Raw genomic sequence first — 57,671 nt, 5'->3', positions numbered from 1 at the left:
TACCAGAGCTCCGTTTCTGAAAACCCCACAGGTAAACCTTACATTATCGGAAGTACCGGGTGCAGGTGCTTTTATTTCAACTCCTGTCTGAAACTGATAAGTAAGCCTGTTTTTTCCGTTTTTGATAGTAAAATTAGTCTCAAGATTGGTGATTTTCACCCATTTCCCTTTCGAAACATCAGAGACAAGATCTCCGACACTATTTTTGTAAACAATACTGTTTCCGGTAGTATCGGGAAGATTGATGATCCCGGTCTGATCCGAAGATAAGTATGAATTGATTAATTTGTACTGCCCCTCTTCTATAAAAGAAAGATTCAAAGATTTCCAGACAGGTGGCAGTCCCTCTCCCTGAGAAATCAAAACCTGACCGTTCAATCCGGCGTCACCAACCTGCGTTGAAGTTCCCCCTACTCTAAGTTCTTTTCTTAGGGTAGTTTTACCATTCACATCGAGACTAGACTTTGGTTTGGGAGTCCCGATTCCCACCTGTGCGTGAATTTGGAAAGATAATAATCCAATTACGCAACAATATATAGTTTTTTTCATAATGAGGACTGCAAAGGTACAAATTGAAGTCCTAAAAATTCCAGTTATACCCCCATAAAGCCATAGAAATAAACACATTACAGCATAGAATTAATCACACATAAAAGTAGAATTATTTCTACATAACTCTAATTTTTCTACCAGAAAAAAATAATGTACCACTCCAATCCCTTGCTGTATCAGGGATTACAGATTATTTTTTATCAATAAAAAGTGATTTTAACACCATGAAAAGGGCATTAATTCTCCTCAGAATGAATATTTCAGAATAAAAACCTGATAATAATCATAAAAAAACATATAAAAACTTAAGTTCTTATATGTTTATAAAAATTTTATGGGAAATTTTACGATATATGAAAAGTACCGCTTAATTATGCTCTATGATAGCCTTCAGAAGCATATTGACCTCATCTACATTTTTCACTTTCTCTTTTCTCATCATAAGCTGATTAGCTTCCTTCCCTGCCTTTTCTTTCAGCTGTGCTTCAGCAGGATTTTGGGTCAGATAATTAATGATATGTCTGAATCTGTCTGTCTGATAAAACTTATCCTGGGGATTACCTGGAAAATATCCTAAAAACACTCCGTTTTTCATAACAATTTTCTCAAAACCGATCTCTGCTGCAAGCCATTTTAAAGAAACACTTTTCAATAGGTTAACAGCTTCTTTAGGCAGCGCACCAAAACGATCGATCAATTCAAGCTCAAACTGATGAAGCTCAGGTTCATTATTAATCTCAGCGATTTTCTGATACAGCAATAATCTTTCTTCCGTATTATAGATATAAGAATCCGGCAGCAGCAATTCTAAATCAGTATCAATATTCACATCCTTTACTGACTTGAAAAGCTTCTGTCTGTCTTCTTCGTTGTCAAATAAATTTTCAAAATCTGCATCATCTTTCAATTCTTCGAGGGCCTCCTGCATCAATTTCTGATAAGTTTCGAATCCCATCTCATTAATAAATCCGCTCTGTTCACCACCCAGCAAATCTCCGGCTCCCCGGATCTCAAGATCTTTCATTGCAATCTGGAAACCGCTTCCAAGATCAGAAAACTGCTCAATGGCCTCCAAACGTTTTCTGGCATCTGAAGTTATCATATCATAAGGCGGCGTGATCAGGTAGCAGAAAGCTTTTCTATTGCTTCGCCCTACTCTTCCTCTCATCTGGTGAAGATCCGCCATTCCAAATTTCTGTGCATCATTAATGAAAATTGTATTGGCATTAGGAACATCCACTCCACTTTCTACAATGGTGGTAGAAACCAATACATCATACTTCCCTTCCATAAAGTCCAGCACATTCTTTTCCAGCTGCTTTCCTTCCATCTGCCCATGTCCGGTAATCACTCTTGCATCCGGAACAAGCCTCTGGATAAGCCCGGCAATATCTTTAAGGTTTTCAATTCTATTATTAATAAAATAGACCTGCCCGTCTCTCTGAAGCTCATAAGAAACCGCATCACGCAGAATTTCTTCATTGAATCCTACCATTTGTGTATCTACAGGCTGTCTGTTTGGCGGCGGCGTTTTAATGACTGATAGATCTCTTGCAGCCATTAAAGAAAACTGCAGGGTTCTTGGAATTGGAGTAGCCGTTAAAGTAAGGGTATCAACATTGTTTTTCAATGTCTTCAGTTTGTCTTTCACTGAAACCCCGAATTTATGCTCTTCATCAATAATTAACAATCCAAGATCTTTAAACTTTACAGAATTGCTTGCCAACTGATGGGTACCGATGATAATATCCACTTTCCCTTCCTTCAGATCACCCAGTGTTTCCGATTTTTGTTTTGCTGTTCTAAACCGGTTGACATAGGAAACATTCACCGGGAAATCTTTCAGTCTTTCTTTGAAACTTCTGTAATGCTGAAATGCCAAAATAGTTGTTGGCACCAAAACAGCAACCTGCTTACCATCTGTTGCCGCCTTAAATGCAGCACGAATTGCAACTTCTGTTTTACCAAATCCTACATCTCCACACACCAGACGATCCATCACTGTATCTGCCTCCATGTCTTTTTTCACATCCAGAGTAGCTTTTTCCTGATCCGGAGTGTCTTCATAAATAAAACTTGCTTCCAGCTCATTCTGCAGATAAGAATCCGGTGTAAAAGCAAAACCTCTTGCCGTTTTTCTCTGTGCATATAGTTTAATAAGATCAAAAGCAATCTGCTTTACCTTTGCTTTGGTTTTCTGTTTTAAAGATTTCCAGGCAGGAGAACCGAGCTTGCTAAGAACAATCTCTCTTCCCTCCGGTCCGTTATATTTTGAAATTTTATGAAGCGAATGAATACTTACATATAATAAATCTCCGTTTTTATAAGTCAGTTTAAAACATTCCTGAATTTTACCGTCATTATTTACCTTTACCAATCCCATAAATTTTCCTATTCCGTGGTCAATATGGGCGATATAGTCTCCGATTTTCAAAGACATAAGATCTTTCAGAGTAAGCTGTTCAGATTTGGCAAATGTATTTTTCGCCTTATATCTTTGATAACGGTCAAAAATCTGGTGGTCTGTATAGACCATTAACTTATGAGTATGGTCTACAAACCCTTCATGAAGCTCAGATTTAAAGCTTTTAAAAGGAAGTTCATGTTCCAGCTCTTCAAAAATAGATTCCAGTCTTTCTTTCTGTTTTTCCGTAGAAAAAGAGATCCAGGTATCAAATCCGTCTGCCTGCTTTTCTTCAATGTCTTCAATCAGCAGTTCAAAGTTTTTATGGAAAGACGGCTGTGGCAGCTGTTCCATTTTAATTTCGGCAAGATCCTTCAAGCCTTCAATCATCTCACTTCCAAAATCAACTGTTTTAAATTTTTTAAAATCAAACAGAAATTCCTGATCGGAAATAAAAAGCTCCTGAGGAGTTCTATGGGCAATATTTTTATTTAAAGTATCATATTTTTCCAGCGATTTCTCGTAGAATGTTTTAATTTTCAGCATTCCTACCTTTCCATTTCTTGAAACCACATAGCTTTCCGGAGGTAATAACTGAAGCAATGAAACCCTGCTTCCGGTTACTGAGAAATTCATATTGGAGACCAACTGAAATTCTTTTACCTTCTCTACAGAAAGCTGCGTCTCTATGTCAAAAGTTTTAATACTTTCCACTTCATTGCCGAAGAAAGTAATCCGGTACGGTTTTTCATAAGAGTAAGAAAAGACGTCTACAATCCCTCCTCTTACTGAGAATTCCCCAGGTTCTGAAACAAAATCAGCCTGCTGAAAATGATAATGAGTAAGTAATTCATCCACAAAATCAAAATCCAGCTGATCGCCTACTTTTATATGATGTGAAATGGCTTTAAAATCTTCTTTCTTCAGAACTTTTTCTGACAAAGCCCCTGCATAAGCTACAATCACTTTTGGGGACCGCCCGGAATTAATCTTATTCAAGACTTCTGTTCTTAATACCAGATTGGCATTCTGTGTCTTTTCAACCTGATAGGGCTCCATATGGGTGGCGGGGAAATACAGCACCTTTTCTTTTCCCAAGAGATCTTCCATTTCTGTATTGGCATATAAAGCATCTTCCTTATCATCTATGAGATAAAGAATATTTTTCTTCTGAACTAAAAATAGTTCGGACACAAAAACGGACACCGAAGATCCGGCGCTTCCCTTTACAGCAATATGCTGACTATTTTCTAACTGAGTGAAAATTTCTTTTCCAAACTCCTTTTGCATCAGATCTGGAAGAAACTTTTCTTTGATGGATTTTAACTGCATAAATAGTAATGGTATAAACGACAAAAGCGATTTCGGGAGTTTTCCGAAACCGTTTACACCCTGCAAAGGTACGGATATTTTTTTCTCTGGATAAAAATGCAGAGAGTTTTAGATTTAAAATGAATCAGTTATGACTATAAATCTTAATTTTTTACAATTTTTTACAATTACCTGTTAAAAAAATCAATGATAACTCTCACGGCATAGTGTTTGGGATTTCAAGCATACCAAAAACATTTAAGAATAGTATTATGAAAAAAGCAATTAAAATTTCAGGAGTTTTGATGCTGTTGATGGTAACAGTATCATTTTTTTTATCGTGCAGCAGAGATGACGATCCTACCAACAATGATTTCTTTGCAGGCACCTATAAAGGAAATATTTCTTATAACGACAGTGGATCTACCAACATCAGCACTGATAACGGGAGTGTATTTGTAACCAAAATAGCCAGCGGTACCAAGTATAATTTTGCCTTTTCAAATGGAATACCGGATCTCAACGGGGTCCAGTTCGAGCAAAAAGGAGATCATACCCTTGTGATGATTGGATCTACAGGAACTTCTTATATCAGGATCGATAATAATGTATTAAAAATCTTATTTATAAAAGACGGTAAAACGTGGACTGCCAACTGTACCCGTTAAACATTTTCATTCATATCTCAAAAGCCTGTTTTCATCATATGAAGCAGGCTTTTTTACTAGTACCCAGGTTCTTTAATTTTTTTTTAAGCAGTAATAAACTTTCGTTAAGTTTAAAAACGTATTATTTTTAGCCCACTTTTTGCATATCTTTATTCAACAAAAACAAACAATATAATCCCTATGAAAAAATTATTATCTGCAATGTCATTAGTCTTAGGATTAGGACTTGCAACTGCTCAGCAGACTGCTCCCGCTACCACAGCTCACCAAACTGTAAAAACAGCTAAAGCTACAAAACCTGCGGAAGTAAAAGCTGCAAAACCTATGGTCACTAAAACGGCTAAACCAGCAGAAGTAAAACCCGCTCAGCCGGCTATGAAAATGAAAAAAGACGGCACTCCGGATAAAAGATATAAAAACAGTCAGCATTTGAAAAAAGACGGCACTCCGGACAAAAGATACAAAGAGAACAAGTAAGCATAACATTAACATATAGTTGTTATTTTCATAATCAAATTTCGATAAGCCGATGGAATCCGTTTCATCGGTTTTTTTTATGTGAAGCTTGATAAAAATGGCTCCAGATTCTTTACTTATTTATAAATTTGGACCATGTTAAACTTCTTCAAGAAAAATGCAGCGCTTATCTGGGCAAAAAAACATGTTCAAAAAGCGGAGGAATTCAAAAAAAGTTCGGAGAAAAATCAGGAGGATTTATTACTAACTCTTGTCAATACTGCTCAAAAAACACTTTTTGGACGGGAACACGACTTTGAAAACATCCATTCTGTAAAGGAATTTCAGGATAGAGTCCCTGTGGCAGATTATGAAGACCTTAAACCTTATATTGAAAGAATAAAAAAAGGACAGGCCAATATTCTATGGACTGATACTCCTGAATATTTTGCAAAAACTTCAGGAACGACTTCAGGCTCTAAATACATTCCTATTTCTAAAGAGGGAATGCCTTTTCAAATTGCCGGTGCCCAAAGTGCCCTGTTTCATTATATCAACAAGAAAAACAATGCTGATTTTGTCAACGGAAAAATGATTTTCCTACAGGGAAGCCCAACACTGGAGGAAATTTTCGGAATTAAAACGGGAAGATTATCCGGCATTGTAGCGCATCATATTCCCAATTATCTTCAAAAAAACCGTCTGCCCAGCTGGGAAACCAATATTATGGAAGACTGGGAGGCCAAAGTAGACAAAATCATTGAAGAAACAGAGCATGAGAATATGACGCTGATCTCAGGAATCCCACCTTGGCTTATCATGTATTTTGAGAAGCTAACGGAAAAACATGGAAAAAAGATCACAGAGTTATTTCCACATCTTCAGCTTCTTGTCACCGGAGGGGTCAACTATGAGCCTTATCGGGACAAAATGGAAGACCTTTTGGGAGGCAAAGTAGATATTATACAGACTTTTCCTGCTTCTGAGGGCTTTTTTGCATTCCAGGATGATTATACCAAGGAAGGGCTTTTACTGTTAACAAACCATGGAATTTTCTATGAATTTATTCCGTTGGAAGAGTATTGTAAACCCAATGCGAGGAGATTAACTTTAAAAGAGATTGAACTTAATAAAGATTATGCTCTTATTCTTACTACCAATTCAGGATTATGGGCATATTCCATAGGGGACGTTGTACGTTTCATCAACAAAAATCCATATAAGGTTTTAGTGAGTGGAAGAACTAAACATTTCACTTCGGCATTTGGGGAACATGTGATTGCTTTTGAAGTGGAAGAAGCTATGAAAGCAACTTTAGAAAAATATCCTGCCCAGATTACAGAGTTTCATCTTGCTCCGCAGGTAAATCCTGAGGAAGGACTTCCCTACCACGAATGGCTGATTGAATTTGAAAAGGAACCTGAAAATTTAGAATTATTCAGAAGAGAACTGGATGAGCAGCTGAGGGCCAGAAATACCTATTATAATGATCTGATTTCCGGGAACATTTTACAAAAACTTCACGTTACAAAGCTGAAAAAAAATGCTTTCCATGAGTATGCGAAATCTCAGGGGAAATTAGGCGGTCAAAATAAGACCCCCAGATTAGCCAATGACAGAAATATTGCTAATCTCTTAGAAATTTACAAACTTTAAACATATTTTTTCAATTCCAAAAACGTATATTCGAAAAAAATTATAAATTTGAAAAACTAAAAGAAAATAATGAAAGCATCTGTACTGTTGAAATCGTCTTTATTAACATCTTTATTTGTCATTACATCTTGTGCTACTACAAAATACAGCGATGATGTTTCAAAAAATAACTATTCTAATCTGGAAGCCGGAAAAATTTATAAAGTAACGATGAGAGACGGCTCTCCGAAACAGAAAATACTGTTCAGAAACATCGTTGGGGATAATCTCGTAGGTACAGCAGGTAAAAAAGACAGCACAGAAGTGGTGATTCCTAAATCCAATGTAGCCGCTGTAAAGGACAGAAGAAAAGCAAGAATTGCGGCAGGCGCTACCATTATTGGAGCAGCAGGTGTAGCAGCATTGGTAATCAGCTCTTCAAGAGCAGACTAAAATAGATTTTATCTTTCAGGATATATTTAATATATCTTTTAAAAATCAACATATGAATAGCCTTAAATAAATTTTTAGGGCTATTTTTGTTCATGATTTCCTTTACCCCGTTACAAACATTACAAAATGTTGAGTTTAGAAATCTTCTTACCGGGAGATTTTTTATAGTTTTAGCTTTCAGAATGCTGGCCACTTTATTAGGATGGTGGGTATACCAACTAACAAAAGATCCTTTTTCCATTGGTCTTATCGGTCTTTCGGAAGTAATCCCCGCCGTAAGCTGTGCTTTGTATGCCGGACATGTAATTGACATGAATGAAAAAAAGAGACTGCTCCTTATTTGTAATTACACTTATATTTTCCTGATCGGCCTTTTACTGATCCCAGCCTTTCTAAATGTAGAAATGCATTTTACAGGACACCAGATAACTTATTTTATTTATGGGGTGATATTTTTCACAGGAATTGCAAGGGCATTCATTGGTCCAATTGTACCTTCCATGATTCCCAAAATTGTAAAGAAAGAAAATCTGCCTAATGCTGTAACTCTTAATCAGGCTACTTTCCTGATCTCTTCTGTTTGCGGACATGCCATAGGCGGTCTTCTTATCGGGTTTTTCAGTGTAAAATGGACCCTTGTTGTCATTTTATCTTTAATATTTGTAGCTTCCCTGTTTTTCTGGCAGTTGAACAAACAACATTCTGAATATAAGAAGGATACTGTAAATGTTGTAGAAAGTATGCGTGAAGGAATTTCTTACATTTTTAAAACAAAAGAAATTTTAGGAGCGCTATGTCTTGATATGTTTGCGGTACTTTTTGGAGGTGCCGTAGCGATGATCCCGGTATTTGCAACGGACATTCTAAATTCTGGAGCTGAAGGTTTTGGTTTACTTAACGCCGCTTCGGACATAGGTTCTATGTGTATTATTACCATATTGTCTATCTTCCCACTGAGAAAAAATCAGGGTAAAATTCTTCTTGTGGTTGTAACAGGATTTGGACTCTGTATTATCGGATTCGGCTTATCCAAATTGTATTGGCTGTCCTTTATGTTCCTTGTGATGAGCGGAATGCTGGATGGAATTTCTGTTGTAATCAGAGGTACAATTGTACAGTTAAAAACTCCTGACCATATAAGAGGCCGTGTACTGAGTGTGAATTCAATTTTCATTATGTCCAGCAATGAAATGGGGCAGTTTGAAAGTGGAGTTATGGCTAAAGCCTTAGGAGTTGTGCGCTCTGTGATATTCGGAGGATGCATGACTGTACTGGTGGCATTAGCTGTGGGAAGCACCAACCCAAAATTAAGAAAAATGCAATATTAACAAACTCTGTATCAGCACACTGAAAACAGAACACTGATTTAAAGTCAATTCAAAATACGTAAAATCAGGATAGAAATATTTTCTATCCTGATTTTGCTTTTACAGCTATTTATCAGAAATTATTCATCGTTTTTTATCTGAAATACCCATATGAAACATTAATTTCTTTACGATCTTGATATAATTACAGTTAAAGTAAAAAACAATAATACACACTAATACCGTATTTTCTTTAAATATATCTCACAATCTTTAAATTAACATTAATAATTTTTTATATTTGCTTTATAAATTATCCCTTATGAATAAACTTTTATTAATTTTGGGCTTTTTCATGATAAGCTGTTGGGCAAAGGCTCAAGCTTTTACTGACAAAGCTTTAGCACAGGCTGTTTCACAGCTCAACACCTCCAAAACAGCAAACGACTACGACGGCCTTTTCAATAAATTTTCTGGGGCAAAAACTTCTGAAAAATGGACAGCGAATTACTATGCCGCTGTTAGTTTATACCTTAAAAATGAGTTACAGCTTAAAAATTCAAGCGGACAAAACCTGGTTGAAAATAATGCTATGGCCATAAAAATAGCAACGGGAATATGGACATCACAAAGAGACAACGCTGAAATCAACACTTTAATAGGGTTGCTTTATTTCCAGAAGATACAGCTAAATGATACTTCTAACCTTCAACAGGACATGAATGCCCTATCGCAAAGCATTGAAAAAGCTGAAGCTAGCTCTCCAAGCAATCCCAGATTAGCTATTCTAAAAGCAAAAATGAAAGAAAAATCTGGAGATAAAGCAAACGCTGATCTTTTATTTCAAAAAGCTTCAGACGAGCTGAATAACCAAAACTCTTCGGGAAGCACCTCCCCGGCATGGGGTAAGCAATTACTGCCATCCACTAAATAATCTGAAGATTTTTAAAATTTAAATCAAAATGAAAAAATATATACTCGTTTTTCTATTTTTCATAGCACAAATGGCTTTTGCACAACAAGACTGTGCCACAGCCATTCCAATATGCAGTGATGCAGCTATTTCTCTTACGCCTAACGGCTGGGGAGATGTCAAAGAAGGCCAGGTGGGCTGTTTAGCGCCAAATGGAGAGAGTAATTCTATATGGCTTACGTTTAGTATAGAAACTGCAGGAACTTTAACATTTGTAGTTACCCCTACAGGCCCTACTGCTGTAGGAATTGATTATGATTTTGCCTTATATGGACCCAATCATAATTGCGCAAATTTAGCCGCCACTCCATTAAGATGTTCTTATGCAGGTGTGAATTCAACAATTGTAAACCCTACGGGTCTTAATATGACCGCGACCATTACAAGTCAAGGGTCTGTGGGCGACGGTTTTGTAAAATATATTGATGTACTTCCAGGACAGGTATATCATTTACTTTTAAATAACTATTCTACTCAAATTGCCCCATTCACCCTAACCTTTGGAGGAACAGCAAAATTACTTACTCCTTTTGATAATAATTCAACTCATACTTACCAACCCAATCCTTTTGTACAACCAGGACCTACCCTGAATGGAGAAATCCCGGTTTGCGGAAAAATTGTAAATTATGATTTCTCTACTTTTTCGGCTCAAATCCTGAATGCTAATCCTAACTTCGTAGTAAAATATTACGCATCTCCAACTGATGCTATTGACGATGTTAACCCCATCACTGCACCTACGAATATTAATGTAGCAACTACTTATACTTATGCAATCAGCTATGTTGACCCGAGCAGCCCTACCAGCTTCCTGAATCAATGTAGAGAATATGGACAGATCAAATTCTTAGATAAATCATTCACCCTGACTCCGGCTACACTTACTTCATGCAGTAACAACAATTCCGGAACTGGATTATACGATTTGTCAACAGCCACTGTAGGAGCACTTCCCAATCATATATTACAGTATTATCCTTCTATGTATGATCTTACCCATGGAACGAACGAGATTACCAATCCTTATATGTACGTTTCTGCGGAAGGTTCAGCCTTTGTAAAAGCTACCAACGAGTTTGGATGTACTGCCACTGCAGAAATCACTCTTAAATTCTATCCGCTGGTTACTGCAGCTGATGCTGCTATAAGATCATGTTTTATAGAATCAAACCCTTCTACCGCTTTATTTAATCTTGGAAATGCGGCCGTTACAAGTCCAACAGCTACAACTACAAAGAGGTATTTCCCATCACTAACTGATGCTATAGATGCTACGAACGAAATTTTAAATTTCAATGCTTATATTGCTCCTACCGGGTTTGTGTATGTAAGGGTATCTGACAGCCGTGGATGTTATACCGTAGCAAAAATCAGCCTAACGGTAATTGCTCCTGTAACATCAAGTGTACTGAAAGATAAAATTATCTGTGTAGAAGACACTACTACTTTAGATGCAGGACCCGGCTTCAAAAGCTATGAATGGAGCACCGGAGCAACTACACAATCCATTACTAATGTAGGAGTAGGAACATATTGGGTAAAACTGAAAACAGGAGACTGCGTTGCCACTCAGGCAGTAACTATATATCCTTCTGAGCAGCCGGTTGTAAATGGAATTGACGTTTCTAATACGACACTTACCGTAAACGTAATAGGAGGAACACCAGATTACCAGTATTCTATGGATAATATAATATGGCAAAACTCAAACACATTTACTAATATTGCAAGAGGGACTTATACAGTCTATGTAAAAGATGCTTATGACTGCGACCCGATTGAAGTTACAGTGGTAGTTCCTAATTTGGTAAACCTTATCACTCCAAACGGAGATGGTGTAAATGATGTTGTAGATTATTCTGCATTAGCCGGCAAACAAAACCTTGTATTGAGTATTTTTGACCGATATGGAACAAAAATTCACCAGGGTGACAAAACCAATGGCTATAAATGGGACGGAACCATTGCCGGCAAGAAAATACCTACTGGCACTTACTGGTACTCTGTATCATGGAATGAAAACAATAAAAAGAACACTCCGTTCAAATTTTCAGGATGGATTGTTGTAAAAAACAGAGAGTAATTCATCTCTACAAAAGCCGCTCTGGCGGCTTTTGTAGATTAATAATAATGATAAAAATTTATTTTCCCTCAAAATTTGTTTCACAAAAATCGTTTAACCAATGAAAAAAATACTACTTCTTTTTATTTTATTGATAACACAGGCGGTCTACTCACAATCAGACTGTATTTCAGCAATTCCTATCTGTGGTAACTCTGATATTTCTTACACTCCTTCAGGAGTTGGGGATATCGTAGAAATCCTAAAACAAAACGGCGGATGTCTTAACAGTAATGAAAGATATTCCGTTTGGTACACATTTACTGTATCAACACCAGGAACGCTTGCATTTAAAATCAAACCTAATAATCAGGGTGATGATTATGATTTTGCAGTCTATGGACCGACAACAAACGGATGCGCTTCTTTACAGAATGCCGACCATGTATTTATTCAGCCTATAAGATGTAACTACAGTGGTACTCCCGGAGACACAGGGCTGGACCTGACTATGCCTCCTCCGGCAGTATTTCCTGTTAACCCTCCTGGTAATACATCTGACATGAACGTCGGAGGTACAAAGTGGAGTCCATATATGAATGTTTTAGCTGGCCAAACCTATTATCTGATCATCGATAATTTCAGTAAATCTACCAATGGATTTTCTATGGAATGGTCTGGTACCGCAAGTTTAAGTTCTGCATTTAACAATCCAGTGCTTGCTCCTAATCCATTTATCCCGCCAGGAATTCCATCAACTGATACAACTGAGCCTAGTAAAGTTATGGTCTGTAACCTACCTACTCAATTTGACTTCTCTACCCTTAGCGCAGCAATTGTGAACGGAAACAGTGCTGACTTTAAAGTAACTTACCACAAAAAAGTGAACGATGCTCTGACAGGAGAAAATGCTTTAACAGTAGAATTGGTAGATGGAGTTACAATCTACTACTACAGAGTCGTATACAGAGACCCTACCAATCCGAACAACCCAATCAACGGATGTTTTATAACGGGTAAATTTAAATTTGTGAATGCTGCTATTACAGCGAACTCCGCTACTTTATATTCATGTAACAATAACGGAGCAGGTACCGCGAAATATGATCTTACAAGCGCAAATGTATTTGGCGGCACAGGAGCTGTTATCAAGTACTATCCTACGTTGGCAGACATGAATGCAGGGACTAATGAGATTACGAACCCTGCCAACTATGTCTCACCGGAAACCACCGTATATGTAAAAGTGCTTTCCTCTTTCGGATGTATTGCAACTGCAACTATCCGACTGGCATTCTATCCGACAGTTGTGATAAAAGATGCATTGCTTGAAAACTGTTACATCGACAATGATGTTACTCATTCAACATTTGATCTTTCTAAAGCAGCAATCGGATTACCTGTTCCATTGCCAACAGGTACCATTGTAAAATATTACAAATCGGTAGCAGATGCCCTGGCACAGACCAATCCGATTTCAAACCCGTTAAACTACCTTTCAGAAACAATTACAGTATACGTAAGAGTAGATAATGACAAGCAATGTTATGCTATTTCTAAGATCGTACTGAAAGTATTGCCTCCTGTACAATCTGCTGTTCTAAAAGACAAAACAATTTGTCCTGAAGGTAAAACTACATTAGACGCAGGACCTGGATTTGACAGCTACGAATGGAGTACCGGAGCAACTACTCAGTCTATCAATAATGTTAGCGTAGGAGTTTACTGGGTAAAACTTCAGACCGGAAAATGCTTCACTCTTCAGGAAGTACGTGTACATCCTACTCTTCAGCCTGTTGTTTCAGGTATAGAAATTACCAATAACAAGATTTCTGTTACGGTTACAGGCGGAGTTCCTCCATACCAATATTCCATTGACGGTATCAACTGGCAGGATTCCAACGCATTCACAGGACTTCCGAGAGGAGAGAATACCGTTTATGTAAAAGATAAATATAACTGTACTCCGGTTCAGGTAACCGTTACCGTTCCGAACCTTGTCAATGCTATTACTCCGAACGGAGATAATGTAAATGATTATATTGACTACTCTGCATTAGCTTATAAGAAAAATCTGGTCTTCATTGTATATGACAGATATGGAAATAAACTTCATGAAGCTAAAAAAATGCAAAACTTCACATGGGACGGAACAGCGTTCGGCAAGAAAATTCCAACAGGAACTTACTGGTACACGATTTCGTGGAATGAAGACAATAAAAACAATACCGAAACAAAATACTCAGGATGGGTATTGGTAAAAAATAAAAACTAAGTTTTCACTTACTATTTAACAAAATCACCTCAGACCGGGGTGATTTTTTTATCAACATAGGCAATGTCCTGTTTACAGTATTTTCAGAAAGACTGCTAATAATTTGTTGAATACTATTTTTTTATTATTTTTTAAATAAGCTATCTTTGCACCATGGCGCAGAAAGAAACATTATCATCCCTTACACACGGAAACTTTGCAAAAGAATTGTCTATTGCGGATGGAAAAATGCCTCCCAATGCAGTAGATTTTGAAAGACTTGTTATCGGAACTTTTTTGATAGACAAAAAAGGTCTTGACCATTCCATAGATCTGCTTACTCCAGAAGTATTTTATGATCCCAGACATCAGGTTATTTTTTCTACCATTTTAAAGCTTTACGAAGGCAACCATCCGGTAGACTTAATGACTATCATTCAGGAACTGAAAAAAGAAGATAAGCTGAACCAGGCGGGTGGAGACCATTATATCATCGACCTGACTATGGGTGTAAGTTCTTCTGCCCATATTGAATACCATGTACGTGTTATTCTGGAAAAATATATCTTAAGAAGCCTTATCAACGTTTCTGCTAACGTAATTGATTCTTCCTATAAAGAATCCACGGATGTTTTTGAACTGCTGGACAAAGCAGAACAATCATTCTTTGAGATTACCAATGGAACTATTAAGAAAGGATTCGACACTGCCAATTCATTGGTAAAGCAGGCTATTGACACCATCAAGGCTTTAAAAGACAAAGAAGGTATTTCCGGAGTTCCTTCAGGATTCAGAGATATTGATAAAGAAACTGGTGGCTGGCAGAATTCTGACCTTATTATTATCGCAGCCCGTCCCGCAATGGGTAAAACGGCATTTCTGCTTTCCATGGCAAGAAATATTGCTGTAGAACATAAAATCCCAATGGCATTATTCTCTCTGGAGATGGCTTCTGTACAGCTTATCACCAGGATGATCGCCTCGGAGACAAAAATTTCATCTGAAAAATTAAGAAAAGGAACTTTGGATGATGAAGAATGGCAAAGACTTTTCTCCAATGTGTCAGAATTGGAAAATGCTCCTTTGTACATTGACGAGACTCCCTCTCTTTCTATATTTGATTTCCGTGCAAAATGCCGAAGACTTGTAATGCAGCACGGAGTAAGACTTATCATGGTTGACTACCTTCAGCTGATGACAGCAGGTAGCAGCGGAAAAGGAGTTGGAAACCGTGAACAGGAGATCTCCATGATTTCACGTTCATTAAAAGCTATTGCAAAAGAACTTAACGTTCCGGTAATTGCTCTTTCCCAGCTTTCGAGAAGTGTGGAAACCCGTCCTGGAAAAAGACCTCAGCTGTCAGATCTAAGGGAATCCGGAGCGATTGAGCAGGACGCGGATATTGTATCTTTCATTTTCAGACCTGAGTATTATAAAATAACTGTTTGGGATAACGATGAGGAAGGACAGGAAACTTCTACAGAAAATCAGGCAGAATTGATTATCGCCAAGCACAGGAATGGTGCAACTGCAGATGTGAGATTATCTTTCTTAAAGCATTTTGCAAAATTTGGAGATATCGAAGCTGCTTTTGACAGCACTGCAGGAGGAGGATATCCATCTAACTTCGGACAGCCAAGCGGTTTTGATAAGATCAAGACCACCATCCAACCAGGTGCGGCATTTGACTTACCAGACAGCTCAAAGCTTTCCGGCTCATCAATGAATGACTTTGATGACGATGATGATTTTCCATTCTAAACCATAAGATTTAGACTTAGGCTACAATTAATTTTTACAAAACAGATTTGAGAATCGAAATTTATACTGACGGGGCTTGCAGCGGAAATCCAGGAAAAGGCGGATACGGAATTCTTATGCGTGTACCTGAGAAAAACTATCAGAAAACATTTTCAAAAGGTTTCAGAAAAACCACCAATAACAGAATGGAGCTTCTGGCTGTCATCACAGCACTGGAAAAGCTGAAGTCAGTAGAAAATGACATTCATGTGTATACCGACAGCAAGTACGTATCAGATGCCATCAACCAGAACTGGATTGCAGGATGGATCAAAAGAGGCTGGAAAAATGTAAAAAATCCTGACCTCTGGAAAAAATTCATAGAACTTTACAATAAACATACCCCTAAAATGCATTGGGTAAAAGGACATGCCGGGCATTTCGAAAATGAGCTTTGCGACAAACTAGCTGTTGCCGCCGCCAGCTCTTCCGATCTGGAAATTGATACTTATTTTGAGGGACTGGACAACAATAGTCTTTTTTAATTAATTTAAATAAACACAGGATTTCAAACATAAGATTCATTATTCTGCTACAGGAGGCGATTTTTATTAAATAATAATTAATTTTTTTAACAAAATTAACATTAAATACATATTTTTTGATTGGGATTTAATATCTTTACTTATAAATCTAAGTCCCAGTTAAATGAATAAAAAATTACTGTTTTATTTTTCCGTTCTTTTTTTGTGTATAACAGGAAAGTCCTTTGCCCAGACTTATCAACTTGCCGGAAACCCGGTAAACACCACCGGATGGACAATGGTTTCCCCCACACAGGTAAATACAGATTTCATCCAGCTTACGCCAGATACTAATAATCAATCTGGATCTATCAGACTGAATGACCCCATTAATTTAAAATATTGTGACAAGTGGAGAGTGGAATTCGACTTCAGAATGGACTCTAACCAAACTTCTAATGGGGACGGAATTGCATTCTGGTATCTGGCCAATCCACCGGTTGCCAGTGTACTAGGTTCCGGCCTTGGCGTTTCCCAAAATGCAGTTGGCTTTATTGTCGGATTCGACACTTACAACAACACCACTACCGCCACAATGAGTAAAGTACATGTGGCTTATGGACAGGTTCAGAATACAACAGACACCAACAATGTCGAGTTTTTTAATGTTCCGGGAAGCTCCTTTCATTCACCAGACCTGAATACAACACAGCCTTTTCAGGGAACGACCTTTAAACACGTTGAAGTAACCGCTCAGGTAGATCCTGCGGCACCTACGAACTGGATTGTCAAAATAACAATTGATGGCAATGTGATCTGCAATCTGTCTTTTGCTCCTTCGGGTACAGCTGCAGCAATGACAGTGGGTTATTTTGGTTTTTCAGCTTCTACAGGAGGAGCAAGATCAAGACATTCCATTAAAAATGTAAAAATATATACCGATAAGGTTCCTATTTTACAGAATTCTGCCACTCAATCTTTCTGTCCGAACCCTACCACTGGTTTTGGAAGCGTAAACCTGACCACTTTCAACTCACAGTTTGTCAGCAATACCTCAAATTACACCTTCACCTACTATCCGCTGGGAAGCTCTACACCTATCGCTAACCCTACCAATTATCAGTTCAATGCCAATACAACTGTGACAGTGGTCATCAAAGATAATGCAGGAATATTGTGTGATAATCCGGACGCCAAAATCCTATTAGTTCTTGCCCCTTTCAAGGCAGAGGACAAAACCATTACAGAGTGTAATAATAATAAAATAGGGACAGCAACATTCAACTTGAATTCTGCCAATGTAACAAATGTTCCGGGTGTTATTAAAAAGTATTACAAAACACTTACCGACCTGAACGCAGACACCAATGAAATTCTGAATCCTACCAGTTATTTCTCCGCTCCGGGGACTGTTTATGTAAAAGTAACTACTCCACAGGGATGTACAGGCACAGCGAAAATCACACTGGCTTTCTATACAGACACCTCAGTGAAAGAAGCAACTCTAAGATCATGTTTTATTGAAAACAATATTACGAGCGCTGTTTTTAATTTAACAACTGCTGATGTCACAACGTTAACAACAGGAGTAAGTAAAAAATATTACACAAGTATTAACAATGCTTTAGACGGAACTAATGAGATCATGAATCCACTTCAATATCTGTCTACAAGTACAGCCGTATATGCAAAAGTGACAGATGCTAACGGATGCTTTGCCATTGCCAAAATCAACCTTTTGGTTCTTCCTCCTGTTAAATCATCAATACTGAAAGACAAAATCATTTGTATCGGTGAGAAAACAGATCTGGATGCAGGTTCAGGTTTCGATGGATATGAATGGAGCACCGGAGCCACAACTTCGTCTATTAAAGATGTAGGGGTAGGTTCTTATTGGGTAAAGCTTAAAACAGGCAACTGTATTACGACCCAGATTGTCAATGTAAAAGCATCTCCCAATCCTGTTATTTCAAGTATTAATATTGATAATAATATGATTACGGTAAATGTGTCGGGAGGAACCCCTCCATACCAGTATTCTATAAACGGATTCAGCTGGCAGACCTCTAATATCTTCACAGGACTGGCGAGAGGTGAAGTAAAGGTCTATGTAAAAGATTTCTACAATTGCACTCCTGTTGAAGTCCAGATTACAGTACCTAATCTCATCAATGCCATTACTCCCAACGGCGACAATGTAAATGACGTTATTGACTATTCTGCTTTAGCTTATAAGAAAAATCTGTTATTCACTGTGTATGACAGATATGGAAACAAACTATATGAAGCAGGTAAGATGAGAAATTTCACGTGGGACGGGACCGCTTCCGGTAAAAAAGTTCTTACAGGAACTTACTGGTATACCATTTCATGGAATGAAGACAACAAAAACAATACTGAAACTAAATATTCAGGCTGGGTACTTGTCAAGAACAGAGATTAACCTTTTAAGATCAGAACTACCTTTTTCATAGGGTGGTTTTGATTTTTTTATGAGTCTGTTTCTAATCCAAATCAACCACACTATTTAACCATAAAAAAGGATTAACAGTCCTCAATTTCAATATTTTAAAATTCAGAATTTATTTAATATTATAACTAACAATATCACAACCAACCACTATGAAAAAAGATATACTCATTTTATTGCTGTCTGTCTTACTTTGTTTGCCAGGCAGATTTTTTTCACAAACCTACCAGCTTGCCGGAAATCCGGTAAATACAACAGGCTGGGATCTTGTTTCTGATGCTGTAGTAAGCGCAGACTTTATCCGGCTTACAACCGACCAGACCAGTAAATACGGAGCCATAAAATTATCCACCCCCATCACTCTAAGCTATTGTGACAAATGGAAAGTGGAGTTCGACTTTAGAATTGACGGGAATGGAACCACTCAATTTGGAAGAGGAGATGGTTTCACATTCTGGTATCTTGCGAACCCACCTACAGGATTTGTATCAGGAGGAGGACTAGGGATCCCTGCTAACGCTTCAGGACTAATGGTAGGCTTTGATATTTTCAACAATACTACTGAAGCCCAAATGAGTAAAGTACATATTTTGTATGGAACCAATAATACAGCCGGTAATAATATTGAATTCAACAACACGGCCGGAAGTACTTTCCATTCGCCTGATCTAAACCCCACACAACCTTTCGTAGGAGATGCTTACAGGCATGTTGAAGTAAATGGAGAGACAGACCTTACCAATCCTATAAACTGGATTATCAAAGTAAAGATAGACGGTGTGCTTATCGTTGATCAGTCTTTTGCTCCTTCCGGAGGTGCTGCAGGGATGTCACAGGGATACTTTGGTTTCTCTGCTGCCACAGGAGGTGCCAGTGCAAGACATTCTATTAAGAACGCAAAGGTATATGTAGATAAAGTTCCCATTTTGAGTAATACTTTAACACCGTTTGTATGTACCAATCCTTCCACCGGAAATGGTGTAGTAGATCTTACCTCATTCAATGCTCAGTTTGTAAACAATCCCGGGAATTATCTTTTCACCTACTATATATTGGGGAGTTCTACCCCTATTGCCAACCCTTCAAGTTTTCAATATTCAGGAAACACAACTATTAAAGTTGTTATCAAAGATCCTACTTCAACACTCTGTGACAATGGTGACGGAGTTATCCAGCTTAATCCCACTCCGTTTGCAGCAACGGACGCTACTCTTATTGGATGTAATAATAACAATGCGGGGACTGCGACGTTTGACCTCACCACAGCAGCAGTAACAACGCTCACAGGTACTACTAAAGAATTCTATCCTTCTTTATATGATATGAATAATGGTACCAATCAGATTATGAATCCTGCCGCATATCAGTCGCCTGCAGCTACTATATATGTAAGAGTAACCACAGCACAAGGATGTGTAAGCACCGCCAAAATCACTTTAAATATATATCCTGTTGTCACCGTTAACGATGCCGAAATAAGATCGTGCTTTATTCAAACCAACCCTTCTACAGCATCCTTTAATCTTACAGGAGCTATAGTTTCCCAGGGTGGAGCATCCAAAAAATATTACCCATCACTAGCTGATGCCATCAATGAAACCAATGAAATCACAACTCCTACAGCCTATATTGCACCTAATGGAGTAGCTTATATAAAGGTATTCAACACAAACAACTGTTACTCAATCGCCAAAGTTACATTAACTGTACTTCCTCCAGTATTCTCTACGGTCTTAAAAGACAAGACGATCTGCATGGAAAGCAAAACAACTTTAGATGCCGGAGCCGGTTTCAAAAGTTATGAATGGAGTACCGGAGCTACTACGCAGACCATAACAAATGTGGGAGTAGGTACTTATTGGGTAAAACTAAAAACAGGAGATTGTACAGCAATCCAGACCGTAACAGTATATGCCGCTGAAAATCCGGTGGTCACTAGTATTGATATCTCAGGAAACAAAGTTACTGTATACGTAAACGGAGGAACTCCTTCTTATCAATATTCAATGGATAATATTATCTGGCAGGATTCCAATATATTCACAAATGTGGCCAGAGGAGAAGCTAAAGTATTTGTGAAAGACAATTATAACTGTACGCCTATTGAAATCAACATCACCGTTCCTAATCTGGTTAATGTAATTACACCTAATGATGATGGAATTAATGATTTTGTTGACTATTCTGCCCTTGCAGGTAAGCAAAATCTGGAAATAGGAATTTTCGACAGGTATGGTTATAAAATTTTCCAGGCTGATAAAACCAATGGATACAAATGGGCAGGCACTACCAATGGAAGCAAAAAAGTTCCTACCGGAAATTACTGGTACTCTGTTTCATGGAAAGAAAATAACAGAACCAACACTCCAATAAATTTTTCTGGTTGGATTGTTGTAAAAAACAGAGATTAAATACACTTTTCACCTATATAAAAAAATCACTCCGCCAGCCGGGGTGATTTTTTATTTACAGGAAGGAGATATTTCATTTTAAAGCCTCTTTATTCATATTCAATTCTTAAATTTGTGCTATGAATTATTTGGAAGCTTTAAGCAGAAGATATTCTGTAAAGAAATTTAATAATCAAATTATTCCTCAGGAAACGCTGCATAATATTCTTGAGTCAGGAAAACTGTCTGCCAGCTCCCTGGGACTTCAGCCCTATAAAATTATTGTTGTTGAAAGTGAGGAAATGAAACAGAAGTTGATTCCCTCTTTTTACAATCCCTCTCAGATATCCACCTGTTCTCATCTGGTTGTCATTATTTCAAAGAAAAACATTGAAGAACATTATATCCGGGGTTATTTTAATCATATTTCCGAAGTAAGAGAAACCCCTCTTGAGAAACTTGATCCTTTCAGAAATAGTATCAATCAGCATATTAATCAAAAAACACAGGACGAAATTTTCAACTGGGCAGAAAAACAATCTTATATAGTATTGGCCAATCTGATGTATGCCGCTGCTATTGAAAATATAGACTCGTGCCCCATGGAAGGCTTCCGACAGGACCTTATAGAAGAGATTCTCAATATAAATCCCGAAACAGAAAAGGTAACCGTTACCCTCGCTTTAGGCTACCGTTCTGATGAAGATCCTTTCCAGCACATGAAAAAAGTAAGAAAACCAAACGAAAAATTGTTTAAATTTATTTAATCTTTTAAACGATTGTACCTAAAGCAAGCATATGATAAAAGCGGATGTATTAGTAATTGGTTCCGGCATTTCCGGACTTTCCTATGCCATTAAAGTATCTGAACAGCTCCCTGATGCCAAAATCATCATCGTAACAAAATCTGACGAGGATGAAAGTAACACTAAATATGCCCAAGGCGGCCTTGCTGTAGTCACAGACTTCCAAAAAGACAACTTCGAAAAACATATTAACGATACCATGCGTGCCGGTGATGGCGAAAATAAACGCGATGTAGTGGAAATGGTAGTCAAAGAAGCTCCGGCAAGATTTAATGAAATTGTAGAATGGGGCGCTCAATTCGATATGAAAAACGGGAAGTTTGCTTTGGGAAGAGAAGGAGGCCATACCGAAAACAGAATCGTCCATCATAAAGACATTACAGGATTTGAAATCGAAAGAGCTTTACTGGAAACAGCCAATAACAGCCCAAACATTGAAATCCTCGACCATCATTATGTGATTGATATTATTACACAGCACCACGTTCCCGGAAAAGAACTCAATGAAGGCGACATTCACTGCTATGGTGCTTATATTCTGGATGAAAAATCCAAAACAATAAAAAAAATAACATCCAAAATTACCCTGGCAGCCACAGGAGGTGCCGGACATGTTTATAAAAATACCACCAACCCTACGATTGCTACAGGAGACGGAATTGCTTTTGTAGCCCGTGCAAAAGGAAAGGTTTCCAATATGCAGTATTATCAGTTCCACCCAACAGCTTTGTATAGCAAAATGGATGGAATGTTATTTTTAATTTCAGAAGCCGTACGTGGAGACGGAGCAAAATTAAGAACCAAAAGAGGCGAAAAATTCATGCACAAATATGATGAACGGGAAGAGCTTGCCTCAAGAGATATCGTTGCAAGAGCTATCGACGCCGAAATGAAAATTACCGGAGACGAATTTGTAGGTTTAGATTGTAAGGAAATGAATCATGAAAAATTCTTAGAACACTTCCCGAATATTTACAAGAAGTGCAAAGACGAAGGAATTGATCCATTCACTCAATTAATACCCGTTGTACCTGCCTGTCATTATTTAATGGGAGGAATTGAAGTAGACAGAGACGGACAGTCTTCCATTAATAATCTTTTTGCTGTAGGAGAATGCACCAATTCCGGATTACACGGAGCAAACAGACTCGCTTCAAACTCCCTGCTTGAAGGGCTTGTTTTCGGCCATAATGCAGCTATGAAAGCTGTAGAGCTTCTAAAAGAAAACAATTTCAACTTTGACGATCTGAAAGCAGTTCCGGAATGGAATGAAGAAGGAATGAAAATCATGGATGAAATGGTGATCGTAAGCTATCTTAGAAAACAGCTTCAGGAAATGATGAGCGACCTTGTAGGTATTGTAAGAAGTAATAAACGTCTGAACATGGCATTGCAAAAACATCAGGAGATTGCAGCAGCTGTAGACGAAATTTACCACTACTCTATTCTCTCACCACAATTGTCAGAACTAAGAAACCTTACCACCGTTGCTTATCTTATCATTAGTCAGTCCATGGAAATGACAGAGAACAAGGGAGCATTTTATAATAAAGACTTGGTTTAAATTTTATTAAACAAATGAAAACCCTGAATTTAAATATTCTTACAACAGTAAATATTTTATTCTATTCAAGAATGATACTTTCATTGATTTGCGGTTTTGTATTATTAAGTTTTTGGGTGAAAGATGGAAAAATTGATGGTTTTTCAAATATAGTCATCTTTGCAGGAATAATGATTTTAGGATTTCTTTTCGGTTTATATGGAATAACATTATTAAAAAAGATTATTGTCCCAAAATCCAGATATCCTTTAGTTTTAAATATTTTATGCAATATGAAGGGCTTAGGAAAGCCTGACTATTATGGAAGTTTAAAATTCGATTTAAATAATATAATTAAAGATAATAAGCTGCGTTTAACTCTGTATTACGTCAATAATCCTCAATATCCGATTTTAACATTCAATAGAGAAAAAATCATTTACTACACTCAAGAATATAATTGGGATAATTTTAAATGGAGCTATAAAGTGATACCACAAGGAAGAAACGAAAAACAAGTATTAGAGTTTCAAGGCATTAATCAAAACAACATAAAAATAAAAGACAATATAGATTTTGAAAAAATAGATGCAAAAGAAAATGAAGTCATTTTGCTTTTCATCATTCATGACTTATTGTTTGGAAAAAGATCTTCGTTTTATTACTAAAAGCAAAAAACAATGAAAAGACCTAGCTACGTAACAGATAAAGCATTAAAGACATTTATAAAAAACGCCCTTGAAGAAGACATTCAGGATGGCGACCACTCTACCTTATCTACCATTCCGCAGGATCTTGTACAAAGTGCTAAACTTTTGGTAAAGCAGCACTGTATTCTTGCCGGAGTAGAACTCGCTGAAATAATTTTTAAAACTTTTGACAAAAACTTAAATGTAGAAGTTTTTCTTAAAGATGGAGATACTGCAAAGGTTGGAGATATAGCCATGATTGTAACCGGAAGTGCAAGATCGATACTTTCCACAGAGAGACTTGTCCTTAACTGTATGCAGAGAATGAGCGGTATTGCAACGCTTACTCACGAATGGGATTCAAGACTGGTAGGTACAAAGACTAAACTATTAGACACAAGAAAGACAACTCCTAACTTCAGAATATGTGAAAAGTGGGCTGTTGCTATAGGCGGTGGAACCAATCACAGATATGGCCTTTATGATATGATCATGCTGAAAGACAATCATATTGATTACAACGGAAGCATCACCAATGCCGTAGCAATGGCGAAGGACTACGTTAAAAAGAATAAGAAAAAACTGAAAATAGAGGTTGAAACAAGAAACCTTCAAGAAGTTCAGGAAGCTATTGATGCAAAAGTGGACAGAATCATGCTTGATAATATGGATGTAGAAACAATGATGCAAGCTGTAAAAATGATCAATGGTTCATGCGAATCTGAAGCTTCAGGTGGTATTACCCGAGATATGCTGAAAGAAATTGCGTCAACTGGTGTCACCTATATCTCTGTGGGAGCCCTTACACACTCTGCTGAGAATATTGATTTGAGTCTCAAAGCAGTGAAATAGCTTTGTATTTTTAACAAAAACACCTACACTTTCTTAAATATTCATCAACATGACTTTTTTCATGTAAAAAATCAATTTTTATTCATGTTGCTGATAATCAATCATTTAATATTATTAAGATTGATTAAAAATTAACATTGAGTTAATAATAGTTAAATTTTATTTTGCGAATTTTGCAGAAAATTAAATCTAATTATTACTAACGATTATGAAATTAATCAACAAATCGATTCTTACTGCGATAATTACATTATCAACAGCTAGTGTCTATTACGCTCAACAAGTTCAGGATACAGTTACTAAATCCAAAGACATTGATGAAGTGATCCTAAGAGGTGTTACAGATATCGCTAAAGATAGAAAGACACCTGTTGCAGTATCCAACATTAAAGCTGCACAAATTGTGGAAAGACTGGGTAACCAGGAACTTCCAGAGCTTTTGAATACTACACCATCCGTTTTTGCTACTAAAGCTGGAGGTGGATTTGGTGACTCCGGAATAGTAATTCGTGGATTTGAATCAAGAAACATTGCCGTAATGGTAAACGGTATGCCGGTAAATGATATGGAAACCGGTACTGTGTATACTTCTAACTGGACAGGTTTATCTGATGTAACCAGTGCAATTCAGGTACAAAGAGGACTTGGTTCTTCCAAACTGGCTATTGCTTCAGTAGGAGGTACTATTAACTACATTACACGTTCAGCTGATATGAAGCAGGGAGGTGTTATCCGTTTAGGGGTAGGTAACAATGATTATTTAAAAACATCTTTCGCTTACAATACTGGTAAATCACAAGATGGATGGTCTTCATCATTCTTAATGAGCAGACAGGCAGGGTCTACCTATGCTGAAAACACTCAATATGAATCTTATGCTTATTTCTTTGCTTTAGGTTTCCAACCTAACAAAAAGCATAATTTACAATTTATGATGACGTCTGCTCCACAATGGCACGACCAAAGATATACTTCTAACTCATTAGGCGATTATTTCAAATACAATCCAAAGCAGGATGGTACTCCATTCAGAGAATATAATTCTGACTTTGGTTACTATACAGATGCTAATGGCAGAAAAGTAGCGGTATCAAACAAAGCTAATTACTACGCTAAGCCGGTAATTATGTTAAACTGGGACTGGACAATCAGTGACAAGTCAACTTTAAGTACCGTTGCGTATATGTCTAACGGCCGTGGTGGTGGTCTTTCAGATGTAGGAAAAGTAGGTAATAAATTTGCCAGCGGATATATAGATACAACTCCTGGTACAGGAGGTCATATCAATTATGATCAGATTTTTGCAGCCAATGGAGCGGTAGATGTAAATGCACCTACAGCAGCAACAGGAGGTACTCTAATCAGAAGATCAAGCGTAAATGCTCACAACTGGTATGGGATCTTAATGAACTTCCAACATAAAATCAATGACAACTGGAACTTCTCAGTAGGTACAGATGACAGATATTATTACGGATATCACTATATGGTTGCCAGCGATTTATATGGAGCTAAAGGATATAAAGATGCTTCGAATAAAAACCTGACAGCACCAAATATTATCAGCAACACTTACGACTATAAAAAATTAACGTGGAATCCTTTCGGAGGATCACAGCCACCAATGTCTGACAGACTTTCTTTCAGCAATGATGGTGAAGTACTTTGGTATAGCGGATTTGGACAGGTTGAATATTCTACAGAAAAATTAACAGTATATGCGCAGGGATCGGTTTCTAACCAAGGATTCCAAAGAATTGATAACTTTATAGTAGACGGTTCTACTGCAGCTAACGGCCAAATTAATAATACCAAAACAGGATTTAAAAATATATTTGGTTACAATGTTAAGGGAGGTGCTAACTACAACATCAACGAGCACCACAATGTATTCGCTAACTTAGGATACTATAGCAAGCAGCCATTCATGAACTCTGTTTACCCAAGCAACCAACAGTTCCTAAACCCTAGTTTAACTAATGAGAAAATTTCTTCTTTTGAAGTTGGATATGGTTTCAGATCTGCTAAGTTTAACGCTTCAGTAAACCTTTACAGAACTGAATGGAAAGACAGATGGTTAAGAAAATCAATGAACTTTGATATGGGATCTGTAGGTATTCTACCAGGTTATGCAGAAATCAGTGGTATTACTGAAGTTCACCAAGGGTTTGAATTTGAAGGAAACTATAAGCCATTTAAGTTCTTAGAGTTCAACGGTATGTTCTCTTTAGGAGATTACCATTATGTAGGAAATGCAACAGGAGCAACTTTTGATAACAATAACAATCCTATTGCTGTTCCTGGAACTGATAAAAACTCAACTACTCTTTATCTTGATGGTATTAAAGTAGGTGGAACTAACTTCAACAGTATTCCACAGATGACTTCTGCATTAGGATTTACAGCAATCCCGGTACAGGATTTAAGAATCTACGGAACATGGAGACACGTTGGTAAGGTTTATGGAAGTATGGATGCAGGAACATTTACTAAACCTGGAGGAGAAATCTTAAAATTAAAAGACTTCGATCTTTTTGATATTGGTATCTCTTACAAAGTTCGTTTGAAAGATCCTAAGCAGTATTTCACGATCGGAGGTAACGTTTATAACTTATTTGATTTAAATTACATCTCTGATGCAGGAGGAAATTATATCAAACCGACTGATGCTCCTACAAATCTACAGGATGGAAAACCAAATACTCAAAAACTAACTTACGAACAACTAGGTTATATGTATAAAGGCGTTGCTTACGGAAACAAAGTGTTCTTCGGAGCTCCAAGAACTTGGGCAGCAACATTATCATTCAACTTCTAATATTATCATAACATTAGATTTTATAAATATCAATCCCGGCTTTGAGCCGGGATTTTTGTTATCTTTGTGTACAAAAAATAGAAAGTATGGATTTTTACAACATTTTGCTTAATGCCCACAAAGGATTCGGGTATCTTGAGCTTCTTTTAGTTGCATTATTTATCATTGCACTTTTAGCAACCATGTTTGGTTTCAGTGGAAAAGTGAACAAATTCCTGAAGAAGACGACTCTCTTCACGATGATCTTCTTCCACGTTCAGTTTTTAATAGGAATCATTATGCTGATCACCACTTTTAGCAGAGGCTTGAATATGGGAGAAGTCATGAAAAATGCGGCTTTGAGATTCCAATATGTTGAGCATCCATTTTCTATGCTTATTGCAGCAGTATTGATGACCATCGTCAACAAAAAAGTGAAGTCTAATGATACGATCTCTCTGGGAGTTACAATTATGGGACTGATCGCAGTAGGTTTATTTGCATTCGCATTCCCCTGGACAAGAGTCTTCGGGGCTTAAAATAGATAAAGAAATTATATGCATTATAATTTATAAATAGTTTAATCTTAAAATTTTTATTAAATCAATGAAAGTAGCTGTAGTAGGTTCAACAGGAATGGTTGGACAAGTTATGCTGAAAGTTTTGGAGGAGAGAAACTTCCCTGTAACAGAATTAATACCGGTAGCATCCGAAAGATCTGTAGGCAAGAAGGTGAAGTATAAACAGAAGGAATTTACGATTGTAAGCATGAAGGACGCTATAGCTGCCAAACCGGATATTGCAATCTTCTCTGCAGGCGGATCTACTTCTCTTGAATTTGCACCATTGTTTGCAGAAGTGGGAACAACAGTAATTGATAATTCTTCTGCATGGAGAATGGATCCCGACAAGAAATTGGTAGTTCCTGAAATCAATGCTGATGTTTTGACTAAAGAAGATAAAATCATCGCAAATCCGAACTGTTCTACCATTCAGTTGGTAATGGTTTTAGGGCCTTTGAACAAAAAATATGATTTAAAAAGAGTTGTAGTTTCTACCTACCAGTCTGTAACAGGAACAGGTAAAGCCGCTGTGGACCAGTTAAATGGTGAAATTGAAAATTCGGTGAACAAAGAGAGCCAAATCAGCGGAGATGATTCTATTGCAAAAGTATATCCTTACCAGATCTTTAAAAATGCATTACCACACTGTGATGTATTCGCAGAAGATGATTATACTAAAGAAGAAATCAAGCTGATGAAAGAGCCTAAGAAGATTTTGGGTGATGATACCTTTAATCTGACTGCAACTGCAGTAAGAGTGCCGGTTCAGGGGGGACATTCTGAAAGTGTAAATATCGAATTCGAAAATGAATTTGAACTTGATGAAGTAAGAAAAATTTTATCCGAAACGCCTGGTATCATCGTAATGGATGATGTAAAGAACAACCACTACCCTATGCCTTTATATTCGGAAGGAAAAGATGAAGTGTTCGTAGGAAGAATAAGACGGGATCTGTCACAGCCAAAAACGCTCAACCTTTGGATCGTAGCAGACAATCTGAGGAAAGGAGCAGCAACAAACGCTGTACAAATCGCAGAATATCTTGTAGCTAACAACTTAGTATAAACTAACAAAATAAAAAAGAGTCTCAAAATTGAGATTCTTTTTTTTATCAAACTCATTATGAACAGCCAGAAAAATACCCACCAAGATAAAATAGGATTTCAGAAGCTTATTGCCATATTCGGAATCATCCTTTTCATCGGAAAGATTATTGCCTGGAAGCTTACCAACTCAGACGCTGTATTCTCCGATGCAATGGAAAGCATCGTGAATGTCATCAGTGCCTTCATGGGACTTTACTCTCTTCATCTTGCCGCCAAGCCTAAAGATGACGATCACCCATATGGCCATGGAAAAGTAGAATTTGTCACCTCCGGCATAGAAGGAGCCCTGATTGCTATTGCGGGTATTATGATCATCTATGAAGGTATTCACAGTCTTATTGTAGGAAAGACCCTTAGCAAAATTGATCTTGGAATTTGGATTATTGCAGCAACAGCAGTTATTAATTATCTGCTGGGATATATTTCTATTAAAAAAGGAGAAAAGGAAAACTCATTGGTGCTTATTTCCTCCGGAAAACATCTTCAGTCAGACACAGTCACAACACTTGGTGTTGTAGGTAGTTTAGTCATTGTATACTTTACAAAGATCTACTGGCTGGATTCAGTGGTTGCATTATTTTTTGGACTTTATATCATCTTTGTAGGGTATAAAATCGTTCGTAAATCATTAAGCGGTATTATGGATGAGCAGGATCCCGAAATATTAAACCAAGTAATCAGAATCCTTGAAGAAAATAGAAAAGCAGAGTGGATAGATGTACACAATATGAAAATCCAACAGTTTGGTTCTTCCCTTCATATTGATGCCCATATTACACTTCCATGGTACTATGATCTTCGTGATGCTCATGGAGAAATGGAAAAAGTAATCCTACTTCTTGCCAAGAATATAAAACGGACCATTGAGTTTAATTTTCATATGGATGACTGTAAACCTATATCATGCTCTGTCTGCCAGATTGAAAAATGCCCTGTCCGGGAAAAAGATTTCATTAAACGTGTAGAATGGACTCCTGAAAATGTAACCAGTGTAGATAAACATACTGCAGAATAACTATAATGGCAGTAAATGGATAAAGGAGATTGAAAATAGTCACTCAATAAGATTATATCTTTTCTGAGGGGCCTTTGCTAATCATCTTCTTCCGATAATAAAACATTGGAATAATCAGTAAGAGGATCAAAGGCTGAATCACAAATCTTCTCATATAAAAAGAAAAAAGATATCCTACTTCAAATTTATCATAAACACAATACAGATAGATCGGCAGCGCAATTATAAAAACAATTGCTATCATAATGGCTCCCTGAATTGTCCAATCCTTACTTTTAAATAAGCCATAAATAATCAGGCAGGAGAAAAACAGATTCAAAAAGAATCTAAACAAATGCCCGCCAATTAGCTTCCCCCATTCAAACGGAGGAAATACTATATTTTGATTAGCTTCGTGAAAGTAATTAAGAAAAGGGTCGTAAAATAGGGTATTCTCCAGAATTCTGACCCCAACAAGCCCACAAATTCCGACGATCACCAGAAGCCAACTAAGAGTTTTCATGTTTTAAAGCAAAGAATTTAATCCACAACAGCCAAAGCAGTACAACACTTCCATAGATGATCGCGGGAAAAACAAAATCGTGGAACATTTTCCCATATTCTTTATGGTCTGACATGACAATATTCAATCCCATAATCCTTAGAATGTTCATTATATACAGTAAAATTAATCCTGCTCCTGCAAAAACAAATGTCTTGGCACCTTTATAGAAAGCACAAACAAAAGATACAAATAAAATCATTACAGAAACAGCGTTGCATCCTTCCACCATTCTCGTTACATATTGGGATTTTACATAAAACCAAACCTGTCCATTCTTAGCATCGTCATAAAGCTCTGTCGGATAGCCTATTGTATTTTGAAGTGCAGTTACCTGACTGGCTATCATCCGTGAAAAAGAATCCAGGCCGAAATCTTTCTCATTATTCAGATAAAACTGATACGCAAAAAGCAGCACCAGATAAATGATAATGAAACGAAGTAGAATACCTAAAACAGGTTTAAAATCCTTAAACATATTACAAAGATAAAAATTAGAGTGAAACAAATCTGATTTTGAGACAAGAATGCTTGCTATTAAATCTAAAAACAGGGAAATAATATAGAAGACAAATGCATTTATCTTTTGTTTTCTGTAAAAAACATTCAGTATATCTATTCAGATAATTATAAATGAAGTGATATTTCTAACTCCCGTTAAATTAGTATATTTGTTTTCATATTATGACTTCTGAAAATGCAAAACGATTTTTTGAAAACCAATTGGGTAAAAAATCGACCGAATTCATCACATTAGCTCAAAGCGGCTCTGCGAGGGTCAACTTTATGGCCTCAGCTGATACTGAAAAATACATCATCACCTACAACGAAAATATTCCGGAAAATGAAAGTTTTTTATATTATTCGGAAGTATTCTCTGAAGTGAATCTTAATACTCCAAAAATTCTTGCCGTTTCGGATGACCGAAAAATGTATATACAGGAGTTTCTGGGAGCACAGACACTTTCGGAGGTGATCACCAAAGAAGGCCTCTCTCCTTCTGTTAAATATTTGGTCCAGCAAACATTAGAAAAGCTTTTTCAACTACAGATACATACACAAGGGAAAATAGATTATTCAAGGACATTTGAATATGAAAGTTATGACGAGCTTCCGGTAATTCATGACCTTTACTATTTTAAAAACTTTGTGGCAGACGTTCTGGAACTGGAATACAATAAATCTACTCTTCTGAAGGAATTCAAAAAAATTGCTGTACACATTGAAAATCTTGAACCTAAAGGAATTATGATCCGTGACTTTCAGGCAAGAAATATTATGATAAATGAAGAAAATAAAGTTTCATTTATTGATTATCAGTCTGCGATGTATGGGCCTTTGTTATATGATGTGATTTCCTTTTTATTTCAGGCGAAGGCTAATTTTCCTGAAGATTTCAAAAATAAAATGCTTGAATTTTATATCACCCAGTTCGAAAGTACTGAAATGAGAGTTCAGCTAAAAAACTGCATCAAACCTATTCAGATGATGAGATTCTTACAGGTCCTGGGAGCTTATGGATTCAGAGGTTTGATCCAGAGAAAGCAGCATTTCATCGCAAGTTTAGAAAAAGGAATCCAGAATATTACACAGTTTGCTCTTTCCTGGGAAGAAATGAAAAATTATCCGGAACTGAATAAAGTAATTCAACAGCTGGCCGCTGAGAAAACAAAACAGAAAATTGAAAGAATAATAAAAATTTAAACCTTCAGATCTGTTCAGACCCAAACAATCACTTCAATATAATTAAACAGGCCTAAAAAGGTTCAACAAAAAATAAAAGATAAAATGCTGCACATAGACATACACAGTTTTTCATACAAGAAAGGAGGAATTCCTAAAGATCATTCAGGAAATGGCGGAGGTTTCGCTTTTGACTGCAGAGGAATTTTAAATCCCGGAAGAATTGAAGAATATAAAAAACAAACCGGAAATGATATTGGCGTTCAGGAATATCTTGAAACTAAAACAGAAATGCCTCAGTTTTTAGAACTGGTAAAATCTCTTATCTCGATTAATATTAATGATTATTTAGAGAGAGGATTTGAACATCTTCAGATTAATTTCGGATGTACAGGAGGCCAGCACAGGTCGGTATATTCTGCAATAAAAATTGCTGAGTTTATCAAAGAAAAGTATCCTGAAGGAACACAGGTAAGCCTTCACCACGACGAACAACCACAATTAAACACGGCTAATAATTAATAAATCAGTACTTTATTTACTGATCATTTATCAAATTGCCCATTACACACTACTTATTAGTCAACCAATTATGAAGGCTCTTATTTTCGCAGCAGGAAAAGGCACCCGCCTTAAACCATTTACAGACCACCATCCAAAAGCACTGGCAAAAGTAAATGAAATTCCACTTTTGGAAAGAAATATCAATTATCTGAAAAGCTTCGGAATAACAGATTTTGTTATCAATATTCATCATTTTGGAAGTCAAATAGTTGATTTTCTAAATAAAAATGATAATTTCGGTTGTAAGATAGAAATCTCCGATGAATCTAACGAACTCCTTGAAACCGGAGGAGGCTTGATTTTTGCAAGAAAGTATCTTGATCACGGAGAAGATTTTATAATTATGAATGCTGATATTTTAACAGACCTAAATATCAATGCATTGGTAGAATATCATAAAAAGATAAAAGATTTTGCTACTTTAGCAGTTTCAGATAGGGAAAGTTCTAGAAAACTCCTTTTCAATGATGATTCTGTTTTAAGGGGATGGCTGAATGTACAGACGGGTGAACAGCGTCTTGCTGAATTCAACAAGGGATTTAAAGCATTGGCATTCAGTGGAGTTCATTGCATCAACCCTATTATCTTTGAAAAAATAAAAAGAACAGGCAAATTTTCTATTATGGAAGAATATCTGGATCTGATGCAGACCGAGCATATACACGGTTTTAAACATGACAGTATTCTCATAGATGTCGGAAGGCCGGCATCCATAATAGAAGCAGAGAAACATTTTAAATAAATTTTGCAATGGAAATTGATGGGACCAGGGATGAAAGTTTAGTAAATCCGGAATTTGATATAAACGAAACAAAACTGCTTAACAGTTTCAGACAGAAGACCTGGGACGAAACGATTACCAAAGACAGCTGGATGGTCTTTAAGATCATGGCCGAATTTGTAGACGGCTACGAAAAACTGGCTAAGATCGGGCCTTGTGTTTCTATATTTGGTTCAGCACGTCTGCAGCCGGAGAATAAGTACTACAAAATGGCAGTAGAAATTGCCGAAAAAATAACAAAATTAGGCTTCGGAATTATTACCGGAGGTGGACCTGGTATTATGGAAGCCGGAAACAAAGGTGCTTTTAATGCAGAAGGGAAATCCATTGGTCTTAATATTGACCTCCCTTTTGAGCAGCACTTTAATCCTTATATCAATAAGTCCTACTCTATGAATTTTGATTACTTCTTCGTAAGAAAAGTAATGTTTGTAAAATATTCTCAGGGTTTTGTAGTAATGCCGGGAGGTTTCGGGACTTTGGATGAGCTGACAGAAGCAATGACCCTGATTCAGACCAACAAAATTGGCAAGTTTCCTATTGTATTGGTAGGAAGTGAATTTTGGGGTGGATTACTGGATTGGTTTAAAGCCACTCTGCTAAAAGAAGGAATGATTGCTGAAGATGATTTGGATCTTTATCGCGTGGTAGACACTGCTGATGAGGCAGTAGCGCATATTAAAGCTTTTTATGATAAGTATTCTGTGAATGTAAATTTCTAATTGGCATATTATTTGTGACTTATAACTAGCAAGTATGATTGTAAATCTATTAATTAAGATGAAAAAACTTTTATATATATCAGGAATTTTAACATTTTTTGTGTTAATGAGTTTTATGTATGCAGACTTTTTCTCTTCAATGACCAAAGTGGACTATATTGATGGAAGCAAGACGTTGAAGTTTACCACAAAAATGAATACAAGCCATATCTCTGATGCTATCAAAATCAATCCTAACACGGCAGGCTTTGAAGCAGAAGTTAAAAAATATGTGAACAATAATTTTGATGTATTTGTCAATGGTGCTCCCAAAACAATTACCTTCACAGGAAGCCAGGTCAGCGGAGAAACTGTATGGGTGTATTTTGAAACCGGTGGTGTTTCAGATATCAGCACCTTAAAAATTAAAAATACGATCCTTTTAAGTGCTTTTCCCAAGCAAATCAATCTGGTCAGCATTGGCTATAAAGGCAGCCAGAAAATGATGAACTTCCAAAGAGGAAAAGAAGTGAATGAGGTTTCTTTTTAAAAGAAAATTAGATTTAACCATTATAAATGGGTACCCTGAGAGCTTAGCTTTTAGGGTATTTTTTTTTGCATAAAAGCCAACACTGGCTTAATAGACCAGTTTAAAAGGACCACCGTTTTATTTAAGTAAACAAAAAACGACTTACTCTACTTATAGTATACACTCAGAAAAATTTATTCTTATCGTGAAAATGAAAGGTCTTCTTTCATTATAGAATTTACCTCTCAGCTTTTCCATTTGGTTTTAAATTAATTAGGTAAAAACCCGTAATGATACTTTTCAGCATTTACACTCTAATAATTTCATTTTCAGCAATGTACATTTGTATAGTAATTACAACCACAACCGTGAAGCTGAAATCACTACAATCACAGGGCGGAATCTGAAAAGCCAAATGAGTAAGAATATACCAAACTAAAAAACTAAATATCATGGACAACTCATAAAGCATCCAGTCAGGAAATAGATATCCTGATCGTAATTGACACAGATTATATAAGATCACATTATACTTCTCCAAGTACAGATCCCAATAATCCAACAGGAATTGATCACAATAGCCAGCATATGATTGCTTCAAATGCCAACGCTCTTTCCGGGCAGGGTTCTGCCGACCTCGACTTCAGTGCAAGAGCAGGAGATGTAGTTTCTTTCAGAGGAACTTCAATTTATCAGAATTCTGATGATGCTGTCATTATTTACAATATTAAATATTGGTCCGGAGAACAGGTTTTTAATAATTTTGTATATAATTCTGTGGAAAGAAAGGAGGCTGTTGTACCAGATGTGAAATCTCTAAACGGACTTCCTGCCACTAAAGCTGATATTACTTTCGCCAGTATTGATTCCAAAGTGAGAACTACAGGAAAAGAGAACTTCTATGTACAGTTTGCACTTTATATTTTAGATCCAAAAGATAGTAATAAGCAGATTTTATACGGCTACTTTTACTGGGATCCAACAATTACAGTTAATTAAAAGACGTAAATAATTAAACCACTGCATCAACAGTGGTTTTTTATTTTATTAATTTATTTTGAGCCTGACACAGATCTCTGAGCCTCATATTCAGAATGATATATAAAAATAAGCCGGCTTTATAGAGCCGGCTTATTTTTTTAAATTATCAGAGGTGAAATCCTGTATTACTCAATTTTGATATTATCAATCTGAATATCATAGTTTCCATTTGATCCTGTTTTTAAAGCAAACATAGTTTTTCCAGCGGTTACGTTGAGATCGGCAAGACCTGTAAGCGTAAGTTCTACTAATCTCCACTGTCCGTTTGTATTGATGGATCCAGTATATGAGTTAGCACTTTCTGAAATTAGTGTAGCACCTGTAGCAAATGTTCCTAAGTTGAATGAATAGAAAGTACCATTCGTTTTATATACGTTGAAAGAAAGTGATTTTCCTGTCGCTGTACCTTTAATGTACATTGTAATTCTCTTTGGAACAGCAGGTATTCCGGTAGCAGCAACTGATGTAAATACATAGTCATTATTGGCAGGTGTACCTTTAATCTGAAGGGAGTTTGTACCGTTGTACCCCAGATTAATACCTTGAGATGCATAAGGCATAAGCCCAAAGCTATTTAAAGTAGATAGGAAAGATGGCCAGTTTTCAAAATCAGATCCTGCAAAAAGGTTAACGGCAGTAGCTGACGGAGCTTCTGGCTCTCCCGGGTTAAATCTTGCATTAGGGAAGTTCATATCACTAAGATTTCTGATATAAGCCTGCTCTGTAAACGTTGGAGTTGTTGGGTTACTTGGACTCGTATAACGGCTTAAAAGAAGAACGATATCACCACTTTTTGCATACGTAGGAGAAATCGGAGACTTCGCAAATGTTGCATAGTTACTGAAACGAAGATCTAGTCTACCCGCTTTTTTATCCGTAATATAACGGTCTCCTGTAGCACTTTCGTCACCAAAAGTTTTTCCAAGTTCTGCATCTTCGTACTGAACGTTTTTGATTTTTACAAGCTGGTTGATGTGTGCACCATTTTTAAGAGCATCTGCAATACTGTTAAACTCTAACGGCTTCATTACTGCTACTACAGGCTTCTGTCCATCACAAACTCTTGCCATGTAATTTGACACTTTGTTTGGATTGATTCTTCCTACAGAGTAACTAGGGTCATAAGAACCTACTTTGATATTTCCATTAGAAGCCTGAACGATAAGTCCTTTAAGGTTAATTCTAACCAGAGCTCCCGTTGGGAAGTCAAGATACTGGTTTCCACCGTCAATATCAATTTCAATACCTTGGGTAGGATTTTCAGGCTTATCCTGAAGGAACATCATTTTGTAAATGTTTCCTGATTCATCACTTGAAGAAACATAAGCTTCAACGATGAAATCATCTTTAATGATATCAGCTTCAGCTGGTTTTGGCTTAGCAATAGTTGCAAGTTCTGATAACTGGTGATTAGCTGCTGCAAACTTGTTTGTACATTGGATTGCCGGCACTTCATAATCATCGGATTTTACACAAGACGATAATGTCAGCATGGAAATGGCACTAAAAAAGGCCGCTTTAAAATATATATTTTTCATTGTTTTCAATTTTTAAATTTATTTTTTTAGAATCTGAACTGAAGGTTAACAAAATAAGATCTACCCTGATTATACCAATATTTAGGAGCGAATACCATGTTTCCGCTGTCGTAGTCATTAGCATAGTCTTTATAGTTAACGTTTCTTGTCTGCTCGAATCCTCCTGTAATGTAATTTCTATTGTTAAGAATGTTGTTTACAGAAGCAGACACCAATACGTAATACTTACCGATCATCCAGGATTTCCCTGCATTCACATTGAAGAAAAATGCTGAAGGCAGCTTAGTAGGAGTCAGCACTCTTGCTAATTCTTCCTCAGTTACATTATCATAAGGAACTCCAGGGGTGTTAGGATTCGTATAGAATCTTGCTGTTCTGGTTACCGGAGACGGATCTAAGAAAGAGTGCCCGAAGTAGTTCCAGGTTGCACCCACCCACCAGTATTTAGGGCTGCTATATCTAAGACCTAAAGTATACGCCTCCTGAGGAGTTCCTCCTTGTCTGTAATTTTTAAGAGTAGCCTCACCCATGTTGGTGTAAGATCTTGATACAATATTCCCGTTTCCATCCAGTTCTCTGAACGTTCCAACAGCGTCAGAAGCGAAATAAACCGTAGGATTATTAGTATAAGTATACTGTCCTACGCTTAACAATCCACTAGCCGTTAAAGTAGGGGTAACTTTCACCTGAGCTCCAAGTTCAATCCCCATATTTCTTTTGTTTGCTCCTGCAAGTACCTGCGTGATGAAAGCACCATCCTGAATAGGAGTCTGATCTCCGCTTTCAGTGAGTGTCGTCAACTTAACGCCTTGTGCAAAATATCTCTGTACACTTGTTTCATTCTGAGTATTAACAAGGTAACCTGTTAATCTAACTTTAAGAATCGGAGTAGAAATTACATAACTCAGATCATTAGCATCGATCACAACGTTTTTGATACCCGGAGTAGTAACACCACTTACTCTTGTATTGAAATAAATATCATTTAAGAACGGAGACTGTGAAAAGTATGCTCCATTATAAACCAAGAAGTTCCTACCATTGATTTTATAAGTAACCTGCCCTTTGATACCTGCATTCCAGAAGTTTTTGTCTTCTCCTTTTCCATAAGATGAAGGATATAGGTAATGTTGGAACTGCCCTTCTCTGCTGTTATTGGTATATCCGAATAATCCGGAAACAAAGACATCAAATTTCCCTGTTGCAAATTTAAATGCCGGGTTTATTTTAACTTCCTGTCTTCTGAAAATATAGCTATATCCAATTCTGTCACCTTCTCTCTTTGCAACAGAACCAACGTCTTCTTTCGTATTGTACTGCCCCCAAACATTTCCGGCAGTTGTGTTGGATGCAAACGGGTCCATATTCAGAGCAAAATCGGCCCCTAATAAATCGTTTACCTCTCTGTACTGCTCAGATCTGTAATTCTGATAAGATACGTTTAAAATAAAACGTGAAGTATCACTGAAGTTATAAGTATAGTGAGTAGATGCATTCCATACTTTATCATCTTTTACATCATCCACAAGATAGTAGGCAGCTCTTCTTCCGCCAAACACAGAACTGTATTCCACATTTCTGTTGGCATTATAAAGATTATCCCAGTTGATCTGTGTATATTTTTCGTCATTATTAGTCCATTTGTCTCTCCAGAAGCCGATATTTTCTGCCTGTGATGGAGCCGGATTATTATAATTCAACCAATAACTTGGCAAATTACGGTAATAGGTAGGTGATGGGTTATTGGCTCTGTACCAATCTAATCTTGAACTATATTCTTTTCCAAACTGGTAAGAAACTGAAGTCCATAACTGGGAATTTTTATTGATTTTCCAGAAATCCTGCAGCTGAAGCATGGGCTGGAAACCTCTTCTTACCCTTTCATTTCTTTTCTCTCCATCTTGCCATCCCCAGTAGGAGTTGTAATGAACTCCTCTGAAATCATATACTTCCTGAGTATTTGGACTGGAAGAACTTCTCGCATATTTAGAACCAATAGCATTAAACGTCATGGTATGGCTGTCGCTGAATTTTTTCTCAACACCGATATAGCCACTGTATGCATCATAAGAAGTTCCATCCTGAATACCTTCCTGGGCCCATCTTCTTGCAATCATCCCAGTAAATGCCCATCCGTTTTTGTTCATCCCGGAAGAGAATCTGTAAGACAATCTGTTATTATAATTTCTGTTTGTCAGAGAGTAAGTCAGCTGACTTCCTTTTCTGTACTCACTTGCTTTAGTATTTTTATAAAACACACCTGTAGTTCCCCCGAAAGCATATTCAGAGGGAGCATGATTAGCAGAAATTTCCGGATAACGGGTAATTTCATTTAATCCACCCCATGTGCTGAAATCAACGTCTCCGTTGTCTGCAGCGGCCATAGAGACTCCATTAATCATATTTTCTCCGGTTCTGCTGTCAATTCCTCTTGGACGGAACCAGTACTGTCCAAGGTCAAAGCTTGCAATTCTGTTGAATACATCCTGAGAAGATTGAAGCAGCCCTACTGTTGCAGTTTGCTGTCCTCCATTATCACTCTCACCAGAGTCTTCTACAATAGCTAAGCCCTGATCTGCATTAGTTAATGCCGAATAAAGAGTAATTACTCCAAGATCTTTCTTTTTCTCATTAGTAATTACATCAAATTCTAAAATTTTAGTTTCAAAATTTGATTTTGTAACCATAATCTGATAATGTCCGGGCATCAAATCAGCAAATTGGAAGTATCCGATTTTGTCCGCCTTTACATCATTTCCTGCTCCTTTTAAATCCACGCTTGCCTGTTCAACAGGTTTCCCATCCGCATCCTTAAGATACGCAAACACTGTCGTCTGCGCAAAATAATAGGACGCAGGCAGCAAAGTGAATAAAGAGATTAATGATAGTTTTTTAATCATGAGTATATTTATTTTTAAATACTTTTCTTGTTAATTGTCAACAGTTTAAAAGTTGGGGGCACAAATTTAGTCAAAATTTACAATTCACAACTTTTTTAACATTATTTTTTCTTAACATTGCAAAATTTTAAGAATCATTATATAAAAAATGTTCAGATTATTGCAGATAAATTTACAAATATTTAAAATGCAGTGAATTAAAAAAAAGTAAATTTGCAAATTAAATAATATTAATAATAACTCTAAGAGATGAAGAGATTTTCGAGTCTGTTTGCCATCGTTTTTTCGATCATGGCATTCTCACAACAACAAGGAAAACTGAGAAAAGTAGCTACAGTTGGTTTTTTAAATGTAGAAAACCTGTGGGATACTATTCGTTCAGCAGATTATATTGACGGAACTAAAGATATCAAAAATCCAGCTTTCCACAGAAGTATTCCATTTGATTCTATCAAATTTCTGGATGCTGAAAAATACGACGGACCATGGAGCGATGGTGCTTTAATAGGGAAAAAAGTAGTTAGAGAACAAGGTGGTTCTGAAGAGTTTACTCCTAAAAGCCCAAAAAACTACGGATCAAAAATTTACAAAGCAAAATTGGCTAACGAAGCTAAAGTGATTTCTGAGATGGGAGCACAATATACCAAAACTGCTCCTGCAATTGTAGGTTTGATAGAGGTGGAAAACAGACAGGTTATTCAGGACCTGATCAACGAACCTGCTCTAAAGAAATATGATTACGGAATCATTCATTACAACTCTTATGACTACAGAGGAATTGATGTTGCCCTGATCTACCAGAAAAGAAGATTCACCCCTACCAATTCATTAAAGAAAGAACTAAAAATCTTTGGTGACAACGGAAGAAGAGAATATACAAGAGATATCCTTGTTGTAACAGGTTTTTTAGATAATGAGAAAGTTGCTTTTTTCATGAATCACTGGCCTTCAAGAAGAGGTGGTGAAGCAATCTCTTTACCAAAAAGAAATGCTGCGGCACTTTTACTTAAACAGCAGATGGACAGCGTAAGAGCAGCCGATCCAACTACAAAATTATTTGCTATGGGTGACTTCAATGATGATCCTATAAGCCCAAGTTTAAAAAATCATCTGAAAGCTCAGGCAAATCCTAAAGATTTAAGTGAAGAAACTCCTTATCTTAACTTAATGCATCCTTTATACAAAAAAGGAGTAGCTTCTTTAGCATACCAGGATGCTCCTAACTTGTTTGACCAGATCATTGTTTCTAAAAACTTAATGTCTGATCAGGTAACAAAAGAGTATTCAGTTTATAAGGCAGAAATTTTTGCTCCTGCTTATTTAGTCAATAAAGAAGGAAATTACAAAGGATACCCTTTCAGATCCTGGAACGGAGATCAGTTTACAGGCGGATACAGTGACCACTTCCCGGCATTTGTAGTTCTGCAGAAAGAACCATAAAAATTTAGGCACTCTTATTGGAGTGCTTTTTTTATGTAAATACATTGATCATGAAAAATATTTTTTTAATCGTATTGTTTGCACTGATCCCCTTAAGTTGTTTTTCTCAGGATACTTCCCAGAAAAAAGATCAGGAACAGAACGAAATGAAACCTTCTAAAAACGAAGACGGGGAATGGGATCTTACAGTAATAGATACTCAGTTTGATTATTTCCTGAGCGCAGTTGCAAAACCCATCAGTCAATATTCTGAGTCTTATCTGAAGACAAAAAATGCATTTCTGGTGAACGAATGGAACAGCTATTACCATTCAGGAAGATATAGAAATATTATAGAATCAGGAATTGATTATGACCCCAAGGAGAATTATGGGATCAAATTTGAGTACAAACTTTATCAGGTCTTCGCTTATGTAAACTGGAAATATGGTTTGAAAATGACCGGACTTTCAGGAAGTGACAGCGTAAGATAGCCAATAACATTAATCAATAAAAAAAGGTTCAGAATAAATCTGAACCTTTTCATTTTATAATAGCTGAAAATTATTTGTTGAATAATTCCTCTACTTTATCCCAGTTTACTACATCGAAGAATGCAGAAACATAGTCAGGTCTTCTGTTTTGGTAATTTAAATAGTAAGCGTGCTCCCAAACGTCTAATCCTAAAACCGGAGTACCTTTAACGTCTGCAACAGGCATTAATGGGTTATCCTGGTTTGGAGTAGAAGAAACAGATACAGAACCGTCCGCATTTTTTACCAACCAAGCCCATCCTGAACCGAATCTTGTTTTAGCAGCCTCAGAAAAATCAGTTTTGAATTTTTCTAGACCACCATAATTTTCGATAGCAGCTTTTACATTTCCTACAGGCTCTTTACTACCTCCCGGAGTTAAAATAACCCAGAATAAAGAGTGATTGAAGTGGCCTCCCCCATTGTTTCTTACTGCTGGCTTATCTGTTCCTGTCTGGCAGATTTCTTCGATTGTTTTTCCTGCAAGCTCAGTTCCTTCAATTGCTTTATTTAAATTGTCAATATACGCCTGGTGATGCTTTGTATAATGGATTTCCATAGTTTTAGCATCGATAGTAGGCTCCAATGCATCATATGCATATCCTAGTTTTGGTAATTCAAATGACATAATATTTATTTTTAATGTTATACTTCAAAATTAGCCAATATTTAAGGGATTATCAAAGATTGTGGATTACTTTAATAAATCTTTAACATTGATATATTGATTTAGAATGAATTATTTTTTTTAAAATATTCGTATTTAATCTTCATTTAATCTCTGAAAAACTAAAAAGCACGGATCATACTGTATGATCCGTGCTTTTTAGTTGATAATAATTAAATTTATTTATTCATAGACATCAGGAATTCTTCATTATTAAGAGTTCCTTTGATATTCTTATTTACAAATTCCATAGCTTCAACAGGATTCATTTCAGAAAGGTATTTTCTAAAAATCCACATTCTCTGAGAAGTAACTTCATCCAGAAGGAGATCATCTCTACGTGTGCTGGAAGAAATCAGGTCAATAGCAGGATAAATTCTTCTGTTAGCAATTTTTCTGTCTAGCTGAAGTTCCATGTTACCTGTACCTTTGAATTCTTCAAAGATTACTTCATCCATTTTAGATCCGGTATCAATCAATGCAGTTGCAATGATCGTTAAAGATCCTCCACCTTCGATCTTTCTTGCTGCCCCGAAGAATCTTTTCGGCTTGTGAAGTGCATTGGCATCTACTCCACCGGAAAGAACTTTACCTGATGCAGGAGTCACTGTATTGTACGCTCTTGCCAATCTCGTAATAGAGTCTAATAAAATAACGACATCATGACCACATTCTACCATTCTCTGTGCTTTTGCAAGAACAAGGTTGGCAACTTTAACGTGTTTTTCTGCTGCTTCATCAAATGTAGAGGCAATAACCTCTGCATTCACACTTCTTTCCATATCAGTAACCTCTTCCGGACGTTCATCAATCAAAAGAACCATCATATATACTTCCGGGTGGTTGGCCGCAATAGAATTAGCGATGTCTTTAAGCAACATTGTTTTACCTGTTTTAGGCTGGGCAACAATCATTGCTCTTTGTCCTTTACCAATAGGTGCAAATAAATCCACAATTCTTGTAGAGATCGTAGATCCGTTTCCTGTCAAATTAAATTTTTCTTCAGGAAAAAGGGGGGTAAGATACTCAAAAGCAACACGGTCCTTGATGAATGCAAGGTCACGTCCGTTCACTTCTGTAGGTTTTAATAATGAAAAATATTTCTCACCTTCTTTTGGAAGTCTCACAATTCCTTTAACTGTATCTCCGGTTTTCAGACCATAATTTCTGATCTGCGCTGTAGACACATACACGTCATCAGGAGAAGAAATATAGCTAAAATCTGAAGAACGTAAAAATCCGTAGTTGTCCGGTAAGATTTCCAAAACACCTTCAATGCTAACCATTCCGTCGAAATTGAATTCTCTTTTATGGTCCTGGTGCTCCTCTACCTTTTCAGAATGCCTGTTTTGATTCTGGTTCTGATTTTGGTTTTGGTGCTGGTTTTGATGCGGATGTTGATTTTTATGTTGGTTTCCACTGTTCTGTGGATGGTTGTTCCCTTTTTGAGGTCTGTTAGCCTGTTGTTGCGCTTGTGGTTGCTGAGGGGGATTATTAGGCTTTTCTTCGGTCTGAGCAGACTCTTGGGGTTCTGTGTTTTTTGGAGCTTCTGTTCTTTCCTGGGCTACTTCTGTATTAGCTGTGTTGGTAGGAACTCTTTTTCTTTTCTTTTTTGCCTGAGCTGCAGCTGATGTTTCTTCTGCCACTACCACTGCTTCGGCTTTTTGCTCCTCGGGTTTAATTTCTTCAGAAACCGGTATCTTCTCTTCTGCTTTTTCCTCTTCTATAGGTTCTTCTGGAGCTTTTGTATTTGGTTTTGGCTTGGCTGCTGTTTTCTTGGGGGCAGCTTTTCTTGCCGGGGCTTTAGCAGGTTTTTCTGCTGGGGCCTCTTCAGTGGTTATACTGGTGGTTTCTGTGGCGTTGAAATAATCTTTTGCAACTTTAGGGTTAGAAGCCTGAAAGTCAAGAATAGCAAAGATTTTGTCATTTTCATTGCTGGTTCTTGCAACTTTAACGCCCAAATCTTTTAAGATTTTAGTCAGTTCCGTTACGGATTTTGACCTTAACGTTTCTATGTTAAACATATTTATGTAAAAATGTAATTAATTGTGAGTAAGAAAAGTAAGTCCGGTGACTTTGGTTTTCAAGTACATTGTATAATGCAAATCTACACTTATTTTTGAATTGTGCAAAATTTATGTTATTTTTGCCAGGAATTTAATATTCGATGCTACAGAGAATACAAAGTATATGGACCTTATTAGCAGTTTTAGCTGCTGTTTTCCTTTTTATAACGGGACAGGATGTTGTCATTTCCGACAGTATTCCTCTCCTTAATATTGCTTGCATAGTGCTTGTTATCACTGGCGCATTAAGTATTTTTAGTTTTAAAAACAGAAAAAGACAAATTTTGCTGAATACCATCAGCATCATTATAAACGCTTTGTTGATTGGTGTATTGGCGTACTGGTTACTAAACTTATCCGGAGGAATTCAATTTCCTGAGAAGGGTATTGAGCCGATTTTCCCATTGATCGCGATAATATGTCTGCTTATTGCAAACATATACATCCGTAAAGATGAGAGGCTCGTAAAATCTGTAGACAGACTTCGATAACCTTACAACGATTTTTTGAGTAAGAACAGCTTCTTTTTAGGAGCTGTTTTTTATTTTTATATGATCTCTGATTATCCATTTTTGCCGGCATAATCTCCACAGGTTAATTAATTTATGTAATTTCATGCAACTTTTAAACAAAAAGTACGACAGATCGTTCAACTCTTAATTAAAGACAATGAAAAAGCTCACTTACCTTACTTTATCTCTCTTCTCTATAGTATCCTCTGCACAGGAGGTTTCACAGGAAAGGGTAAAAACCATTCTTTCAACTCTGGCATCAGACGAAATGAAAGGCCGTGAAATAGGAACTCAGGAAAATGAAAACGCAGCTAACTATATTGCCAAGCTTTTTAAAGAAAACAAACTGGAATACTGTACGGGAAATTCTTACCTGATTCCCTTTGACTATAATGGAAAAACAGTTTACAATGTCTGTGGCGTAAAAAAAGGAAAAACGGACAAATATCTTGGCTTTTCCGGGCATTTTGATCATATCGGAACCAGCAATAAAACGGGTGATAATATTTATAACGGAGCAGATGACGATGCCAGCGGAATTACAACTTTAGTAGGAATTGCTGATTATTTTAAGAATAAAAAACCTGAATTCTCAATGGTTTTCATGGCATTCAATGGAGAAGAAAAAGGAATGCTGGGATCAAAAGCGATTTCAACAGATACCAATCTGGATCCTATCTATAACAAAATGACTGCTCTTTTCAATTTTGAAATGGTAGCTACAGAATCTCAATGGGGAAAAAACGCTTTGTATATGACAGGAGACGGATTTTCAGATTTGGATGAACTCTTTAACACGTATGCTGTAAACGGATTAAAAATAAACGCTGATCCCTATGCAAAGCAGCAGCTATTTTACCGTTCAGACAATGTAAGTTTTGTAAAAAAGAAAATTATTGCTCATTCATTTTCAACAGTTGACATGACAAAGGCTACTCATTATCACCATGAAAATGATGACATCAACATTGTGGACTTCAATAATATGACTCAGATCATCAATAATTTCGGGCAAACTTTGGATAAACTGAATCCCAAAAATTTCACTCCTAAATATAATGATCAGGTAAAATTTTAATTCATGATTATAGTAGTAAAACCGTCTCAATGGCGGTTTTTCATGCATTTATTATCGCTTAATGAGCCATCCCTTCAGTTATTGATAACAGGCTTATAGATTCCTTTCTGTTTTTATGATCAAAAAAGAATATAGAATTAAAAGAGAGGCATTTGTAACAAAAAAATATGTTTTGAAACATATCAATTAAAGTAAAACAGGATTAAGAACGTCTTATCTTTTAATTTTACGTAATTTTGCTATCCAATTTTTTCATTGAATGAACGAATATAAAAAAATCTTAAAGTTCGCGAGACCGCATCAAAAATACATCTACGGAAGTTTATTTTTCAATATCCTATATTCTGTATTTCAAATTGCCTCCTTAGGAACTATTTTACCCGTATTAGGGATGCTTTTTGGGACCATCAAACCTGAAAAATACGAGACTGCCCCTGTTTATTCAGGAGAGTTTCTTGATTTTTTCAGCTATATAAAAGATTATTTAAATTATTCTATTCAGAATTTAGTAGCTGAATATGGTACCCTGAAGGTTCTTGCATGGCTTTGTATCATAACGGCATTTATGTTTCTTTTAAGAAATATTTTCAGATATCTTGGTGCTTTCCTATTAATCAACTATCGTGTAGGCGTTACAAAGGATCTTCGTGGAGCAATGTATAGAAAAGTACTTTCTTTACCTGTTTCATTTTTTACTGACAGCAGAAAAGGAGATCTGATGTCCCGTATGTCGAATGATGTGGGAGAAGTTGAAGGCAATATTTTAGGAAGTTTAGTGGAGCTTATTAACGCTCCTTTCATGTTGATCAGTACCTTGGTCAGCTTATTCATCCTAAGTCCTGAGATGACCCTTTTCTCTCTATTGGTACTTCCTGTGATGGGAACAATGATTGCCTTAGTGGGGAAAAGTCTTAAAAAAGATTCTCATGAAGCACAAAATGAAATGGGAACCATCTTTTCTATAGTAGATGAAACACTGAAATCTTCGAAAGTCATTAAAATTTTCAATGCTGAAAAGATAATGGACAATCGTTTTATGCAGTCTATGAATAAGTGGATTTCAAGTTCAATCAGCTTAGGAAGAAAGAAGGAATTAGCGTCTCCGATGAGCGAATTTTTAGGTTCTATTACCTTTTTGATTATCGCATGGTATGGAGGAAAACAAATTATTGTTGAACAAAGTATCTCTCCAGCGGATTTCTTAGTGTTCTTAGGATTATTTTTCCAGATCCTGCCTCCGGCAAAAAGCTTATCCACTTCTATTTCCAACGTACAAAAAGGGGAAGCTTCTCTGAAAAGAGTACTGGAAATTCTGGATGCAGATGTAAAAATCGAAGAAATTGCAGAGCCTGTTTCTATTACGACCCTTAAAGATCATATTGAATTTAAAAATATCGGATTCTACTATGACAAATCCAATCTGATTCTTAAAAACTTTAATCTAACGATTCCTAAAGGAAAAACCGTTGCATTAGTTGGACAGAGTGGAAGTGGAAAAACAACTATAGCTAACCTTTTAGCAAGATTCTATGATGTTCCGGAAGGAGAAATTCTGATTGACGGAACAGATATCAAACATTTAAAATTAAAAGAATACCGACAGCTTCTCGGAATGGTGACGCAGGAGTCTGTTTTATTCAATGATTCTGTTTACAATAATATCCTGATGGGTAAACCGGATGCAACCAGGGAGGAAGTTATCACAGCGGCTAAAATTGCCAATGCAGATTCCTTTATTACCGGACTTTCTGAAGGGTATGACACCAATATTGGAGATGATGGAAATAAACTTTCCGGAGGACAAAAACAAAGGGTTTCTATTGCACGGGCAGTATTGAAAAATCCTCCAATCATGATTCTTGATGAAGCTACATCAGCCCTTGATACAGAATCTGAAAGATTTGTACAGGACGCTTTAGAAAAAATGATGGAAAACAGAACTTCTTTAGTAATTGCCCACCGACTTTCAACTATTCAAAAAGCAGACTGGATTGTCGTGATGGAAAAAGGAGATATCGTAGAGCAGGGAACCCATTATGACCTTATTGCTAAAAAAGGAATGTATAACAAGCTTGTTGAGCTTCAAAACTTTGACTAATTTTTTAATTTAATTAAAAATGAATCCTATACAAGAGTACTTCTACAGAATTAAAGAACCTGAAAGAAGTACTCTTTTATTTTTGCGCAAAAAGATCCTGGCATCCGATACTGAAAACATTACAGAAACCTTTAGCTTCGGGCTTCCTTTTTTCAAGTATAAAAAGAAAATGCTGTGCTATTTCTATTACAGCAAAAAATACCAAAAGCATTACCTAAGTTTTTATCACGGTGACAAACTCGATTATCCTGAGCTGATCCAGGATGGCAGAAAGAAGTTTAAGATTCTTCTCATTGATATGGAAGAAGATCTTCCAGTAGAATTTATATTAAGCCTTACAGAAGAGATTAAAAGATATATAAAATAAAAACTCCGGCACGAATAATCGTACCGGAGCCTTCTTTAAAAACCTTTTATCATTGTGTGTTTATTCCGTTGAATTCTGCCTTTTTAATTGCCCAGGCAAGAGCATTTGCGTAGAATATTGAGTTGTATACATTCATTTTATAAGCAGTAGCACCGTTTCCATAATTAGGTTTAGCAATTGGCTTATAGTTCGTATCTGCATAGAAAGGGCAAATCGTATCTGAGGTATTTGGAGAAGCAACTGTTCCACACTGAGAGTTGAATCCGCCATCTCCTGCCCAGATGAAGTTTAGCGTGTTATGCTTAAATGCAGTTACACGGCCTACCGTTCCTGATGGTGAAGCAGTAGAGATATTGGTATCTCCTGAATATACCGTAATTTCGCTTGAAGGCAGGCCAGTTGCATACGTTGTAGAAGAAGCATCTTCTCCCCATTGCAATCCTCTTATATCTCCAAAAGGACCATTCAGGATTTCATCATTTGTCAGCGGTAGTTTATAGACAGCTCCCGCACTGTTTACACTTCCGGTGTTTACAGATCCGTCAAAAACATTTCTGAAAAGATTCTGCATTCCGCTGTTACTTTCAGAATAAGCAATGATGACACCCCCTTTTATCAGATAATTTTTTAGCACCTGTGCTTCCGCAGCATTCATTCCCCACGCATATCCTATTACAATAATATCTACAGGATTGGCTCCCGTTGTCCAACTTGTCAGCTGTGTAGCATTCGGGCTGTCTGTACCGTCTATAATCTGATCCCATCCTTCATATTTTACGATGCTGTTTGCCAATGTTCCAAAATTAGCGGCGGCTTTAGTCAGCATACCTGATGGAGAAGTCCCCGATACATTATATCCACATCCGTTTGGTGCTGTTCCAATGGCTAAAAGCTTTTTCTTTGGAACAACTACAATCACATTTACCGTACATGTGGTGGAAACTCCTCCCTTACTGTCCGAAGTAATGGTCATTGTTTTTAAAGTGGTTGAAGTAGGTGTACCCATCCCCTGCAAAGTGATATTCTGATTTCCCGTAGCAGTAAATGTACCTGAAGCATTAAAGGAAATTCCGTCAACCGTGTTGGTTGTAATGGTATAGCTACCCAATGCTGAAACATTTACAGGTAACGTAATGGTATTAGAAACTGCAAGAGTAGTTCCCACCTTATACACACCATTTACTGTTGCACTTCCGCAGCTCATTGTGTAAGTTGCTGCCGGGCTCAGCACAGAAATAGAAATTGCAGGACTACAGGTAACCACTGTTCCATTAGCTTCAAGTGCAATATTATCTGTCTGAATATTCAGAGGAATCCCCTGTCCTGGTATTTGTATGGTTTGTACTCCTGTATTGAGAAATACTCCTGTTCCGTAAAAGTTATATCCGTTTGTAGTCGTTCCGGAAATAGTATAATTACCAACTTTTGTTATATTGACAGCAATACTAAGGTAATTGGAATTGGTAAGTTCTTTACCTTTCACATAGCTTCCCATTGCTTTGGAAGAAGAACAGTCTACCGTAAAAACAGCCTTACCCATCTGCCCGCAGACACTTTTCCATTCATTATCTGCTAAGCTCCAGTAATTGAAGCAGTCTTCAGTAGTATTGTAAATCGTCAAACCATCATCTTTGGACTGATTGATTGTGATCGCATTTCGCTGCGCTTCGGTAAGCCTGGGAATCAGTACTCCTTTGTTGTTATTTCCTGAAACTACATCCAAAACGGAATTCGAATTGGGGAAAGTGGTATTAATACCTACAGCTCCGTTATTGGCCTGTGAATAAGATTTTCCAAAAGTAAAGAGCAGCGCTATCAGCAAAGCCCTGATCGGGAGGATTGTAAATTTTGTTTCCATCATTTATAAGTTATAATTGTTTAATGATTAAAATTTCAACATAAGTCATTTAACCATCACAAAGTTATCATTCACAGATAATTACAAATCAATTCCACCTACGCAATGCTACTCACGCGTAATAAAACTCACAAATGTTAATAATTACTTATTTAAAAAGGACAAATACAAAGATGGGCTGATCTTCAAATTTTAAAAATAGCTTTCCATTTGGTAACTGTATTTCTACTTATTTTAAAATGGCTGCTCAACTGTAGGTTGGTAAGTTTATTCTTTTTCTGATAGCTGAGAATTTTTAAAATTGATTCTTCATCATAAGAGCGAAGCCTTTGATTATTAAATCCGACATCATATTCCGGCTGTCCAAAAACCATTTGATTAAAATTCACAACATCAATAGCCGAATGCAATCTTTCCAGCCGATGCTTAATGCTAATATCCATTAATTTCTCAGGAAACTTTTCCTTAAGAATATCCGTATAAATCTGTTTGTAATCCGGAATCATATTATATTTTTTTCATCCATTTATATAAGGTCGTTTTGGGAATTTTGTACCGTAGAACAACTTCATTGGCGGTCATTTCACCATGTGCTATTTTCTCAAGTATAAAATCTTTTACCTCTTGCGTATAGACATTTTTCCTGAAGACCATTGTGTTTTTCTTTTCGCTGACTGTGTTATCAACTCTTGACGGAGGAGCATACAAGATAAGATGTCCGCTATAAAATCTGAAGAAATCAAATTTTAAAAGTTTACACCATTTCAACAGAATTTCAGTGTCAATGCTTTTCTCATTGTACATTTTTTCCACATCCTCTTCTGCTCTATCTAAAAATCTGCTGATTCTTTCTATCGGGATCTGATACTCTTCCACTTTGGATCTGATCAGACTGCCAATATGGATGTTTTTAATATTCATTGCATTATTTTCAGGTAAAATTATTGACCAACAGGCCAACAAATACCATAAAGCACTACTCAACACTACTTATAAGTATTAAAACTCAAAGTAGCCAAAATCTAAATTTTAATGAGAAAACTATTGATGTTTACTTCAGAAGAAATATTCAGTTTTTTTCGTATTCTGTATTTTTTACTTTCTACAGCACGGATACTGTTATTGGTACATTGTGCTATTTTCTTCGTATCAAAATCAAGTTTCATCAACGCACAGAAATACAGTTCTGAATGAATAAGATTTGGGTTTATTTTTAAAATATCCGGGATAAAGTGAGGAAAAAACACCTGAAATTTTTCAAAAAACATGGAAGAATTAGCTTCTGCAAGGTTCAAAATTTCCTGAATGTTTTCCTCTGAGAGATGATTGATCAGCATCTGATGTTTCATCAGTTCAGCATTCGTCTTTATAAGATCTTTAATGGTGGAATCCTTCTCTTTCCGATCTGTAATCAGCCCTTTAATAAGCGAATCTTTCTGAGTAATAAAAACGATATCCATCAGGAAAGATGCAATAGAAAATAAGATATTCAGCAGCTTTATTGTTTTAAAGTCCTGCTTTTCTATAAATCTGCTTTTGGACAGGAAGTCAAAATCAAAGTACAGGCACACAATAAAATTAATGCTGATCATGAAAGTAATGAAGAAGATAGAAAATGCATCTTTTTTATAGTTCAGAAAAAATGGAACAGCAAACAAAAGACAAAAATAAAAATATTCTACCCCGGCATTTTTGTAAGTGTAAATATTAAAAAAACTCACAATAAAGGTAAGTAAAACAAAGATACTGATAATGGCAGTTTTCAATACTTTTCTGAACCGTTTCGTCTTTCCCTTTATTGCCATTAGAAACAACCAGAAAAAAGTAATCACAGTAAGAAATATGGAAACAAACATATCTCCAAAAAAAGTAATAATAAAGATGGAGTAAAACAGAAATATGAAAAAAAGTAAAAGCAGATAGCGGTTAATAAGATGCAGATAATTACTTTCAAAATCATCTATTGTCTCAGCTTCGTCATTGATCACCTTAAAGAAAAACTTATAAATCATCTTGTTATTGTTTTTTACTCTTTCACAAACTTAAGTTGGCATTTGTACTCCTGAAAGCATAAAGTTCCCAATATTAACAGCCTTTTATGCAAATAAAAACCTACAATAATGAAATATGTCAGTCTTTTTTTAGCATTATCATTATAAAGAATATGATTAAGGTGTTTTTCTAGTTACAATTTACTAAAAATCAATATTAAAATTATCAAATGAAATACAATTTTTGATAAAAATTAATATGCTTTTACCTCACATCAATTAAAAGCATTAGCTTGTGTTTTTAAGCCGCAAAATTATCTATCCAAACAGGAAAAGCATCAACCTTCCAATACGCAATAGTACTCATGCGTAATTAAACTCAAAACAATCAAATGAACTCATATATCCATCAAACAAAAAAGAGAGCCTTTACAGCTCTCTTTGTACTTTTATCTATAATAAGAATTTTAATTTTCTTTCAGCTTGGCAATCACATCCAGACCTCCTTTTGTAATATCTCCGATCTTACAGATGATCTCAGTATCTAAAGGCAGGAATATGTCCATTCTCGAACCGAATTTGATGAATCCGAACTCATGTCCCGCTTTTGCATTATCTCCTTCATTACAATAGAAAACAATCCTTCTTGCCACATATCCTGCAATCTGTCTGAAAACTACCTTATGGTTGGTTAAAGTTTGTACAGCCATTGTTGTTCTTTCATTTTCTGTAGAAGACTTTTCGTGCCATGCTACAAGATACTTTCCAGGGTGATACTTTTTATAAATCACTTCACCTGAAACAGGATACCTGCAGATGTGAACATTCAGTGGAGACATGAAAATAGAAACCTGAATAGCTTTCCCTTTTATAAACTCGTCCTCTTCCACTTCTTTGATCATGACTACTTTTCCGTCCACCGGAGCGATCACATTTTCTTTGTGGTCAAGAATAGTACGGTTTGGCACTCTGAAAAACCAGAAGACTAAACAATAAATAACCAGCAAAGGTACGATGATCAACAGGGACCATATTTTAAGGAAATAAATTGCTAATGCTCCCAATATAATAAAAAGTATGGTCGCTACAGTAATCGTTCCTTTTGATTCTCTATGTAATTTCATGAGACTAAATAAATTTTTCTAAAATAAAGTACAAATATACGACAGGAACGCAGATAATAAAACTATCCAGTCTATCTAAAACTCCACCATGCCCCGGAATGATGTTTCCGCTGTCTTTTGCACCGAAATTTCTTTTCAGCTGGCTCTCTACCAAATCGCCTAATGGAGCAAAAGCTGCTACTAAAAACCCGACAAACATCCAGTTTCCTCTAAGCTCCGGCTGATAATGTTCTATGAAATAAGATAAAACCAGCGTTAAAACAACACCTCCAATATATCCTTCCCAGGTTTTTTTAGGCGAAATCTTGGGTGCCATCTTATGTTTACCAAAGAATTTACCTACCAGATAAGCAAAAGTATCACTACTCCATATCAGGATAAACAGAAAAAGAACTTCCAAAGTAAAAGTGTCATTATAACTGGAAAACTTAGGCAGGCCTAATGCAAAACTGAACGGCAGAGCCACGTAAATGACCGTAAAAATCAGCTTCCCGCTGTCGAAGTATAATTCGTTAGGATATTTGAATAAAGTAAGCACAGCAATCCCAATCAGGGCCAATGCTAATATTTCGCTCAACCTGAAGTCAAAAAAGAAATCATGATTGAAGTATCGTTTTGAAAAAATATAAAATATAAAAATAACCAATGGATATACTACCCATTTTTCATATCCGTTTCCGAATTTCATGATCTTTACACACTCCCAGGTACCTACAATAAGCAGAAGGCACATCAGTGCATGATAAAGATACTGCTGTTTGATAAGGCCGGGAGAGATATTATTGATCAGTTGTGCTCCCCAGGGAGTTGAACAAAGAATAATGATAGCAACATAGACTATACCGGAAATGGTTCTTTGAATGAGATTTTTGTCCAAAATTTAAAATTTAGAAGTGGGTGCTTAATCTTCAAGCAGTAATAAAAACAGTTTCACATTAGAATTGGAAGAACTGTCCATTTTAGACTGGCTTCCACTGATGGAAGTAAGGTTCTTGATATTTCCATTTCTTTTTATTTTCCCCATGGCATCGTTCAGATTGTTGACAATCTGAGAAACATTGGCAATGATGATTATTTTCTCCGGCAGCCTTGAAGAGTGATAGTGAAGAATATTGTTATGTGACAGCATGATCCTGCCATCATAAGCAATGAGATACTCACAAGTAATAAATGCAGCATCATTAGATGGCTGCAGTTCTGAAGTATAAGAAGTCTTCACAACGTTCAAAAAGTTCTGAAGTTCTTTATCCCAGCAAAAAAGATTGCCAATATTTTCTATTTTGACAATTTGATTTAAAGTCTGTAGAGCTTCCGCTTCATCTGCACAATAATTAAAAAATCCCCCCGAATGCGTAAATAATTGCGCAAACTTATAGTCAAGATCCGCATTTTTCAGCGAATCCCCAAGCTTCTCCAGGCTCTGTTTGTCTTCTTCCTCAGGCTGGTTGGTAAGTTTGCTTACAATCCTCTTGAATAAATTCAACTTAATCTATTTTTAGTCAACTTTATACAAAAATAGAAAATAAATTACAATAGAGTCCTAAATATCTGTTTAAATATGAAAAAACCTGACAATTTTGAAGTTGTCAGGTTTTATTAAAGTTATTTTTAAGAGTATTAAAGCTGTGTCGGGCTTTCTGGAGCCTGTATTTCACTTTCTTCCTCTTTCTCTTTGATCTGAGGTATATCCAATGCTCCCGGAATATCTTTTACAGGAATTGTATTGGTAACTGGTCTCTCCGTCAATTCAGGATCCCACGCTCTCTTTCCGAATATTTCCTCCAGATCTTCACGGAAGATTACTTCTTTTTCTAAAAGCTTATTGGCTAAAGCATCAAGTTTATCTTTATTTTCATCAAGAATTCTTACTGCTCTTTCATACTGATTTTCGATGATTGACTTAATCTCTACATCAATTTTAGTAGCAGTTTCTTCAGAATAAGGTTTTCCAAAAGAGTATTCAGACTGGCCTGAGCTGTCGTAATAAGAAATGTTTCCGATATTCGGGCTTAAACCATAAATCGTAACCATTGCCTGTGCTCTCTTAGTAACCGTTTCCAGGTCAGAAAGTGCACCTGTAGAGATATTATTGAAGATCACCTGTTCTGCTGCTCTACCTCCTAAGGTAGCACACATTTCGTCCAGCATCTGTTCTGTTGTAGTAAGTTGTCTTTCCTCCGGAAGATACCATGCTGCACCTAAAGAACGTCCTCTTGGAACAATCGTTACTTTTAAAAGAGGTGATGCATGCTCTACCAACCATGAGATTGTAGCGTGACCTGCCTCATGATAAGCAACTCTTTTCTTTTCAGATGGCTTGATGGCCATGTTTTTCTTTTCAAGACCTCCGATGATTCTGTCTACAGCATCCAGGAAATCCTGTTTTGTAACAGAGGTATGGTTGTATCTTGCAGCAATAAGTGCTGCTTCATTACAAACGTTAGCAATATCTGCTCCACTGAATCCAGGGGTTTGTTTGGCCAAGAAATCTCTGTCAACATTATCGTCCAGCTTAATTTTTTTCAAGTGAACATCAAAAATTTCTTTTCTTTCATGTAATTCCGGAAGGTCTACATAAATGGAACGGTCAAAACGTCCTGCTCTCATCAAAGCCTTATCAAGGATATCTGCTCTGTTGGTGGCTGCCATAACAATTACGTTCACATCTGTTCCGAAGCCATCCATTTCCGTAAGAAGCTGGTTCAGGGTATTTTCTCTTTCATCGTTTCCGCCTGAGAAGTTATTTTTCCCTCTTGCACGTCCGATAGCGTCTATCTCATCAATAAAGATAATTGCCGGAGATTTTGCTTTTGCCTGTGCAAAAAGGTCTCTTACTCTTGAGGCACCTACTCCTACAAACATCTCTACGAAATCAGAACCTGAAAGTGAGAAGAACGGAACTTTAGCTTCACCTGCAACAGCTTTTGCCAATAAGGTTTTACCTGTTCCCGGAGGACCTACTAAAAGCACACCTTTAGGAATCTTACCTCCAAGTTTAGTGTATTTTTCAGAGTTTTTCAAGAAATCAACTACTTCCTGAACTTCTTCTTTAGCACCTTCCAGTCCTGCAACATCTTTAAATGTTACCTGAATTCTTTCTTTTTCG

General features: G+C 36.6%; 48 protein-coding genes (2 of these 48 cut by a window edge). 32 read left to right on the top strand and 16 right to left on the bottom strand.

The window, feature by feature from the left end; translation table 11 throughout:
• Positions 1 to 549 carry the 5' portion of a hypothetical protein gene (locus AC27VX_RS02350; RefSeq protein WP_488693675.1) on the bottom strand. Its footprint begins 270 nt before the window's first position, so the window shows 549 of its 819 coding nt (coding positions 1–549); the start codon lies at positions 547 to 549; the stop codon falls past the left edge of the window.
• Between the two features lie 370 nt (positions 550 to 919).
• Complete coding sequence (gene mfd, locus AC27VX_RS02345; protein WP_236856998.1) at positions 920 to 4,288, bottom strand: transcription-repair coupling factor; 3,369 nt, start codon at positions 4,286 to 4,288, stop codon at positions 920 to 922.
• 251 nt (positions 4,289 to 4,539) lie between these two features.
• Here mfd and AC27VX_RS02340 point away from each other — a divergent pair, with 251 nt between their 5' ends.
• From AC27VX_RS02340 to AC27VX_RS02245, 20 genes are all read left to right on the top strand, one after another.
• A complete protein-coding gene (locus AC27VX_RS02340; RefSeq protein ID WP_488693673.1) occupies positions 4,540 to 4,935 on the top strand; it encodes a hypothetical protein in 396 nt (131 codons plus the stop codon).
• Between the two features lie 180 nt (positions 4,936 to 5,115).
• Entirely contained in the window at positions 5,116 to 5,412 is a 297-nt protein-coding gene (locus AC27VX_RS02335) for a hypothetical protein (protein WP_236856996.1), read from the top strand.
• Positions 5,413 to 5,547: 135 nt separating this feature from the next.
• Positions 5,548 to 7,047, top strand: coding sequence for a GH3 auxin-responsive promoter family protein (locus AC27VX_RS02330; protein WP_488693671.1), 1,500 nt, complete (start codon positions 5,548 to 5,550; stop codon positions 7,045 to 7,047).
• A 69-nt stretch (positions 7,048 to 7,116) separates the two neighbouring features.
• Positions 7,117 to 7,479: a hypothetical protein gene (locus AC27VX_RS02325; protein WP_236856994.1), complete on the top strand. Its 363-nt coding sequence runs from the start codon at positions 7,117 to 7,119 to the stop codon at positions 7,477 to 7,479.
• 92 nt (positions 7,480 to 7,571) lie between these two features.
• The gene (locus AC27VX_RS02320; RefSeq protein WP_300691461.1) at positions 7,572 to 8,807 is read left to right on the top strand and encodes an MFS transporter; all 1,236 of its coding nucleotides are present in this window, start codon (positions 7,572 to 7,574) and stop codon (positions 8,805 to 8,807) included.
• 301 nt (positions 8,808 to 9,108) lie between these two features.
• On the top strand, positions 9,109 to 9,720 hold the full coding sequence (locus tag AC27VX_RS02315) for a hypothetical protein (RefSeq protein WP_300691464.1): 612 nt from the start codon (positions 9,109 to 9,111) through the stop codon (positions 9,718 to 9,720).
• A gap of 28 nt (positions 9,721 to 9,748) precedes the next feature.
• Complete coding sequence (locus AC27VX_RS02310; protein WP_236856991.1) at positions 9,749 to 11,845, top strand: T9SS type B sorting domain-containing protein; 2,097 nt, start codon at positions 9,749 to 9,751, stop codon at positions 11,843 to 11,845.
• Between the two features lie 100 nt (positions 11,846 to 11,945).
• Positions 11,946 to 14,099 carry a T9SS type B sorting domain-containing protein gene (locus AC27VX_RS02305; RefSeq protein WP_488693668.1) on the top strand — a complete coding sequence of 718 codons (2,154 nt, stop codon included), beginning with the start codon at positions 11,946 to 11,948 and terminating at the stop codon, positions 14,097 to 14,099.
• Between the two features lie 153 nt (positions 14,100 to 14,252).
• Entirely contained in the window at positions 14,253 to 15,839 is a 1,587-nt protein-coding gene (dnaB, locus tag AC27VX_RS02300) for a replicative DNA helicase (RefSeq protein ID WP_236856989.1), read from the top strand.
• A gap of 47 nt (positions 15,840 to 15,886) precedes the next feature.
• On the top strand, positions 15,887 to 16,363 hold the full coding sequence (gene rnhA / locus AC27VX_RS02295) for a ribonuclease HI (protein ID WP_236856988.1): 477 nt from the start codon (positions 15,887 to 15,889) through the stop codon (positions 16,361 to 16,363).
• 163 nt (positions 16,364 to 16,526) lie between these two features.
• Positions 16,527 to 18,785 (top strand): T9SS type B sorting domain-containing protein, encoded by a 2,259-nt coding sequence (locus tag AC27VX_RS02290; protein ID WP_488693665.1) that lies wholly within the window; start codon positions 16,527 to 16,529, stop codon positions 18,783 to 18,785.
• Positions 18,786 to 18,964: 179 nt separating this feature from the next.
• On the top strand, positions 18,965 to 21,223 hold the full coding sequence (locus AC27VX_RS02285; protein WP_488693663.1) for a T9SS type B sorting domain-containing protein: 2,259 nt from the start codon (positions 18,965 to 18,967) through the stop codon (positions 21,221 to 21,223).
• Positions 21,224 to 21,342: 119 nt separating this feature from the next.
• A complete protein-coding gene (locus AC27VX_RS02280) occupies positions 21,343 to 21,969 on the top strand; it encodes an NAD(P)H-dependent oxidoreductase (RefSeq protein ID WP_236856985.1) in 627 nt (208 codons plus the stop codon).
• 31 nt (positions 21,970 to 22,000) lie between these two features.
• Positions 22,001 to 23,572 carry an L-aspartate oxidase gene (gene nadB / locus AC27VX_RS02275; RefSeq protein ID WP_488693661.1) on the top strand — a complete coding sequence of 524 codons (1,572 nt, stop codon included), beginning with the start codon at positions 22,001 to 22,003 and terminating at the stop codon, positions 23,570 to 23,572.
• A 14-nt stretch (positions 23,573 to 23,586) separates the two neighbouring features.
• Complete coding sequence (locus tag AC27VX_RS02270) at positions 23,587 to 24,219, top strand: hypothetical protein (RefSeq protein WP_236856983.1); 633 nt, start codon at positions 23,587 to 23,589, stop codon at positions 24,217 to 24,219.
• 12 nt (positions 24,220 to 24,231) lie between these two features.
• A complete protein-coding gene (nadC, locus tag AC27VX_RS02265) occupies positions 24,232 to 25,092 on the top strand; it encodes a carboxylating nicotinate-nucleotide diphosphorylase (RefSeq protein ID WP_488693659.1) in 861 nt (286 codons plus the stop codon).
• Between the two features lie 208 nt (positions 25,093 to 25,300).
• Positions 25,301 to 27,910: a TonB-dependent receptor gene (locus tag AC27VX_RS02260; RefSeq protein WP_488693657.1), complete on the top strand. Its 2,610-nt coding sequence runs from the start codon at positions 25,301 to 25,303 to the stop codon at positions 27,908 to 27,910.
• An 86-nt stretch (positions 27,911 to 27,996) separates the two neighbouring features.
• Complete coding sequence (locus AC27VX_RS02255) at positions 27,997 to 28,428, top strand: hypothetical protein (protein ID WP_236856980.1); 432 nt, start codon at positions 27,997 to 27,999, stop codon at positions 28,426 to 28,428.
• A gap of 67 nt (positions 28,429 to 28,495) precedes the next feature.
• Positions 28,496 to 29,518 (top strand): aspartate-semialdehyde dehydrogenase, encoded by a 1,023-nt coding sequence (locus AC27VX_RS02250; protein WP_300691490.1) that lies wholly within the window; start codon positions 28,496 to 28,498, stop codon positions 29,516 to 29,518.
• A 57-nt stretch (positions 29,519 to 29,575) separates the two neighbouring features.
• A complete protein-coding gene (locus AC27VX_RS02245; RefSeq protein WP_236856978.1) occupies positions 29,576 to 30,574 on the top strand; it encodes a cation diffusion facilitator family transporter in 999 nt (332 codons plus the stop codon).
• Positions 30,575 to 30,626: 52 nt separating this feature from the next.
• On the opposite strand, the gene AC27VX_RS02240 is transcribed toward AC27VX_RS02245, so the two are convergent.
• Positions 30,627 to 31,076: an exosortase F system-associated membrane protein gene (locus AC27VX_RS02240; RefSeq protein WP_488693654.1), complete on the bottom strand. Its 450-nt coding sequence runs from the start codon at positions 31,074 to 31,076 to the stop codon at positions 30,627 to 30,629.
• Entirely contained in the window at positions 31,063 to 31,593 is a 531-nt protein-coding gene (gene xrtF, locus AC27VX_RS02235) for an exosortase family protein XrtF (RefSeq protein WP_236856976.1), read from the bottom strand. Before xrtF ends, AC27VX_RS02240 begins: the two co-directional genes overlap by 14 nt.
• Positions 31,594 to 31,799: 206 nt before the next feature.
• Here xrtF and AC27VX_RS02230 point away from each other — a divergent pair, with 206 nt between their 5' ends.
• The 6 genes from AC27VX_RS02230 (at position 31,800) to AC27VX_RS02205 (ending at position 36,372) form a co-directional block, all read left to right on the top strand.
• Positions 31,800 to 32,819, top strand: a complete 1,020-nt coding sequence (locus AC27VX_RS02230; RefSeq protein ID WP_488693652.1) for an aminoglycoside phosphotransferase family protein — start codon at positions 31,800 to 31,802, stop codon at positions 32,817 to 32,819.
• An 84-nt stretch (positions 32,820 to 32,903) separates the two neighbouring features.
• Positions 32,904 to 33,320: a RapZ C-terminal domain-containing protein gene (locus tag AC27VX_RS02225; protein WP_236856974.1), complete on the top strand. Its 417-nt coding sequence runs from the start codon at positions 32,904 to 32,906 to the stop codon at positions 33,318 to 33,320.
• A gap of 70 nt (positions 33,321 to 33,390) precedes the next feature.
• A complete protein-coding gene (locus tag AC27VX_RS02220) occupies positions 33,391 to 34,104 on the top strand; it encodes a nucleotidyltransferase family protein (RefSeq protein WP_236856973.1) in 714 nt (237 codons plus the stop codon).
• Between the two features lie 8 nt (positions 34,105 to 34,112).
• On the top strand, positions 34,113 to 34,865 hold the full coding sequence (locus AC27VX_RS02215; RefSeq protein WP_236856972.1) for an LOG family protein: 753 nt from the start codon (positions 34,113 to 34,115) through the stop codon (positions 34,863 to 34,865).
• A gap of 58 nt (positions 34,866 to 34,923) precedes the next feature.
• Positions 34,924 to 35,394 (top strand): DUF6702 family protein, encoded by a 471-nt coding sequence (locus tag AC27VX_RS02210; protein WP_236856971.1) that lies wholly within the window; start codon positions 34,924 to 34,926, stop codon positions 35,392 to 35,394.
• Between the two features lie 426 nt (positions 35,395 to 35,820).
• Positions 35,821 to 36,372: an inclusion body family protein gene (locus AC27VX_RS02205; protein WP_488693870.1), complete on the top strand. Its 552-nt coding sequence runs from the start codon at positions 35,821 to 35,823 to the stop codon at positions 36,370 to 36,372.
• A 167-nt stretch (positions 36,373 to 36,539) separates the two neighbouring features.
• On the opposite strand, the gene AC27VX_RS02200 is transcribed toward AC27VX_RS02205, so the two are convergent.
• Complete coding sequence (locus AC27VX_RS02200) at positions 36,540 to 37,952, bottom strand: DUF5689 domain-containing protein (protein WP_300691506.1); 1,413 nt, start codon at positions 37,950 to 37,952, stop codon at positions 36,540 to 36,542.
• A 26-nt stretch (positions 37,953 to 37,978) separates the two neighbouring features.
• Positions 37,979 to 40,852, bottom strand: coding sequence for a carboxypeptidase regulatory-like domain-containing protein (locus tag AC27VX_RS02195; RefSeq protein ID WP_488693649.1), 2,874 nt, complete (start codon positions 40,850 to 40,852; stop codon positions 37,979 to 37,981).
• Positions 40,853 to 41,101: 249 nt separating this feature from the next.
• Here AC27VX_RS02195 and AC27VX_RS02190 point away from each other — a divergent pair, with 249 nt between their 5' ends.
• Both AC27VX_RS02190 and AC27VX_RS02185 read left to right on the top strand, forming a co-directional pair.
• Positions 41,102 to 42,292 (top strand): endonuclease/exonuclease/phosphatase family protein, encoded by a 1,191-nt coding sequence (locus AC27VX_RS02190; protein ID WP_488693647.1) that lies wholly within the window; start codon positions 41,102 to 41,104, stop codon positions 42,290 to 42,292.
• Positions 42,293 to 42,342: 50 nt separating this feature from the next.
• Entirely contained in the window at positions 42,343 to 42,765 is a 423-nt protein-coding gene (locus AC27VX_RS02185) for a DUF6146 family protein (RefSeq protein ID WP_300691511.1), read from the top strand.
• A 70-nt stretch (positions 42,766 to 42,835) separates the two neighbouring features.
• On the opposite strand, the gene AC27VX_RS02180 is transcribed toward AC27VX_RS02185, so the two are convergent.
• Entirely contained in the window at positions 42,836 to 43,432 is a 597-nt protein-coding gene (locus tag AC27VX_RS02180; RefSeq protein WP_300691514.1) for a superoxide dismutase, read from the bottom strand.
• Positions 43,433 to 43,650: 218 nt separating this feature from the next.
• Complete coding sequence (gene rho / locus AC27VX_RS02175) at positions 43,651 to 45,495, bottom strand: transcription termination factor Rho (protein ID WP_236856965.1); 1,845 nt, start codon at positions 45,493 to 45,495, stop codon at positions 43,651 to 43,653.
• 143 nt (positions 45,496 to 45,638) lie between these two features.
• Between rho and AC27VX_RS02170 the strand changes: the two genes are divergently transcribed.
• The 4 genes from AC27VX_RS02170 to AC27VX_RS02155 all read left to right on the top strand — a co-directional run bounded on the left by AC27VX_RS02170 (position 45,639) and on the right by AC27VX_RS02155 (position 49,592).
• Positions 45,639 to 46,028: a DUF4293 family protein gene (locus AC27VX_RS02170; protein WP_236856964.1), complete on the top strand. Its 390-nt coding sequence runs from the start codon at positions 45,639 to 45,641 to the stop codon at positions 46,026 to 46,028.
• A gap of 178 nt (positions 46,029 to 46,206) precedes the next feature.
• The gene (locus AC27VX_RS02165) at positions 46,207 to 47,127 is read left to right on the top strand and encodes a M28 family peptidase (RefSeq protein WP_236856963.1); all 921 of its coding nucleotides are present in this window, start codon (positions 46,207 to 46,209) and stop codon (positions 47,125 to 47,127) included.
• A gap of 259 nt (positions 47,128 to 47,386) precedes the next feature.
• Positions 47,387 to 49,225 carry an ABC transporter ATP-binding protein gene (locus AC27VX_RS02160; protein WP_488693644.1) on the top strand — a complete coding sequence of 613 codons (1,839 nt, stop codon included), beginning with the start codon at positions 47,387 to 47,389 and terminating at the stop codon, positions 49,223 to 49,225.
• A 19-nt stretch (positions 49,226 to 49,244) separates the two neighbouring features.
• Positions 49,245 to 49,592: a DUF1801 domain-containing protein gene (locus AC27VX_RS02155; protein WP_300688954.1), complete on the top strand. Its 348-nt coding sequence runs from the start codon at positions 49,245 to 49,247 to the stop codon at positions 49,590 to 49,592.
• A gap of 49 nt (positions 49,593 to 49,641) precedes the next feature.
• Here the strand turns inward: AC27VX_RS02155 and AC27VX_RS02150 are convergent, their stop codons facing one another.
• The 8 genes from AC27VX_RS02150 to ftsH form a co-directional block, all read right to left on the bottom strand.
• On the bottom strand, positions 49,642 to 51,453 hold the full coding sequence (locus AC27VX_RS02150) for a hypothetical protein (RefSeq protein WP_488693642.1): 1,812 nt from the start codon (positions 51,451 to 51,453) through the stop codon (positions 49,642 to 49,644).
• 182 nt (positions 51,454 to 51,635) lie between these two features.
• Positions 51,636 to 51,956, bottom strand: coding sequence for a helix-turn-helix domain-containing protein (locus AC27VX_RS02145; protein WP_300688959.1), 321 nt, complete (start codon positions 51,954 to 51,956; stop codon positions 51,636 to 51,638).
• 1 nt (position 51,957) lies between these two features.
• A complete protein-coding gene (locus AC27VX_RS02140) occupies positions 51,958 to 52,371 on the bottom strand; it encodes a transposase (RefSeq protein WP_488693640.1) in 414 nt (137 codons plus the stop codon).
• 101 nt (positions 52,372 to 52,472) lie between these two features.
• Entirely contained in the window at positions 52,473 to 53,462 is a 990-nt protein-coding gene (locus AC27VX_RS02135; RefSeq protein ID WP_488693638.1) for a helix-turn-helix transcriptional regulator, read from the bottom strand.
• 446 nt (positions 53,463 to 53,908) lie between these two features.
• On the bottom strand, positions 53,909 to 54,565 hold the full coding sequence (locus AC27VX_RS02130; RefSeq protein ID WP_236856956.1) for a phosphatidylserine decarboxylase family protein: 657 nt from the start codon (positions 54,563 to 54,565) through the stop codon (positions 53,909 to 53,911).
• 4 nt (positions 54,566 to 54,569) lie between these two features.
• A complete protein-coding gene (locus tag AC27VX_RS02125) occupies positions 54,570 to 55,442 on the bottom strand; it encodes a phosphatidate cytidylyltransferase (RefSeq protein WP_236856955.1) in 873 nt (290 codons plus the stop codon).
• Between the two features lie 24 nt (positions 55,443 to 55,466).
• The gene (locus AC27VX_RS02120; RefSeq protein ID WP_236856954.1) at positions 55,467 to 56,048 is read right to left on the bottom strand and encodes an LUD domain-containing protein; all 582 of its coding nucleotides are present in this window, start codon (positions 56,046 to 56,048) and stop codon (positions 55,467 to 55,469) included.
• A gap of 134 nt (positions 56,049 to 56,182) precedes the next feature.
• Positions 56,183 to 57,671, bottom strand: partial view of an ATP-dependent zinc metalloprotease FtsH gene (ftsH, locus tag AC27VX_RS02115; protein WP_488693635.1) — the 3' portion only. The gene runs 533 nt beyond the window's last position; the window shows 1,489 of its 2,022 coding nt (coding positions 534–2,022); its start codon lies off the right edge, out of view; it ends in the stop codon at positions 56,183 to 56,185.

It is taken from the genome of Chryseobacterium sp. 14P4.3.2 (assembly GCF_057799275.1).
This window is presented reverse-complemented; position numbering and strand designations above follow the sequence as displayed.

Bases quoted from the DNA above. Each gene is read 5' to 3' on its own strand.
- rho (WP_236856965.1), bottom strand. From the start codon at position 45,495: ATGTTTAACATAGAAACGTTAAGGTCAAAATCCGTAACGGAACTGACT.
- AC27VX_RS02315 (WP_300691464.1), top strand. From the start codon at position 9,109: ATGAATAAACTTTTATTAATTTTGGGCTTTTTCATGATAAGCTGTTGG.
- AC27VX_RS02305 (WP_488693668.1), top strand. From the start codon at position 11,946: ATGAAAAAAATACTACTTCTTTTTATTTTATTGATAACACAGGCGGTC.
- AC27VX_RS02180 (WP_300691514.1), bottom strand. From the start codon at position 43,432: ATGTCATTTGAATTACCAAAACTAGGATATGCATATGATGCATTGGAG.
- AC27VX_RS02160 (WP_488693644.1), top strand. From the start codon at position 47,387: ATGAACGAATATAAAAAAATCTTAAAGTTCGCGAGACCGCATCAAAAA.
- AC27VX_RS02310 (WP_236856991.1), top strand. From the start codon at position 9,749: ATGAAAAAATATATACTCGTTTTTCTATTTTTCATAGCACAAATGGCT.
- AC27VX_RS02245 (WP_236856978.1), top strand. From the start codon at position 29,576: ATGAACAGCCAGAAAAATACCCACCAAGATAAAATAGGATTTCAGAAG.
- AC27VX_RS02170 (WP_236856964.1), top strand. From the start codon at position 45,639: ATGCTACAGAGAATACAAAGTATATGGACCTTATTAGCAGTTTTAGCT.
- AC27VX_RS02190 (WP_488693647.1), top strand. From the start codon at position 41,102: ATGAAGAGATTTTCGAGTCTGTTTGCCATCGTTTTTTCGATCATGGCA.
- AC27VX_RS02330 (WP_488693671.1), top strand. From the start codon at position 5,548: ATGTTAAACTTCTTCAAGAAAAATGCAGCGCTTATCTGGGCAAAAAAA.
- nadB (WP_488693661.1), top strand. From the start codon at position 22,001: ATGATAAAAGCGGATGTATTAGTAATTGGTTCCGGCATTTCCGGACTT.
- AC27VX_RS02145 (WP_300688959.1), bottom strand. From the start codon at position 51,956: ATGATTCCGGATTACAAACAGATTTATACGGATATTCTTAAGGAAAAG.
- AC27VX_RS02260 (WP_488693657.1), top strand. From the start codon at position 25,301: ATGAAATTAATCAACAAATCGATTCTTACTGCGATAATTACATTATCA.
- AC27VX_RS02270 (WP_236856983.1), top strand. From the start codon at position 23,587: ATGAAAACCCTGAATTTAAATATTCTTACAACAGTAAATATTTTATTC.
- AC27VX_RS02130 (WP_236856956.1), bottom strand. From the start codon at position 54,565: ATGAAATTACATAGAGAATCAAAAGGAACGATTACTGTAGCGACCATA.
- AC27VX_RS02285 (WP_488693663.1), top strand. From the start codon at position 18,965: ATGAAAAAAGATATACTCATTTTATTGCTGTCTGTCTTACTTTGTTTG.
- AC27VX_RS02140 (WP_488693640.1), bottom strand. From the start codon at position 52,371: ATGAATATTAAAAACATCCATATTGGCAGTCTGATCAGATCCAAAGTG.
- mfd (WP_236856998.1), bottom strand. From the start codon at position 4,288: ATGCAGTTAAAATCCATCAAAGAAAAGTTTCTTCCAGATCTGATGCAA.
- AC27VX_RS02220 (WP_236856973.1), top strand. From the start codon at position 33,391: ATGAAGGCTCTTATTTTCGCAGCAGGAAAAGGCACCCGCCTTAAACCA.
- AC27VX_RS02290 (WP_488693665.1), top strand. From the start codon at position 16,527: ATGAATAAAAAATTACTGTTTTATTTTTCCGTTCTTTTTTTGTGTATA.
- AC27VX_RS02225 (WP_236856974.1), top strand. From the start codon at position 32,904: ATGCTGCACATAGACATACACAGTTTTTCATACAAGAAAGGAGGAATT.
- AC27VX_RS02335 (WP_236856996.1), top strand. From the start codon at position 5,116: ATGAAAAAATTATTATCTGCAATGTCATTAGTCTTAGGATTAGGACTT.
- AC27VX_RS02200 (WP_300691506.1), bottom strand. From the start codon at position 37,952: ATGAAAAATATATATTTTAAAGCGGCCTTTTTTAGTGCCATTTCCATG.
- AC27VX_RS02195 (WP_488693649.1), bottom strand. From the start codon at position 40,852: ATGATTAAAAAACTATCATTAATCTCTTTATTCACTTTGCTGCCTGCG.
- AC27VX_RS02320 (WP_300691461.1), top strand. From the start codon at position 7,572: ATGATTTCCTTTACCCCGTTACAAACATTACAAAATGTTGAGTTTAGA.
- AC27VX_RS02230 (WP_488693652.1), top strand. From the start codon at position 31,800: ATGACTTCTGAAAATGCAAAACGATTTTTTGAAAACCAATTGGGTAAA.
- AC27VX_RS02150 (WP_488693642.1), bottom strand. From the start codon at position 51,453: ATGATGGAAACAAAATTTACAATCCTCCCGATCAGGGCTTTGCTGATA.
- AC27VX_RS02210 (WP_236856971.1), top strand. From the start codon at position 34,924: ATGAAAAAACTTTTATATATATCAGGAATTTTAACATTTTTTGTGTTA.
- AC27VX_RS02215 (WP_236856972.1), top strand. From the start codon at position 34,113: ATGGAAATTGATGGGACCAGGGATGAAAGTTTAGTAAATCCGGAATTT.
- AC27VX_RS02280 (WP_236856985.1), top strand. From the start codon at position 21,343: ATGAATTATTTGGAAGCTTTAAGCAGAAGATATTCTGTAAAGAAATTT.
- AC27VX_RS02155 (WP_300688954.1), top strand. From the start codon at position 49,245: ATGAATCCTATACAAGAGTACTTCTACAGAATTAAAGAACCTGAAAGA.
- nadC (WP_488693659.1), top strand. From the start codon at position 24,232: ATGAAAAGACCTAGCTACGTAACAGATAAAGCATTAAAGACATTTATA.
- xrtF (WP_236856976.1), bottom strand. From the start codon at position 31,593: ATGTTTAAGGATTTTAAACCTGTTTTAGGTATTCTACTTCGTTTCATT.
- AC27VX_RS02135 (WP_488693638.1), bottom strand. From the start codon at position 53,462: ATGATTTATAAGTTTTTCTTTAAGGTGATCAATGACGAAGCTGAGACA.
- AC27VX_RS02325 (WP_236856994.1), top strand. From the start codon at position 7,117: ATGAAAGCATCTGTACTGTTGAAATCGTCTTTATTAACATCTTTATTT.
- dnaB (WP_236856989.1), top strand. From the start codon at position 14,253: ATGGCGCAGAAAGAAACATTATCATCCCTTACACACGGAAACTTTGCA.
- AC27VX_RS02250 (WP_300691490.1), top strand. From the start codon at position 28,496: ATGAAAGTAGCTGTAGTAGGTTCAACAGGAATGGTTGGACAAGTTATG.
- AC27VX_RS02340 (WP_488693673.1), top strand. From the start codon at position 4,540: ATGAAAAAAGCAATTAAAATTTCAGGAGTTTTGATGCTGTTGATGGTA.
- AC27VX_RS02165 (WP_236856963.1), top strand. From the start codon at position 46,207: ATGAAAAAGCTCACTTACCTTACTTTATCTCTCTTCTCTATAGTATCC.
- AC27VX_RS02185 (WP_300691511.1), top strand. From the start codon at position 42,343: ATGAAAAATATTTTTTTAATCGTATTGTTTGCACTGATCCCCTTAAGT.
- AC27VX_RS02240 (WP_488693654.1), bottom strand. From the start codon at position 31,076: ATGAAAACTCTTAGTTGGCTTCTGGTGATCGTCGGAATTTGTGGGCTT.
- AC27VX_RS02255 (WP_236856980.1), top strand. From the start codon at position 27,997: ATGGATTTTTACAACATTTTGCTTAATGCCCACAAAGGATTCGGGTAT.